This is a genomic window from Streptomyces sp. NPDC002886 (assembly GCF_042888445.1).
Lineage (GTDB): Bacteria > Actinomycetota > Actinomycetes > Streptomycetales > Streptomycetaceae > Streptomyces.
Map to the genome: position 1 here is coordinate 282,014 of NZ_JBIAPV010000007.1, position 55,536 is coordinate 337,549.

The following is a 55,536-nucleotide window of genomic DNA, read 5'->3' on the forward strand; positions in this document are numbered from 1 at the left end:
GTCAGCGGGCAGGCGCTGGGCCCGTACCAGAGCGCCGTGGTCCGCATCGGATTCACCGGGACCTGGCTGTTCTTCCTGCTGCGGGAGTTCCCCCACCGCCACGAGCTGTACGGGCCGGACGGGCCGTGGAGCTGGGAGCTGGCGCGGCGGCTGATCGACTCGAACCACGCCTTCACGGTCCTGATGTGGTCGGACTCGGCGCTCTGGTTCGAGATCGTCTACGTCGTGGCCGTGCTGTCGTCCGCCCTGCTGATGCTGGGCTGGCGCACCCGGGCGACCTCCGTGGTGTTCATGGTCGGCGTGCTGTCCCTGCAGAACCGCAGCGTCTTCATGGGCGACGGCGGGGACAACGTCATCCACCTGATGGCGATCTACCTCGTGCTGACCCGGTGCGCGCAGGTCTGGTCACTGGACGCCCGCCGCGCCCGCCGCCTCGGTACGGCCTCGGCCGGGCCGGCGGGGCCGGTGCTGTGGGGCGTGCTCGGCGCGGTGTTCGCGTACGGGGCCGTGGCCGGGGACCTCAGTACCGGCTGGGTGACGTTCCTCGCGGCCCTGTGGGTGCTCGCCGCGCTGTGGTGGACGGTCGACCGTTACGAGCCGGAGGGGGAGGGGCGGGCCGTCCTCGACGTCCTGGCCAACCTGCTGCACAACGCCGGGATGCTGGTGATCATGGTGGAGGTCTGCCTGATCTACGCGACGGCCGGCTGGTACAAGATCCAGGGCTCGCGGTGGCAGGACGGCACGGCGCTGTACTACCCGCTGAACCTGGACTACTTCACCCCGTGGCCCGGTGTCTCGGCCTTCCTCGCGAGCAGCGGCACGCTGGTGATGCTGCTGTCCTACGGGACGGTCGCGGTCCAGGTGGCCTTCCCGTTCACGCTGTTCAACCGGCGGATCAAGAATGTGCTGCTGGCGGTGATGATGCTGGAGCACGCGGGGATCGCGGTGCTGTTGGGGCTGCCGTTCTTCTCGCTGGCGATGATCGCGGCCGATGCGGTGTTCTTGCCGACCGGGTTCTTGGTGTGGCTGGGTGCGGTGGTCGCCGCGCGGCGGGTGCGTGGGGGGCGGCCCGCTCCGGACCCCGGACCGGATCCAGAGCCCTACGCGGACCCGGAGCCGGCGCTGCCCAGCCCCGTCCCGCGCTGAGCCGGGCCCTGCGGGGCTTGTCCCCTACCCGCCCTTCCACCGTTCCCCGGGGCTGCGCCCCGGATCCCTTGGGGCTCCGCCCCGGACCCCGCTCCTCGAACGCCGGAGGGGCTGGAACGGAACGTAGGGTCGGCGGTATGAGTGAGCAGCACGGGAACCCCGATGGCATCCAGGACACCGAGCGGCAGTGGCGGGAAGCCGTTGCGCGGGAGGATCTGGTGCTCCTCGACGGGTTTCACGCGCTGAAGCACGCGCTGCGGTTCGGGGCGGACGTGCGGATCGCCGTCGCCGACGATCCCGAAGCCGTACGGGGCCTCGCGCGCGAGCTGGCCGGGGACGTGGAGGCGGACGTCGCGCGGCTCGTGCGCGAGGCTCCGCTCAAGGGGCTGCTGCCGCGGGTGCACCCCACCGGGGTGGCGGCCCTCGCGGTCCGGCCCGGGCGGGCCGAAGGACGGGCCCGGCTCGACGCACGGCCCAGGACGGCCCCGATCGTGCTCCTCGACAACCCGCGCAACCTGGGCAACGTCGGAGCCGTCGTCCGGCTCGCCGCCGGCTTCGGTGCCACCGGAGTGGTGACCAGGGGAGACCTGGACCCCTGGCACCCCAACGTGGTCCGGGCCGGCGCCGGTCTGCACTACGCCACGACCGTGGACCGGGTGGAGCTCGACGGGCTGCCGCCCGGCCCGCTGTACGCGCTCGACCCGGAGGGCGAGGACATCCGCGCCCTCACCCTCCCGGACGAGGCCCTGCTCGCCTTCGGCTCCGAACGCCACGGCATCTCGCCCGAGCTGCGCGCCCGAGCCGATCACCTGGTGTCCCTGCCGATGCGGCCGCAGGTCTCCAGCTACAACCTGGCCACCAGTGTGGCCATGACCCTCTTCCACTGGGGAGGGCCCAAGGCGTAAGGCCCGGGGGCTCAGCCCTGGCGGCGCACCTCCACCACGCGGAAGCGGTTGGACACGAACGCCCCGTCGCACAGGGCGGCGTTCGCCGCCGGGTTGCCGCCGGAGCCGTGGAAGTCGGAGAAGGCCGCGGTCTGGTTCACATAGACCCCGCCCGTCAGGTTCAGCGAGAGCTGCGCCGATTCCTCCAGACAGACCTCTTCGATGGCCCGCTCGGTGTCCGCCGACGTGGTGTACGCCCCGACCGTCATGGCGCCCTTCTCGCGGACCGTGCGCCGCAGCAGGTCCAGCGCGCTCTGCGTGGAGTCGACCGCCACCGCGAAGGAGACCGGGCCGAAGCACTCCGAGAGGTAGGGGGCGGAGTCGTCCGGCTTGGCCGAGTCCAGCTTGACCATCACCGGCGTGCGCACGACCGCGCCCGGGAAGTCCGGGTGCGTCACCTCGCGCGAGGCCAGTGCGACCTCGCCGAGCCCTGCCGCGGCCTCCAGGCGGGCCTTCACGTCCGGGTTGACCAGGGCGCCGAGCAGAGCGTTGGCCCGCGCGTCGTCGCCGAGCAGACCGCCGACCGCGCCCGCGAGGTCAGAGACGACCTCGTCGTAGGACTTGTGCCCGGCGTCGGTCTCGATGCCGTCGCGCGGGATCAGCAGGTTCTGCGGGGTGGTGCACATCTGGCCGCTGTAGAGGGAGAGGGAGAAGGCCAGGTTGGACAGCATGCCCTTGTAGTTGTCGGTGGAGTCCAGGACGACGGTGTTGACGCCGGCCTTCTCCGTGTAGACCTGCGCCTGGCGGGCGTTGGTCTCCAGCCAGTCGCCGAACTCGGTGGACCCGGTGTAGTCGATGACCTTGATCTCGGGCCGGACGGCGAGCTCCTTGGCGATGCCCTCGCCCGGCCGCTCCACGGCCAGCGCGACCAGGTTCGGGTCGAAGCCGGCGTCGGCGAGGACCTCGCGGGCCACCTGGACGGTCAGCGCCAGCGGGAGCGCGGCGCGCGGGTGCGGCTTGACCAGCACCGGGTTGCCCGTGGCCAGGGAGGCGAAGATGCCCGGGTAGCCGTTCCAGGTGGGGAAGGTGTTGCAGCCGATCATCAGGGAGATGCCGCGCGGGACGGCGGTGAAGGTCTTGCCCAGTTCGAGGGGGTCCTTCTTGCCCTGCGGCTTCGACCAGTCGGCCTGACCGGGGACGCGGGTCTGCTCCTCGTAGGCGTAGGCCACCGCTTCCAGCCCGCGGTCCTGTGCGTGCGGGCCGCCCGCCTGGAACGCCATCATGAAGGCCTGGCCGCTGGTGTGCATGACGGCGTGCGCGAACTCGTGCGTCCGCGCCGAGATCCGGGCCAGGATCTCGATGCAGACCAGGGCGCGCACCTCGGGCCCGGCGTCCCGCCAGGCGCCCATGCCGGCCCGCATCGCGGGCAGCAGCACCTCCGGGTCCACGTGCGGGTACTCGACGCCGAGCTCCACGCCGTACGGGGAGGTCTCCGCGCCCGTCCAGCCGTCGGTGCCGGGCTGTCCGAGGTCGAGCCGGGTGCCGCGCAGCGCCTCGAAGGCGGCGAGGCCGTCGGCCGGCGCGGTCTCCCCGTACGCCTTGGGGTGCTCGGGGTGCGGGGACCAGTAGGCGCGGCTGCGGATGGTGGCCAGCGCCTGGTCCAGAGTGGGCCGGTGCTTGGCGGACAGCTGGGGGACGGTGAGCTCGGCGGCCATCAGGGACCAACTCCTCTTTGAGCCGGGCGGGATCAGGCGATCGGGGCAGGCAAGAAGGGATGAACAAGAGCAGACTGGAGTTAGAGTAACCGAACGATCGGTCGGGACAAGAGGGCCCGGCAGGCCTGTGGACAAGTCGGTGCGGGAGGATCTGGGCATGACAGCAATCGAGCGGTCCCGCACAGTGGCGGTCGTCGGCGCCGGCACCATGGGGCAGGGCATCGCCCAGGTCGCCCTTCTCGCAGGTCACCGCGTGCTGATCTACGACATCAACGCCGCTCTCGCCTCCGACGCGGTCGGGTTCGTCCAGGACCGGGTCGAGCGGATGGCAGCGAAGGGCCGGCTGGACCGCGCCGAGGCCGAGGACGCGATCGTCCGGATCGCGTCGGCGAGCGAGCTGGCGGAGCTGGCCGACACCGCCCTCGTCGTGGAGGCGGTCGTCGAGGACGTCACCGTCAAGCGGGCGCTGTTCGCGGCGCTCGAAGAGGTGGTTTCGCCGGACACCTTGCTGGCCACCAACACCTCCTCCCTCTCGGTCACCGAGCTCGCCGCCGGACTCGCGCACCCCGGCCGCTTCCTGGGCCTGCACTTCTTCAACCCGGCCCCGCTGCTGCCGCTGGTCGAGGTGGTCTCCGGGTTCGCCACGGACCCGGCCGCCGCGGGCCGCGCGTACGACACCGCCCTGGCGTGGGGAAAGACGCCGGTGCGCTGCGCCGACACCCCGGGCTTCATCGTCAACCGGATCGCCCGGCCCTTCTACGCCGAGGCCTTCGCGGTGTACGAGGAGCAGGGCGCCGACCCGGCCACCATCGACGCCGTGCTCCGCGAGAGCGGCGGCTTCAAGATGGGCCCCTTCGCGCTGACCGACCTGATCGGCCAGGACGTCAACGAAGCCGTCACCCGCTCGGTGTGGGAGTCCTTCTTCCGCAGCCCCAAGTTCACCCCGTCCCTCGCGCAGCGCCGGCTGGTCCAGTCGGGCCGCCTGGGCCGCAAGTCGGGCCACGGCTGGTACCCGTACGGCCCGGACGCGCAGGTCCCGGCCCCGCACACCGCGGAACCCGTCAACGGGCACGACGCGCCCGCGAAGGTGACCGTCGTCGGTGACCTCGGACCGGCGGCCGGCCTGCTCGACCTCCTGGAGGAGGCCGGGATCGCGGTCACGCCCGTCGAGCACGGGGGCCCGTACATCCAGCTGCCCGGCGAGGGGCAGCTGGTGCTCGCGGACGGCAAGACGGCGATCGAGTTCGCCGACGTCGTCTACTTCGACCTCGCCTTCGACTACCGCGACGCCACCCGGATCGCGCTCTCCGTCAGCGAGGACACGAGCGAGCGGACGCTCGCCGAGGCCGTCGGGCTGTTCCAGAAGCTCGGCAAGAAGGTCTCCGTCATCGGCGACGTGCCGGGCATGATCGTCGCCCGGACGGTCGCGATGCTGATCGACCTGACCGCCGACGCCGTGGCGCGCGGGGTCGCGGGCGCCGAGGACATCGACACGGCGATGCGGCTCGGGGTCAACTACCCGGTGGGCCCGGCCGAATGGCACGACCGGCTCGGCCGCGACTGGGCGTACGACCTGCTGCACCACCTCGACGAGCGGTGTCCCGGCGGCCGGTACGCGCCCTCGCTGGCGCTGTACAAGCTCGGCTACGCGGCGGGTGACGACGAGGGCGACGACGAGGTCGACTCCGTCCACGACGAGGTCGACGACGAGGCGGGGGAGTCGGAATGACCACGGCCAAGCGGGACACGTACACGCCCGAGACGCTCCTGTCCGTCGCCGTCCAGGTCTTCAACGAGCGCGGCTACGACGGCACCTCCATGGAGCACCTCTCCAAGGCGGCCGGCATCTCCAAGTCCTCGATCTACCACCACGTCGCCGGCAAGGAGGAACTGCTCCACCGCGCCGTCAGCCGGGCCCTGGACGAACTCTTCGCGGTCCTGGCGGAGCCGGGGGCGATACGGGGCCGCGCGGTCGAACGCGTCGAGTACGTCACGCGCCGCACGGTCGAGGTCCTCGTCGCGGAGCTGCCCTACGTGACCCTGCTGCTGCGGGTCCGGGGCAACACCCGTACCGAGCGCTGGGCCCTGGAGCGCCGCCGCGAGTTCGACCACCAGGTCGCGGAGCTGCTGAAGGCCGCCGCCGCCGAGGGCGACCTGCGGGCGGACGTGGACATCCGGCTCGCCACCCGGCTGCTCTTCGGCATGGTCAACTCCCTGGTCGAGTGGTACCGCCCGCACCCCGGCACCACCCCCGACCAGCTCGCGGACGCGGTGGTCAGCATGGCCCTGGACGGCCTGCGCACGCAGCGCTGAGCGGTCGCCGGGCCCGCCCGCCGCTCAGCGCGGCCGGGCGCGGTACAGGTCGCGCAGCAGGGCGATCTCGGCCCCGTGGTGCAGCAGTTCCTGGTTGACCCACCACACGACGTCGACGAACACGTCCTCCGGGTCGCTGCCGTGCGGGTAGCTGGAATACCCCACGGTGTCCAGCGCGGCGTCGTCCACGCCCCCGAGCGCCGTGCGCCAGGCCGCCGCGGCCGTGTCGAAGGCGGCGACCGCCTCCGCGGCGCCGCCCGGGACCGGGTGGAGCTCCCGGGTCAGGGAGCGGCTGCCGGCCACGTGGTCGGCGCGCAGGGCGATCATCTCGCCCAGGTGGCTGAGCCGCCACGCGATCGTGGTGAACGGCGGCGGCGAGGGGTGCGGGTAGGCGGCGGCGTCGCGCCCCCACGGGCCCGCTCCGGCCAGCAGTGTTGCGCGCGGCCCCGGACCGGCCGCGCGGGCGCGGACGGACCAGCAGTCCGCCACCGGCTCCCAGAGGTACTCCTCGTCGGTCAGCGGGCCGCCGACCGGGGTGTCCGATCCGTCGCCGCTGTCCATGACGGGCCCCGTCATCCGGGCGGTGAGGCGCTCGCGGGCGAAGTCGAACTGTTCGAGGAGGGGGGCCAGGCGGGGCGGGATCACGGGGACTCCTCGGTGATCGTGGGGCCGGCGGTCTGGTCGCGGGCCAGCAGATCCGTTTCCTCGAACACCAGCAGGGTGCGCGTGGAGAGGACCTCCGGGATGGACTGGAGGCGGGTGAGGACCAGCTCGCGCAGAGTGCGGTTGTCCGGGGTGTGGACCAGGAGCAGGACGTCGAAATCGCCGCTGACCAGGGCGATGTGGGCGGCGCCGGGGAGTTCGCGGAGCTGTTCGCGGACCGTGCGCCAGGAGTTCTGGACGATCTTGAGGGTGATGTAGGCGGAGGCGCCCTGGCCTGCGCGTTCGTGGTTGACGCGGGCGGTGAAGCCGCGGATCACCCCGTCGTCGATGAGCCGGTTGATCCGGGCGTAGGCATTGGCCCGGGACACGTGGACCTGCTCGGCGACCGAGCGTATCGAGGCGCGGCCGTCCGCCTGGAGCAGGCGCACGATCGACCGGTCGATCGGGTCGAGGGGGCGCGGCGGCGTCGCGGGCGGCCCGGGGGGTACCGGCGGTACGGGCGCGCCCCCGAGTGCGCCCCCCGCCCCGGAACCCGCTCCGGCCATTTGTTCATCCGTCATCGCCCGATGCCTGCCTCTCCTGGACGTCCTGCACCCATACCAGGGCGTCGACGCCACTTTGTCCACAGCCTGACGCCGCCTGTAGCCAAATTGCCGGGACAACCGAACAATCGGTAGGTGAGGGGCCTCACATCCGAGGCCTTCCTGCCCGCTTCCCACGAGGAGGTGTACGCCGCCATGACGGTCCAAGAGCTGCCCGGTGCCGGTGCGTCCCACCGCTCCACCCCGCCGCCCGCCTGGAGGCCCCGTACGGATGCCGCCCCGCTGCTCCCGGACCCCGAGCCGTACCGGGTGCTGGGCACCCCGGCCGCCGACCGGCTCGACCCCGAGCTGATGCGCCGGTGCTACGCCGAGCTGGTGCGCGGCCGCCGCTACAACGCCCAGGCCACCGCCCTCACCCGGCAGGGCCGTCTGGCCGTATATCCCTCCACCGTCGGCCAGGAGGCGTGCGAGATCGCCGCCGCCATGGTCCTGGAGGAGCAGGACTGGCTCTTCCCGAGCTACCGCGACACCCTCGCGGCCGTGGCGCGCGGACTGGATCCCGTACAGGCGCTGACGCTGCTGCGCGGCGACTGGCACACCGGGTACGACCCGCGCGAGCACCGGATAGCCCCCCTTTCGACGCCGCTGGCCACCCAGCTGCCGCACGCGGTCGGCCTGGCGCACGCCGCCCGGCTGCGCGGGGACGACGTGGTCGCCCTCGCCATGGTCGGCGACGGCGGCACCAGCGAGGGCGATTTCCACGAGGCCATGAACTTCGCCGCCGTCTGGCAGGCGCCGGTCGTCTTCCTCGTGCAGAACAACGGCTTCGCGATCTCCGTCCCGCTCGCCAAGCAGACCGCCGCCCCGACCCTGGCCCACAAGGCCGTGGGGTACGGGATGCCCGGCCGCCTCGTCGACGGCAACGACATCGCCGCCATGCACGAGGTGCTGTCCGAGGCGGTCCGGCGGGCCCGGTCCGGCGGCGGACCGACCATGATCGAGGCCGTCACGTACCGCATAGAGGCCCACACCAACGCCGACGACGCCACCCGCTACCGGGGCGACGCCGAGGTCGAGGCCTGGAAGGCGCACGACCCGATCGAGCTGCTGGAGCGCGAGCTGACCGCGCGCGGCGTGCTGGACGAGTCGGGCATCAAGGCCGCCAAGGACGCCGCCGAGGCGATGGCGGCGGCGCTGAGGGACGGGATGAACGCGGAGCCGGTGCTCGACCCGATGGACCTCTTCGCACACGTCTACGCGCAGCAGACCCGCCGACTGCGCGAACAGGCGGCCATGCTCCGTGCCGAGCTGGACGCGGCCGAGCAGGAAGAGGGGGACGGATCATGACCACGGTGGCGGTGAAGCCGGCGGCCACGAAGCCGGCGACCATGGCCCAGGCCCTGAACCGCGCGATGCGCGACGCGATGGCCGAGGACCCGACCGTCCACGTCATGGGCGAGGACGTCGGGGCGCTCGGCGGGGTCTTCCGCATCACGGACGGCCTCGCCAAGGAATTCGGCGAGGACCGCTGTACGGACACCCCGCTCGCCGAGGCCGGCATACTCGGCGCGGCCGTCGGCATGGCCATGTACGGGCTGCGGCCGGTCGTGGAGATGCAGTTCGACGCCTTCGCGTACCCGGCCTTCGAGCAGCTGATCTCGCACGTGGCCAAGATGCGCAACCGCACGCGCGGCGCGATGCCGCTGCCGATCACCATCCGGGTGCCGTACGGCGGCGGGATCGGCGGGGTGGAGCACCACTGCGACTCCTCCGAGGCCTACTACGTGGCCACTCCCGGCCTCACCGTCGTCACCCCGGCGACGGTCGAAGACGCGTACGGACTGCTGCGCGCCTCGATAGCCAGCGACGATCCGGTGATCTTCCTGGAGCCGAAGCGGCTGTACTGGTCCAAGGCCGACTGGTCGCCCGAGACGCCCACGGTGGTCCCCGGGATCGGCGAGGCACTCGTCCGGCGGACCGGCACGAGCGCGACGCTGATCACCTACGGGCCCTCGCTGCCGGTGTGCCTGGAGGCGGCCGAGGCGGCCCGCGAGGAGGGCTGGGACCTGGAGGTCGTGGACCTGCGCTCGCTGGTCCCCTTCGACGAGGAGACCGTCGTGGCCTCCGTACGCCGGACCGGGCGCGCGGTGGTGGTCCACGAGTCCGGCGGCTTCGGCGGACCGGGCGCGGAGATCGCCGCCCGGGTCACCGAGCGGTGCTTCCACCATCTGGAGGCGCCCGTGCTGCGCGTCACCGGCTTCGACATCCCGTATCCGCCGCCGATGCTGGAGAAGCACCACCTGCCCGGCGTGGACCGGATCCTGGACACCGTGGCCCGTCTGCAGTGGGAGAACTGATGCCGCAGGTCATGGAGTTCAAGCTGCCGGACCTGGGCGAGGGACTGACCGAGGCGGAGATCGTCCGCTGGCTGGTGGCGGTCGGCGACGTCGTCGCCATCGACCAGCCCGTCGTCGAGGTCGAGACGGCCAAGGCGATGGTGGAGGTCCCCTGTCCGTACGGGGGCGTGGTCACCGCCCGCTTCGGCGAGGAGGGGACGGAACTGCCCGTCGGCGCGCCGCTGATCACGGTGGCGGTGGGTGCGGCGTGCCTGCCGGCCGAGGCGGATGCCGGTGCCGTCGCCACCGAAGGGGCCCCGGACTCCGCCAACGCGCCCCGGCCCTTGATCGGGTACGGCTCCGACCCTTCACGTCCGGCGCGTCGGAGGCGGGTGCGACCCGGCTCCGCCGCGCCGGGGGCCGCTCCCGCGGGTCCGGCTCCGGCCGTGGTCGCGGTCGCGGCGGTGACGGCACCCGCCGTCACGGCACCTCCCGTCACGGCACCGGCGGCCGCCGCACCGGCCGTCGTCGTCGCCGGGCCGGTACCGGTCATCTCGCCGCTGGTGCGCAAGCTCGCCCGGGACCACGGGGTGGACCTGCGGGCCCTGCGCGGATCGGGGCCCGAGGGGCTGATCCTGCGCGCTGATGTCGACGCGGCGCTGCGCGCGCCGGCGCGGGAGGCTTCGGCGATGGCCCCCGTCGTGGCCCCGGTGGTGGCCTCCGTCGGCTCCGCCGCGCCGGAGGGCGCCACGCGGATCCCCCTCAAGGGGGTGCGCGGGGCGGTCGCGGACAAGCTGTCGCGCAGCCGGCGCGAGATTCCGGACGCCACCTGCTGGGTGGACGCGGACGCCACCGAACTGATGGCGACCCGGGCGGCGATGAACGCCGCGGGCGGCCCCAAGATCTCGGTCCTCGCGCTGCTCGCCCGGATCTGCACGGCGGCGCTGGCCCGCCACCCGGAGCTCAACTCCACGGTGGACCTCGCGGCAAACGAGATCGTCCGGCTCCCGTCCGTGCACCTGGGCTTCGCCGCGCAGACGGAGCGGGGGCTGATGGTGCCGGTGGTCCGGGACGCGCAGGCGCGCAGCGCGGAGTCGCTGTCGGCGGAGTTCGCCCGGCTCACCGAGCTGGCCCGGGCGGGGAAGCTGGCCCCGGCGGACCTCACCGGTGGCACCTTCACCCTGAACAACTACGGGGTGTTCGGGGTCGACGGCTCCACGCCGATCATCAACCACCCGGAGGCGGCGATGCTCGGTGTCGGGCGGATCATCCCGAAGCCCTGGGTGTACCAGGGCGAGTTGGCGGTGCGTCAGGTCGTGCAGCTGTCGCTGACCTTCGACCACCGTGTCTGCGACGGTGGCACGGCGGGCGGCTTCCTGCGGTACGTCGCCGACTGCGTCGAGTCGCCTTCGGTGCTGCTGCGCAGCCTGTAGCTCCGCGGTGTGGCGGGGCGGGGCGGGTACGGGTGCTCGGCCCTGCGGGGCAGTCCCCTACCCGCCCTTCCCCCGTTCCCCGGGGCTGCGCCCCGGACCCGTTCCCGCGTGCCGCGCCGTTCCCGGGGGCCGGCCCCCGGACCCCCGCTCCTCAAACGCCGGAGGGGCTGAAGTGCCGGTGGGGTCCGGGGCACAGCCCCGGGGAACCGCGGTCAGGTGGTCAGGAGGAGCTTGCCCACGTGGGTGCTTGCTTCCAGGACGCGGTGGGCTTCGGGGGCCTCGCTCATGGGGTACGTCGCGTGCACCACCGGATGGATGCGGCCCGACGCGACCAGGGGCCAGACGTGTTCCCGTACGGCCGCGACGATCGCGGCCTTCTCCTCCAGGGGGCGTGCCCGGAGCGTGGTGGCGGTGATGGCCGCGCGCTTCGCGAGGAGGGCGGCCAGGTTGAGTTCCGCCTTGACTCCGCCCTGGAGCCCGATGATCGCGAGGCGGCCGTTCACGGCCAGCGCGTCCACGTTCCGGCTCAGGTACTTCGCGCCCATGATGTCCAGGATCACGTCCGCCCCGGCGCCGTCCGTGGCCGCCCGGACCTCTTCGACGAAGTCCTGCTCGCGGTAGTCGATCAGGATGTCGGCGCCCAGTTCGGCGCAGCGCGCCAGCTTCTCCTTGCCGCCCGCCGTGACGGCGACCCGCGCGCCCACGGCCTTCGCGAGCTGGATCGCCATCGTCCCGATGCCGCTCGATCCGCCGTGCACCAGCAGGGTCTCGCCCGGGCGCAGACCGGCCACCATGAACACGTTCGACCAGACCGTGGAGACGACTTCGGGGAGGGCCGCCGCCGTCACCAGGTCCACGCCCGCCGGGACGGGCAGCAGCTGGCCCGCCGGGACGGCCACCCGCTGCGCGTATCCGCCGCCGGAGAGCAGCGCGCACACCTCGTCGCCGACCGACCAGCCGGAGACCCCGGCCCCGATCGCGGAGATCCGCCCGGAGCACTCGAGGCCGGGATGGGGCGAGGCGCCGGGCGGAGGGTTGTAGAACCCCTGCCGCTGCAGGACGTCGGCGCGGTTCACGGCGCTCGCCGCCACCTCGACGATGACCTCACCGTCACCGGCCACCGGGTCGGGTGCTTCGGCCCACACCAGGGACTCGGGGCCGCCGGGCTGTTCGATGGTGATCGCATGCATGGCCGGAGGTTACCGCCCCCGGCCCGCTCGGTCTGGTCGGTCCGCTCAGTCCGGGGAACCCAGGACCACGGGCGGCGTGGCCGACGGGGCCGCGCGGACGATCGTGATGACGCGGTCCGTCAGTTGGAGCGGGCTCGCGTGCGGATCGTCGTACGGGAGCAGGCGGTGGCCGCGCAGGACGCTGACGACCAGGTCGTCGGTGTCCCGGACCGATTTGCCGACCTCCCCGCGGTTCACCGGACGCTCGATCAGATCGAGGCCGCTGCCCTGCTGGATGAGGTCCTCCATCACCGTGCCCGCGCTCGGGCTGAGCACCGAGAGCCCGAGCAGCCGGCCCGCCGCGCTCGCGCTGGTGATGACGGCGTCCGCGCCCGACTGCTTCAGCAGCGGCGCGTTCTCCTCTTCCCGCACGGCCGCCACGATCTTCGCGCCGCGGTTGAGCTGGCGGGCCGTCAGGGTGACCAGGACCGCCGTGTCGTCGCGCTGGGTGGCGATGACGATCTGACGGGCCTTCTGGATCTCGGCCCGCAGCAGGACGTCGGAGCGCGTGGCATCGCCGACGACCCCGGTGAACCCCTCCGCGTTGGCGATGTCGATCACCTTGGCGCTGGGGTCGACGATGACGACCTGCTCCTTGCTGAGCCCGGTGGACAGCAGGGTCTGCAGGGCGGAGCGGCCCTTCGTGCCGAAGCCGACGACGACCGTGTGGTCTCGCAAGTTCTTCCTCCAGCGGCTGAGCCGCCACTCTTCCCTGGTCCGCTCGGTGAGGACTTCCAGGGTGGTGCCGACCAGGATGATCAGGAACAGCACGCGCAGCGGGGTGATCAGCAGGACGTTGACCAGCCGCGCGCTGTCGCTGTACGGGACGATGTCGCCGTAGCCGGTCGTCGACAGGGTGACGGTCGCGTAGTAGACGCAGTCGAGGAAGTCGACCTTGTCGTTGGCGTTGTCGTGGTAGCCCGCGCGGTCGATCCACACGATCAGGACCGTCAGGGACATCACGAACAGCGCCATCAACAGCCGCCGGGAGACCTGCCGGAGCGGTTTCTCGACGATGCGCTTGGGCAGTTTGATGCGGCGCGAGACGAGCTTCTCGTCGGCGCCGCGTGCCATCGCGTCGGATCCGTGAAGTTTCACGTGAAACATCCCCCCGAAGCCCAGGGGAGATCGAGGATCTCCAACTCCTGCCCCGACCGTGCCCCGTTCGGGGGTACGACGGCCAGCGCGTCGGCGGCGGCCACCCCGCGGAGCATCGCCGGCCCGTTGTAGCGCAGCGGTACGGCGTGGTCCTCGGTCAGCAGGACCGGTACGAGCCGGGTGTCGTGCGGGTGACCGGGTACGTCGCCCTCCACGGGGACCACGTACCGGGGGCGCGGGCGCCGCCCGGCGAGGGCGCGCAGCAGCGGGTCGGCGAGGGTGAGCAGTCCGGAGACGGCGGCCAGCGGGTTGCCGGGCAGCCCCACCAAGTGGCGGACCGGGTCCTGGCCGGGGGCCCCGCCGCCGATGCGGGCCAGCAGCATCGGGTGCCCTGGGCGTACGGCCACCCCGTCGACGAGCAGTTCGGCGCCGGCCTTGGCGAGCACGGGGTGGACGTGGTCGACGGGGCCGGAGGCGGTGCCGCCGGTGGTGATGACCACGTCGGCGGTGGAGCCGGTGACGGCCGCCAGCAGGGCTTCGGCGCCCTGCGGGTCGTCGCCGAGCCGTCGGACGGAGACGACCTCGGCGCCGAGCCGGGTCAGCCAGGGGCCCAGCATGGGGCTCAGAGCGTCACGGATGAGGCCGTCGTGCGGGGGGCCTTCGGTGAGCAGTTCGTCGCCGAGGACGAGGATCTCCACGCGCGGCCGGGGCCGGGTGGTGAGCTCGTCGTACCCGGCGGCCGCGGCGAGGCCGAGGACGGCCGGGGTGACCAGGGACCCGGGGGGCAGCAACAGGTCTCCGGTGCGGCACTCCTGGCCGCGCGGGCGGATGTCCTGTCCGGTGGCGACGGGTCGCTCGGCGTACAGCAGGGTGCCGGCCTCGCGGGAGTGCTCGCTGCGGATCACGGCGCTGGTGTCCGCGGGGATCCGGGCGCCGGTGGCGATCCGTACGGCCTCGCCGTCCGCGAGGGGTGCGGGGCGCTCGCTGCCGGCCAGGGCGCTCTCGCCGGGGCGGATCGTCCAGGGGCCGGGACCGGCGACGGCCCAGCCGTCCATCGCGGAGGTGTCGAAGGACGGCAGGTCGCCCAGGGCGTCGAGGGGCGCGGCCAGCACCTCGCCGAGGGCGGCCGCCAGGGGGACCCGGTGGGTGCGGCCGCGGACGGCCGAACCGGCGCGGGTGGCGGTCTCCCGGGCCCGGAGCCAGGACGCGGCGCGGTGGCCGCCGGGGGCGGGGTCGGGGGCTCCGGCGGTGTCGGCGCGCGAGTCGGCGCGCGGGGCGCGGCTGACCAGGGCGAGGGCCTGGTCGAGGTCGCGGTCGGCGTCCGCGGCGGCGGGGTCGGCGGCGGGGTTGGCGGTCATCCGGAGCCGGTCGCTTCGGGGCCGGTCGCCTCGGGCCCGGTGGTGTCCGGGGCCTCCGCGGCCCAGCGCAGGGCCAGTTCGGCGGCCTTGCGCGAGGCCTCGGCCACGGCCTGTTCGGGGTCGGCGCCGGTGGCTTCGGCGTGGGCCGCCGCGTAGCCGACGAGGAAGGTCGTCAGCGGTGCGGCGGGCCGGGCGACGCCGTGCGCGGCGTCACGGGCGAGGTCGAGCAGGGTCTTGGTGTCGACGGCGACGTCGATGCCCAGCTCGTTCTTGACGGCGGTGATCCATTGCTCCAGCACGGTTCCATGCTCTCTGATTCGGGCGCGGGCGGCGGCGAGATCGTCCCAGGTGTCGCAGTCGAAGGAGGCGAGCGGGGCGGCCGCGGTGACCGGGGTGAGGTCGAGTTCGGCGGTGAGGGCGCGCAGGGGGAGGCCGTTCACCGAGCCGTGTTCGGTGGCCAGCAGGGCGATTTCCCTGCGCAGGGGCTCGGCGCGGTACGCGGCGACCAGGGGCTGGTCGCGGCCGCCCGGATCCCGGAGCAGGGCTCCGTCACGGGCCTGCTGTCCGGGCGCGTCGAGGGCCCCGAGCAGGGAGCCGACCGTGTCCCGGTCCAGGAACGGCAGATCGGCGGAGAGTACGAGGACCAGCGGGGCGGTGGTGTGCCGCAGCCCGGCGTCCAGCGCGGCGAGGGGGCCGCCGCCGGGGGGGTCCTCCCGGGCCCAGTGCACAGGCCGGGCGGTGGGCCTGCGGCCGGCGACGACGACGGTGGTGCGGGCGTCCGCGCAGGCGTCCAGGACGCGGTCGAGGAGGGGGCGGCCGCCTACGAGGAGGCCGGGCTTGTCGGCTCCGCCCAGGCGGGTTGCGGCGCCGCCCGCCAGGACGATGGCGTCGTAGGTCATTCCCCGAGTATGCGGGGGGTCGGGGCCGGATGGGCTGTGGCGTTTACCGGGTTCTTAACCCGGTACCCGCGGGGTGGCTGGGGGTGTTCCGCTGCGCGGGGCGGAAGTCCCCTACCCGCCCTTCCACCGTTCCCCGGGCGCTGCCCGGACCCCGGTCCTCAAACGCCGGACGGGCTGAAGAGCAGGGGTCCCGGGCTGCGCCCGGACCCCTGGGGCTCCGCCCCAGACCCCGGTCCTCAAACGCCGGACGGCTGAAATGGCGCGGGCGGGCTGGAGGGGTGGGTACCGGGCTGCGCCCGGACGTCCTGGGCTGCGCCCCGGGCCCCGTGGCTCAAGCGTCGGCGGGGCTGGATTGGCGGGGGCGGCCGAACGGCCCCGTGGGGCCGGACATGGGTCCGGGGCCGCCGTGGGGCGGCCCCGGAGGGGTGGGGCGGGGTGGGTTAGAGGTAGGGGCCCGAGCGGATGGCGCCGTGGGGGCCGTCCTCGTCGTCCTCGTGGGAGGAGCCCGGCGGGAGGGCGCGGCGCATCTGTTCCAGCTGGGCCCGCGCCGCCATCTGCTGCGCGAACAGGGCCGTCTGGATGCCGTGGAACAGGCCTTCCAGCCAGCCCACCAACTGGGCCTGGGCGATGCGCAGTTCCGCTTCGGAGGGGATCGCCTCCTCCGTGAAGGGGAGGGACAGGCGCTCCAGTTCCTCGACCAGCTCGGGAGCCAGGCCGTCTTCCAGCTCCTTCACGGACGCCGCGTGGATGTCCTTCAGACGGACCCGGCTGGCCTCGTCCAGAGGTGCGGCGCGTACCTCTTCCAGGAGTTGCTTGATCATGCTGCCGATCCGCATGACCTTGGCAGGCTGTTCGACCATCTCCGTCACCGGGACCTCGCGCGACTCGTCATCGGCGCCGCCGACCGGCATCCCGTCCTGCCCCACGATCAGGCCGGGCGGGGGGCTGTCCTGCGACCGTTCACTCCTCGGCATCTCCATGCCGTCATTGTCTCGCACACCTTCGTATTCACACGGTGTGCCCCCGCACGGGCGTGATCCACCCTGTGCGGGGGCACCAACCGGTGCCGGAATGGTCAGGCCTCGCGGCGGGCCAGTGCTCCGCTCGAACGGGTGACCAGGGCCGCCAGCAGCGCCGCGCCCACCGGGACGACGATCAGCAGGCCGCCGAGCGTGGTCCACGGCACCGCGATCGGGATGTACGGGAGGGCCTCGGTGGCCATCTCGTATCCGCCCTCGATGCCGGACCGGACCATGTCGGCCGCGGCCCGCCGTTCGGTGAGCCGGAGCCCGACGGCGGGCAGGAGGCCGGCGGCCGAGCCGAGGATCACGCCCATCAGAGCGACCACCCCGCACTGGAAGCCGCTGAGCGTGCGCCGCACCCGCGGCGGTGCGCCGACCGCCGCCAGGGTCTTCAGGTCGCCCTCGGCGTCCGCCTGGGCGAGGCCGGTCGCGATGCCGGCCGCGCCGATGGTGACCAGGCCCGCGAAGACGGTCAGGACGAGCATGACCAGGCTGTCGTCGCCCTCGTAGCCCTTCTCGATCCGGACGCTGGTGTCCGCGCCCAGCTTGTCGAGGGCCCCTTCGAGCCGCTGGCGCTGCTCGGAACTCGCGTCCCCGTCGAGGGTGAAGTACGAGCCGAAGGGGACGGTGGCGATGCCGGCGCTCTTCGCCGCCGCGGGCGGCAGCACCAGTTCCACGCCGTAGCCCTTCACCGAGTCGGGGACCTGGTACGCGGCGAAGACCTTGTCCTTGCCCGGCGGCGGCTCATCGGGTGCGGAGCCGGGGGCGGTCTCGCCGCGGCCCTTGACCAGCCGCACGGTGACCTTGCCGTCGCGCACCTGCTGCTTCTTGAAGGAGACGGCCTTGCCGGCCTTCAGCGCGGCCGCGGCGCCCGGGTCCTCGACCCCCAGGACCGACATCAGCTTCTGGTCGGCGACGACCAGGGAGTACTGGACCCCGAAGCGGTCGTGCTGGCACCGCCAGTCGGCCATCAGCTTCTTCCGCTCGGCCACGGAGAAGGACTCCGAGCCGTTCGGGGCCGAGTAGAGGGGGCAGCGCTGTTCCTTCGGGATGATGATCTCGGCCTGTCCGCACTCCGCGTCGTCCCCGTACGGGGAGCAGCCCGGCTTGCCGACGACGAGACGGTCCACGTCGGCCCGTACGGCCAGCGGGAGTTCCTTGGAGAGGGTCTCGCGCACCGGGGGCACGTCCCGGTAGGCGGTGAAATCGCTGCTCTCGATCAGACCGGAGCCGTACGGGAGCTGGGCGACGTACTCGTGCCGCGCCTGGATCTCCCTGCTGTGCTGGTACGTGGCCACGGCGACGGTGCCGGCGACGGCGGCCAGGACGGCGGCCACGGCGGGGGCCGTGCGCCCCCGGTTGCGGACGGCGTCGCGCAGCGCGAGGCGGGGCGACAGCGGGAGCCACCGGCCGGCCCGGCCGAACAGGCCGACCAGGGTGGGGGTGAGGGCGACGACGCCGAGTTCGGCGATGGCGCTGCCGCCCGCGACGACGGTGGAGCCCATCTCGGAGACGGAGCCGAACAGGGCGATGGCTGCCCCGCCCGCGATGGCGATCAGGCCGAGGACGGGCAGCACCCGGTTGGCCCGGCGCACGCCGCGGCGGCCGGTGAGGGAGGCCAGCACGGTCTGCCGGGAGGCGTTGACGGCCGGGACGATCGCGGCCAGCAGGCCGGTCAGGACGGCGAGCAGGCCGATGCCGAGGAGCTCCAGCGGGCGGATGTCGAAGCTGCCGAACCGCTTGCCGATCGTGTCCTCCAGCACCGGCTGGAGCCCGAGGGTGAGGGCGATGCCGACGATGGTGCCGATGACGGCCGCCGCGGCGCCGATGACGAGGCCGCCGGAGAGCACGATGGCCCGGATGTGCCGCCGGTCACCGCCGTTGGCGCCGACCAGGCCGAGCTGGCGGCGCGAGCGCCGGGCGCCGACCGCGAAGGCGGGTCCGGCCAGCAGGCAGATCTCCAGCATGGCCAGGCCCACGACGGTGGAGACGATGGCCAGTTCGGTGGTTCCGAGGGTGACGCCGGGCTGCCACAGGTCCTTGGGCTGCTGCGTGTAGAGCGGCACTTCGGAGTCGGCCGGCGGGTCGAGGAGCACGACGCGCGATTCGACGAGGAGGTGCAGCTTGGCGTTGGTCTCCTTGACCATGTTCCACGTGAAACCTTCGCCGCCGACCTTCACCAGGTACTCGTCCTGGGGGTCGATCCCCGTGCCGACGGCGGCCTTGCGGTCCCGGTCGAGCGGGGCCAGCAGGGTTCCCGGCGGCGCAAGGAGCTGCGAGTTGTGCAGGGCGTCGGGCATCTCGTAGACGCCGACGATCTTGTACGAGGTGGTCGACTCGCGCGGGGTCACGCTGGAGCCGAGGAAGTACCCGGACTCCTTCAGGAAGGCGCCGGTGGCGAGGATCTCGCCGGGAGCTTTCGGCAGCCGCCCGCGCTCCAGCGTCCACAGGCCCTTGACCAGCGGGCTCGTCAGGTCCACCTCGCGGAGCTCGGCGTCCAGGATGCCGTACCGGCTGCGGACCTTGGCGTAGGTCTTGCTGTCCTTGACGGACTGCATTCCGGCCGGGAGTTGGGGATCGGCGGCGGGCTCCTCCATGCCGCCGGAGCTCTCGTTGTACTTGTCGTAGCCGCCGACCGGGGCGTAGTTCTGCGCGTCGGGGCTCTGGTAGAGGGGCGCGTTCATGTGGGACGAGGTCAGCTTGGCGTCGGCGGCGCCGAGCACCCGGTCGACGTGCTGCTCGGTGGAGAGTTCCGAGCTGCGGAGGGTGAGGTCGACGGCGCTCACGCCGACGATCGGCAGGGCGATCATGGCCAGGACGAGGGCGCTGCGGCCCTTGGAGCGCCAGGCGTCGCGGCGGGCTATCCGGATCGCCGCGATCCAGGAGTGGTACATGGAGATCACTGAGCGGCCGCCTGCCCGGAGAGCAGGGAGTCGGCCTGGCTGCGCAGGGTCTCGTCGACGACGCTGCCGTCGCGCAGGAACACCACGCGGTCGGCCCACGCGGCGAAGCGCGGCTCGTGGGTGACCAGGATCCCGGCCGCGCCGGCGTCGCAGCGCGAGCGCAGCAGGGCGAGCACGGACTCACCGGTCTCGGAGTCCAGGGCGCCGGTCGGCTCGTCGGCGAGGACCAGGCGGCGGTCGCCGACCAGCGCGCGGGCGATGGCCACGCGCTGCTGCTGGCCGCCGGACATCTCGTCGGGGAAGCGGTCGGCGAGCTGCCCGAGGTTCATCTCCTCCAGGGCCGCGAGCGCCGAGACGCGGGCCTTGCGGGCGGAGACGCCGTCGAGTTCGAGCGGCAGGGAGACGTTCTCGGCGGCGGTGAGCGCCGGGATCAGGTTGTAGTCCTGGAAGACGTACCCGATGCTGCGGCGGCGCAGGGCGGCCAGCTGCTTGCGGCTGGCGGTGGTGATGTCGGTGCCTTCGACGATCACCCTGCCGCCGCTCGGGGTGTCGAGTCCGCCGGCGAGGGTCAGCAGCGTGGACTTGCCGGACCCGGAGGGGCCCATGACGGCGACGAGTTCGCCGGGGTACACGGAGAGGTTGATTCCGCGCAGGGCGTGCACCTCGGTGGCGCCGCTGCCGTGGGTGCGGACGAGCTGGTCCAGCTGCAATACGGGCTGGTCGGGCATGAAGGGTTCCCCCCTGGGACGTGGAGCGGTGGCTCAGACCCGCCGCGTACGGGCGGTGCGGGAAAGAGACCGGTCGGTGGTCGTGGGTGTGGTCGGGTCGGTGGTGCCCTCGGGCGGTTCGGCCTCGGCCGGTGCGCGCTCCCCGCGCGCGGACAGCCGTACGAGCCGGGACTCGCAGTGGTCGAGCCAGCGGGCCTCGGCCTCGGTCTGGAAGATCAGCTGTTCCAGGACGAGCAGCCAGGCGATGTCGTCGCGCTCGCCGGAGCGCCCGCTCTCGATGGCGGCGAGCGCCTGCGCCTTGAGCCGGGTGTAGTCCTGCATGGCCTGGACGGTGGCGTGCCGCTGGGACTGGATGACGGCACGGATGTCCACGCCGGGTGCGCCGACGGCCATGGCGAGCTTGATGGCGAGCTCGTCGCGGGGCGGGTTGGCCCGGTCGACGGGACGCTCGTACCACGCGTGCAGTTCGTGGCGCCCGGTCTCGGTGATGGCGTACAGGGTGTGCCCGGCGGTGTCCTCGCCGCCGGGGGCGACGAGGCCGTCACGCTCCAGCCGGGCGAGCGTCGTGTACACCTGCCCGACGTTGAGGGGCCAGGTGGAACCGGTGCGGGACTCGAATTCGGTGCGGAGCTGAGAGCCGTACCTGGGGCCCCGTTCCAGTAGGGCGAGAAGCCCGTGGCGGATCGACATACTCAGTATGTATACCGAGTATGCCCGGCTCCGCAACCATCCTGAGACGTAGGTCCCAAGGGGGACCGGGGGTGCGGCCGGGGGTGGGAGCAGGGGTGGGGCGGGGGTCAGAGCGGTGGCTACATGCCCCGGCGCAGCCGCATTCCCATGAATCCGAGACCCAGTCCCATCAGGGCGAATCCCGTTCCGAGCGGCAGTATGTGCGCGGCCAGGTCGGCGGCCCGCTCGTTCGGTTCGGTGCCGAGCGCGCCGATCATCGGGGTCGCCGTGGGCTCGGTGGGGATCGCGGGAACCTGCGGGAGCGGCTCGGTGCGCGGGTGCGTGGGGACGGGGCGCGCGGCGAGCACGGTCTCGGGATTGGCGGGTTCGCCCACCGGCCGCCCGGGCCGCTCCCGCCCGGATCCGGCCGCGGTTCCGGCGAGGTCCTCGAAGGCCCGGTCGGCCGAGGTCGCGGGGTCGCCCGACGGCGCCGCTCCCGCGACGGCGGAGGAGAAGGCGGAGGCGCCGGAGAGGGTGGCGGAGGAGAAGGCGGAGGCGGCGGAGAGGCCGTGCGCCGCCGACGACGCCGCGGCCTGCGCGGGCGCCGTGATCAGCAGCGCGGCTGTTGCCATCGCTGCCCCGGCGGTCCAGCGCAGCGCGCGGGCGTAGGTCACGGACTCAGATTTACATAACCGGACAAAAGCGGCATCCCGTACAGGCCGTTCGGGACGCCGCCCCCCTCAGAAGGTCGACGCCGCGTCTACTCCGGGTCGCCCGTCGAGATCCACAGGGTGATGGTGTCCTTCGTCGGGTCGAACGACGTGCCGGATTCCGGCATCTGCTGGACGACGGTCCCCTCGCCGTAGATCGCCTCGTCCTTGGGCTTGGGGTCGTACTTCCAGCCGGCGGCCCGGATGCACGCCTTCACCGAGACCTGGTCGATGTACCGGAAGTCCGGTGCCTCCACCTTGGCCGGGTCGTGGGAGTCCTTCCGCGCCTCCTTGCACTTCTCTTCCTTGATCGTCTTCGAGGGGTCCGGACCCTTGTGCCCGGCCTTCGCGGAGGCCGAGCTGGACGCCGAAACGGAGGACCCGGGGGTCGACGGACCGGCCTTGTCCTTGTCGCCGTCGCCGCCCATCTTCAGCACGGCGATCAGCCCGCCGATGGCGACCAGCGCGACCACCACGGCCCCGATCACGACAGGGTTCTTCTTCCGGCCGGTTCCGCCGCCCGCACCGGTCCCGCCGTGCCCGCCCTGCGGCGAGAGCGTGTACGGAGGCGGGGTCGAGGTCGAAGCCGCGTACGGAGCCGGGGTCTGCGGCTGCTGGTGCATCGGCTGCTGGTGCTGCTGGTGCTGCTGCGGGTACCCGTACGCCCCGGACTGCGGCCCCGGAGGCGGCGTCGGCGCGTAAGCGGACGGGACCGGGGTGTGCGGTGCCTGGTACGGCTGCTGCACCGAGTGCGGCGGCGCCTGGGCGGCGGAGTCCACCGGCGGGAACACGGCCGAGCCGAACCCGGCTCCGCTGTTCGTGGGGTGCGCGCCCGGGACGATGACCGGGGCTCCGGTGTGCCCGGCGCCCGCCACCCGCGCGACCTCGTCGAGCATGGCGGCGGCGGTGGGGAAACGCTCGTTCGGGTTCTTCTTCAGGGCCCGCGCCACCAGCGCGTCCATCGCCGGGGTGACCGAGCGGTTGATGCTGGAGGGCGCGACCGGCTCCTCTTGCACGTGCGCGTACGCCATGCCCAGCGCGGAGTCGGCGACGAAGGGGACCCGCCCGGTCAGCAGCTCGAAGAGCATGATGCCCACCGAGTACAGGTCGGAGCGGGCGTCCACGGCCCGCCCGAGCGCCTGCTCGGGGGAGAGGTACTGCGGGGTGCCGACGACCATGCCGGTCTGCGTCATCGAGGTGACCCCCGACTGCATGGCCCGCGCGATGCCGAAGTCCATGACCTTCACCACTCCGCGCCGCGTCATCATGACGTTGCCCGGCTTGATGTCGCGGTGGACCAGCCCCATCTCGTGGCTGCTCTCCAGGGCCGCCAGCACGTCGGCCGTCACCTTCAGCGCCTTGTCGGCCGGCATGGCCCCGTACTGCCTGATGTCGCCGTCGAGGACGGAGCCGAGCGGCTGCCCCTCGACGTACTCCATGACGATGTAGGGCATGACCCCGCCGTCGGCCGCCGCGGGGTTCGCGAAGGAGACGACTCCCTCACCGGTGTCGAAGACCGAGACGATGTTGGTGTGCGACAGTTTCGCTACAGCCTGCGCCTCGCGCCGGAAGCGTTCGCGGAAGGACTGTTCGCGTCCCAGCTCGCTGTGCAGGGTCTTGATGGCGACCTGGCGGTCGAGTGCCGAGTCGTAGGCGAGGTAAACGGAGGCCATGCCTCCCTCGCCGAGCAAGTCCCTCAGCTGGTAACGGCCACCGGCCAAAGAGCCGCCCGCGTACTGGCCCTGAGTGCCGTCCTGGCTCATGACTGTTGCTTCCCCTCGGGATGGTCCCCACGCCCCTGGCTGAGCGCATGTCGGCCTCAGTCTGCCGGAGGGCAAGCACACGTCAAGCCAGGTTCCCGTTCCGTGACCACAAGGCCACAGGGGGTCCACAGGCGCCTTGTGGAGGGTCCTCGTCCGAACGGTGACCGGTTCTGAGGCTGTAGCGTTCGTCGGAGCACACGATGAGGACACATCCGCTGAGCGGCGGCCGAGACAGACGACGGTGAGGACTGATGGCACCCGAACCCGAGGGAAGCGGCGCCGGGATGGCAGAGGGTCCTGAGCACTGGGGCGCGGGCGGCCTGGTGGGAGACGGCCGTTACCGGCTGACCCACCGTCTGGGCCGAGGCGGCATGGCCGAGGTCTTCGCGGCGGAGGACGTCCGGCTGGGCCGGACCGTCGCCGTCAAGCTGCTGCGCCCCGACCTGGCCGAGGACCCGGTGTCCAAGGCGCGTTTCACGCGCGAGGCGCAGTCGGTCGCCGGCCTCAACCACCATGCCGTGGTGGCCGTGTACGACTCGGGCGAGGACCGGGTCGGCCCGAACGTCGTCCCCTACATCGTCATGGAACTGGTCGAGGGCCGCACCATCCGCGACCTGCTGATCAGCGCCGAGGCCCCGGGCCCCGACCAGGCGCTGATCATCACCTCGGGTGTGCTGGAAGCGCTCGCCTACTCGCACCAGCACGGCATCGTGCACCGCGACATCAAGCCCGCCAACGTGATCATCACGGACACCGGCGCGGTCAAGGTCATGGACTTCGGCATCGCGCGCGCCCTGCACGGCGCGCAGTCGACGATGACCCAGACCGGCATGGTCATGGGCACGCCGCAGTACCTCTCGCCCGAACAGGCCCTCGGCAAGGCCGTGGACCACCGCTCCGACCTGTACGCGACGGGCTGCCTGCTCTACGAACTCCTCTCGCTGCGTCCCCCGTTCACCGGGGAGACCCCGCTGTCGGTGGTCTACCAGCACGTGCAGGACGCGCCGATCCCGCCCTCGCAGCTGCCGGAGGGCGGCAACATCCCGCAGGAGCTCGACGGGCTCGTCATGCGCTCCCTCGCCAAGGACCCGGACGACCGGTTCCAGAGCGCCGAGGAGATGCGCGGGCTGGTCCAGTACGCCCTGCAGATGCTGCACGACCAGGGGGCCAACACCGGCACCTGGAACACCGGCCCGGTCACCATGGCGCTGCCGCACGGGCGCGGCCCGGCGCAGACCACGGCGATGGCGACGCCCGGCCAGGGCCAGCCGCCGTACGGCTCGCACTCCAACACCTCGCAGTTCCAGCAGCCGATGGTGCCGCCGCTGAACCCGGACGACGGCTCCGCCTACCCGGGAGGCGGCGGCAACGGCCACGGCCAGGGCGGGAACGGCGGCTACGACGGGTACGGCGACCGTTCCGGCGGCGGGGGCCGCTGGAAGATGCTGCTGTTCGCCCTCCTCGCGGTCCTCGCGATCGCGGGCGGCGTGGCGTACGCGGTCAACAACTTCGGCGGCGGCAAGAAGGACCCGGGCACGGGCACGAGCTCGTCGGTGACCCCGCCGCCCTCCTCGGAGAGTTCGGGAGAGAGCACCCCGGCGCCGGAGACGTCCTTCTCCGAGTCGGCGCCGTCGAAGTCGTACACGCCGGGTCCGAGCCGCAGCAAGTCCTCGACGCCGAGCTACTCGTACTCGCCGTCGTACACCCCGTCGCCGACGCCCACGCCGACGCCTACGCCGACCCCGACGCCCACCCCGACCCCGACGCCCACGCCGAAGCCGACTCCGACTCCGACTCCGTCGAAGACGCCCGAGGAAGACGGCGGCGGGGAAGTCGGGGAGTAGCCCCGAGTGACGAAGAACGGCCCGGCGGCCCCTCTCGATGAGGAGGCCGCCGGGCCGTTTCCTTCGGGACCAAAGTCCCGCGGGGAGCTGCTCAGAGCGCGTGCTGGTACTGCCGGTCCATGTTGCCCGCGAAGGTGTGGACGGTGACCAGGTGCGGCTCGATGCGCATGTAGACGGGGTCGAACACCGCGCCGTCCACGAAGTGCGGAGCGGGTCCGAACAGTTCCAGTTCGGCCGTGGTGGGTTCGACGAGGTTCGCCGTACCGGTGAACTGCACCGACCACAGTTCGGACTCACCGGAATTGAAGTTGTCGGCCCCGTACGAGACCACGCTGCCGTTGCAGGCCTGGTGGTAGCCGAAACCGGAATGCATTCTCAGGACGACCTTGCCGTTCACCACGATGTGGCGCGCGATCGCGAGGAAGGGCAGCGCGCGCATGCTGGTGGCGGCTCGGCCGTACGGCACGCGGCGCAGCAGTTCGATGGCGTGGAGTTCCTCAGGGGACATGTCATCCACTGTCCGGTACCGACACCCTGCCGGAAAAGAGGAGCCCGCCCCGCAGATGAAGGACGTTGGTCCCGAATTAAACAGTGCGCCCCGTGGAATCGTGCGACCACGGGGCGTCACACTGGGTTACGGAATCCCAGGGCGCGACCGGACGGCCTAGCGCCCCTTCTCGGCCTGCAGACGGGCCACGTACGCGGCGGCCTGGGACCGGCGCTCCATGCCGAGCTTCGACAGCAGGCTGGAGACGTAGTTCTTGATCGTCTTCTCGGCCAGGTGCAGCCGCTCGCCGATCACGCGGTTGGTCAGGCCCTCGCCGATCAGGTCGAGGATCTTGCGCTCCTGCTCGGTGAGGTTCGACAGCCGGTCGTCGCCCTTGCCGTTCTTGCCGTCGCGCAGCCGTTCCAGCACCCGGGCCGTGGCGACGGGGTCCAGCAGGGACTTGCCGGCCGCCACGTCGCGCACCGCGTTCAGCAGCTCGTTGCCGCGGATCGCCTTCAGCACGTAGCCCGAGGCACCGGCCATGATCGCGTCGAACAGCGCCTCGTCATCGGCGAACGAGGTGAGCATCAGGCACTTGATGTCCTCGTTCTGGGAGCGCACCTCGCGGCAGACTTCCACGCCGCTGCCGTCGGGCAGCCGGACGTCCAGGACGGCCACGTCGGGGCGGGTGGCGGGGATCCGGACCAGTGCGTCGGCGGCCGTACCGGCCTCACCCACGACCTCGATGTCCGATTCCATCGACAACAGCTCGTGAACACCCCTGCGTACCACTTCGTGGTCGTCCAGGAGGAATACCTTGATTTTTCCGTTTTCGCGCACGAACTCAGTTTCACACACTCACCCCTTCCCTGCCGGTGGCGAGCGGGATAACGTGCCGTTGTTCCGGCCCCCTGCAAGGCTGTGACCAGTGGTTGTTCCCGGTTCCGCCGATTTACTTGGAAATCCAAGCAAAATCGCAGGTCAAACGGGGTTTCGCAGTTATGCGACGCACTGGGTAACGTGCATTGCGCAGGGCACTCGCCGGGGCACCTGTCACGCCTGAATCCCAGACCCGAAGCGCACCCACCCCGTGCGCGGGCAGAGATCCAGGTGAGCCGCACTGGTCCCCGGAGAACCCGGGTGCCGGACCGACGGAGGAGCAATCGTGACCGTGGAGAGCACTGCCGCGCGCAAGCCGCGCCGCAGCGGCACCAAGCGGCCGGCCGGCGCGGCAAGCGCCGCCAAGCCCGCCGCTGCCACCGCGAAGACGCATGACGCCGAGCCTCAGCTCGTACAGCTGCTGACGCCCGAGGGGGTGCGCGTCGACGTCGCGGAGAATCCGGACGTCGCGGAATTCGCGCCCTTCGTCGCCGACATCACCACCGACGACCTGCGCGGTCTGTACCGCGACATGGTCATGACCCGCCGCTTCGACGGCGAGGCGACCGCCCTCCAGCGCCAGGGCGAGCTGGGCCTGTGGGCCTCGCTGCTCGGGCAGGAGGCCGCCCAGATCGGCTCCGGCCGGGCCCTGCGCGACGACGACTACGTCTTCCCGACCTACCGCGAACACGGTGTGGCCTGGTGCCGCGGGGTCGACCCGACCAACCTGCTCGGCATGTTCCGCGGTGTGAACCACGGTGGCTGGGACCCGACCACCAACAACTTCCACCTGTACACGATCGTCATCGGCTCCCAGACGCTGCACGCGACCGGGTACGCGATGGGCGTGGCCAAGGACGGCGCCGACTCGGCCGTCATCGCCTACTTCGGCGACGGCGCGTCCAGCCAGGGCGACGTGGCGGAGGCCTTCACCTTCTCGGCGGTCTACAACTCGCCCGTGGTGTTCTTCTGCCAGAACAACCAGTGGGCCATCTCCGAGCCCACCGAGCGCCAGATGCGCGTACCGCTCTACCAGCGCGCCCAGGGCTTCGGCTTCCCGGGCGTCCGGGTGGACGGCAACGACGTGCTGGCCTGCCTCGCGGTCACCCGCTGGGCGCTGGAGCGGGCCCGCCGGGGAGAGGGGCCCACCCTGGTGGAGGCCTTCACGTACCGGATGGGTGCGCACACCACCTCCGACGACCCGACGAAGTACCGGCGCGATGAGGAGACGGCGGCCTGGGAGGCCAAGGACCCGATCCTGCGCCTGAAGGCCCACCTGCTGGCCACCGGAGGCGCCGACGAGGCGTACTTCGAGCAGCTGGAGGTGGAGAGCGAGGCCCTCGGCAAGCGGGTGCGCGAGGTCGTGCGCTCGATGCCCGACCCCGACACGATGGCGATCTTCGAGAACGTCTACGCGGACGGGCACGCGCTCGTCGACGAGGAGCGCGCGCAGTTCGCCGCCTACCTCGCGTCCTTCGAAGGCGGGGAGTGACCGTCATGGCCGTACAGAAGCTCACCATCGCCAAGGCGCTCAACGACTCCCTGCGCAAGGCCCTGGAAGAGGACCCCAAGGTCCTGATCATGGGCGAGGACGTCGGCAAGCTCGGCGGCGTCTTCCGCATCACCGACGGACTCCAGAAGGACTTCGGCGAGGAGCGGGTCATCGACACCCCGCTCGCCGAGTCCGGCATCGTCGGCACCGCGATCGGCCTGGCCCTGCGCGGGTACCGGCCGGTCGTGGAGATCCAGTTCGACGGGTTCGTCTTCCCCGCGTACGACCAGATCGTCACGCAGCTCGCCAAGATGCACGCGCGCTCGCTCGGCACCATCAAGATGCCGGTCGTCATCCGCATTCCCTACGCGGGCGGCATCGGCGCGGTCGAGCACCACTCGGAGTCCCCGGAGACGCTGTTCGCGCACGTCCCGGGCCTGAAGGTGGTCTCGCCGTCCAACGCGAGCGACGCCTACTGGATGCTCCAGCAGGCCATCCTCAGCGACGACCCGGTGATCTTCTTCGAGCCGAAGCGCCGCTACTGGGACAAGGGCGAGGTCGACTTCGAGGCCATCCCCGACGCCCTGCACGGCTCCCGGGTGGCCCGTGCGGGCACCGACATCACCCTCGCGGCCTACGGGCCCATGGTGAAGGTCTGCCTGGAGGCCGCCGCGGCCGCCGCCGAGGAGGGCAAGTCGGTGGAGGTCGTCGACCTGCGCTCGATGTCCCCGGTCGACTTCGACGGGATCCAGGCGTCGGTGGAGAAGACCCGCCGGCTCGTGGTGGTCCACGAGGCGCCGGTGTTCCTCGGTGTGGGTTCGGAGATCGCCGCTCGCATCACGGAGCGGTGCTTCTACCACCTGGAGGCGCCCGTGCTGCGCGTGGGCGGTTACCACGCCCCGTACCCGCCGGCCCGCCTGGAGGACGAGTATCTGCCGGGCCTGGACAGGGTGCTCGACGCAGTCGACCGCTCGTTGGCGTACTGAGGAGAGCCCTGCGATGACGATCCGCGAATTCAAGATGCCCGATGTGGGCGAGGGCCTCACCGAGGCCGAGATCCTCAAGTGGTACGTCCAGCCGGGTGACACCGTCACCGACGGCCAGGTCGTGTGCGAGGTGGAGACGGCGAAGGCGGCCGTCGAGCTGCCGATCCCCTTCGACGGGGTCGTGCACGCGCTCCTCTTCGAGGAGGGCGTCACGGTCGACGTCGGCCAGGTCATCATTTCGGTGCAGACCGCTCCCGGCGACGAGGCCCCGGCCGCGGCTCCGGCCGTTGCGGCGCCCGTCGCCGCGGCGCCCGTCGCCGCGGCGGAGCCCGAGGCGCCCGCCGCCCGCCAGCCCGTCCTGGTCGGCTACGGAGTCTCCACCGCCTCTACGAAGCGCCGCCCGCGCAAGGCCGCGCCGCAGCCCGCGGTCGCCGCGCAGAACGGCACGGGCGTGGCCCCGGCCGCGGCCGCTCCGGCCCCTGCGGCGGCTCCGGCCGTCGTGGTCCCGGCGCAGTCCGGCGCGGGCAAGGCGCTGGCGAAGCCGCCGGTGCGCAAGCTCGCCAAGGACCTCGGCATCGACTTGGCGGCGGTGACCCCGACCGGCGACGGCGGGGTCGTGACCCGTGAGGACGTGCACGCGGCGGCCGCGGCGGCCATCGCCCCGCAGGCCGTTTCCCCGGCGGTCCCGGTGGCCCAGGCGGCTCCCGTACAGGCCCAGGCCCCGGCTCCGGCCCAGGCTTCGGCTCCGGCCGCGGCGGCCGGGTCCGCCCGCGAGACCCGCATCCCGGTCAAGGGCGTCCGCAAGGTCACCGCCCAGGCCATGGTCGGCTCCGCCTTCACCGCGCCGCACGTCACCGAGTTCATCACCTTCGACGTGACCCGCACGATGAAGCTGGTCCAGGAGCTCAAGGAGGACCCGGACCTCGCGGGGCTCCGGATCAACCCGCTGCTCCTGATCGCCAAGGCCGTCCTCGTGGCGATCCGCCGCAACCCCGACGTCAACGCGTCCTGGGACGAGGCGGCCCAGGAGATCGTGCTCAAGCACTACGTCAACCTGGGCATCGCGGCGGCCACCCCCCGCGGGCTGATCGTCCCGAACATCAAGGACGCGCACGCCAAGACGCTCGGCGAGCTGTCGCAGGCCCTGTCCGGGCTGGTCGCCACGGCCCGCGAGGGCAAGACCTCCCCGGCCGACATGCAGCACGGCACGATCACCATCACCAACGTCGGTGTCTTCGGCGTCGACACCGGTACGCCCATCCTGAACCCCGGAGAGTCCGCGATCCTCGCGGTCGGCGCGATCAAGCTCCAGCCGTGGGTCCACAAGGGCAAGGTCAAGGCCCGCCACGTCACCACCCTGGCGCTGTCCTTCGACCACCGTCTCATCGACGGCGAACTCGGCTCCCGCTTCCTCGCGGACATCGCCGCCGTCCTGGAGCACCCGCGCCGTCTGATCACCTGGTCCTGACGGCCCGGCGGACCGGCCTCCGGGTATTCCACCCGGAGGCCGGAATTCCGTACCAAACCGCCTCTGACGTGCGGAAACTCTTTGTGGAGCGCCGTCATCCGGTGTGATCATCGGCTCATGCACTTCCGCGCTGCCACAGCAGACACCACCGACATGGACCGCGCCCTCGCCTACCCGGCCGACGGCCCCGTCCCCGCCCTCACCACCGAGAAGATCCGCGAAGAGCTCGCCGCGGGCCAGATGCGCCCCGAGTGGACCTGGTTCGCCGAGGACGAGAACGGCGAGATCCTGGCCCGCGCCCTGTGGTGGGGCCGCGCCGACCGGGAGAGCCCGAACGCGCTCGACTGCCTCCAGGTGCGGAGCTCCGTGGCCGACCCGGCCGCCGTCGCCGCCGGGCTGCTCGCCGCCGGGCACGAGGCCTTCGGCAAGCTCCCCGAATACAACCTCTCGCTGCCGCGCGACTGGCGCACCTCCCCGGACGGCCTGGTCGACGCGGTCGCCTGGCGCCAGAAGGCCGCCGCCGCCTCCGGCCTGGTCCGCGAGATCGAGCGGCTCCGCTTCGAGTGGACCCCGGCCGCCGGTACCGCCGAGCCCACCGGCCGCCTCGTCTTCCGCGAGGGCACCGACGAGGAGTTCCTCGACGCCTTCGTCCGCCTCGCGCACGGCAGCCTGGACCTGCACACGCAGAACGAGCTCCGCACGATCGACGCCGAGGAACTGGCGCGCGACGACATCGAGTTCTACACCGACTGCCCGGGCGAGCGCTCCTGGTGGCGGCTGGCCCACCTGCCCGACGGCACGCTCGCCGGCATGGCGATCCCGTCCGCGACCCCGTACCACCGCAACGTCGGCTACCTCGGCGTGGTCCCCGAGCAGCGCGGCAAGGGCCTCATCGACGAGATCCTCGGCGAGATCACCCGCTTCCACGCCTCCGAGGGAGCCGACCGCATCACCGCCACCACGGACACCGTGAACACCCCGATGGCCGCCGCCTTCACCCGCGCCGGCTACGAGGTCACGGAGATCCGCCTGGTCCTCGAGGGACCGGCCGCGGCAACCGGCTGACCCGGGCACTGGTGGCGGGGCCACCACGCCGTGGCCTCCCGGGCGGCGTGGAAGGTGACCCGGCCACCACGGGGCGGTACCGCCCGGTCCCGGCGGGGCCCGCCGGGCCGGACCCACCGCGGCCGGGCGAAGGCCCGTACCGCGGTCTCCGCCGGGCGAGCGGCGGATCGCCGCGGGACGTGCCGGTCTGATGGTCCGCCCTGCACGCACGGGCGCATGTGTGTGACGGGTCCACCTGGTTCCCGGACCGCTTCCAGCCGCAGGGTTGAGGAGCGCCGGAGACCACGGGGGAAGGGATGGATCCGCAATGACCGTCACGAGTCTTGAGCGACCGGACACGCTGAGCAGCCGGTTCGTACCGGACCCGGTCGTGGGCGAGCTCTGTGCCGAGCTGTTCGCCTCGCTGCCGCGGAGCGACCAGCGACGCAAGGGGGAGCTGTACGTGCGGGGCCTGCTCCGGGCCGAGGGGCGCAAGTCGATCCGGAACATCGCCGCGTACGTCGGAGACCGGGCGGCCGAGCAGAGCCTGCACCACTTCGTCGTCTCCTCCACGTGGGACTGGGGACCGGTACGGGCGGCGCTGGCCCGATACCTGGAGCGGGCCCTGCCGCCCCAGGCCTGGGTGGTGCGGCCGATGGTGATATCCAAGGCCGGCACGGAGTCGGTGGGAGTCGACCGCCGGTTCGTGCCCGAACTCGGCCAGATGGTCAACAGCCAGGCCGCCTACGGGATCTGGTCGGTCGGCGAGGAGCGGAGCTGCCCGGTGAACTGGCGCCTCACCCTCTCCCGCAAGTGGCGTGACAGCATCGGTCCGCTGCCGCCGAACGCCCGCGAGTCGGAAATGGCCTCCACCTCGCTGGAGTTGGCCGCCGGAGCCGTGGAGGAACTGCGGGGCTGGGCGGGGCGGACCCCCCACCGGCCCGTGGTGCTCGACCTTCCCGGCCTCGATCCCGCGGCGGTCGCCCGGCGCTTCGAGCCGAGCGGAACGCACTTCGTGGTACCGGCCCGCGGATCCCTGCGCGTCCGGTGTGTGGACGTGGCCCTCCCGGGGACGGCCGATCGTGAACTCGCCGCGCACCAGCTGCTCCTCATGGCACGCACCCTGCGCCGGCCGGTGACCTGGCAGGACCCGTCCACCGGGCGGCCCCGCGTCAGCCTGGTGGCCGCCGTACGCGTGGAGCCGGCGAACGCTCCCGGGCCGCAGCTGCTGTTCGGCGAGTGGAGCGATCCGCTGGGCCGGCCCGACCGGTGCTGGGTCACCGATATGACCCAGGCGCACCCGGGTGCGCTGCTGCGGCTGGCGAAGCGGGCGCGGCAGGTCGAAGCCGACTTCACCCACGTCTCCCGGAGGGTGGGGCTCACCGACTTCGGCGGTCGCTCCTTCGAAGGCTGGCACCGGCACACCACCCTGGCCTCCGCCGCGCACGCGGTCCGGGTCCTCGCCCGGCGCGCCGCGGAGCACTAGGCCGTCTTGCCGATCGGGCCGGATCAGCCGGCGGCGTGCCCGTGCTGCCGCCGCTCCTGGTCGAGGGCCTTGCGGGTGCGCTGCAGCTGGAGGGCGAGCTGCACCTGGAGGGCCCGGGCCGGCTGCTGCCAGTCCTCGCCGAGGATCTCGGTGATCCGCTCCAGCCTGCGGGAGACGGTGTTGGGGTGGACGTGCAGCGCCTCCGCCGCCCGGGACGGGCTGTTGGCGGAGGCGAAGTAGGCCTCCATGGTGCGGATCAGCTCGGTGTACTGCTGGTCGTCGTAGTCGAGCACCGGACCGATGGTGTCGTTGATGAACCCGGCGATGTCCGGCTTCTCGGAGAGCAGGACACCGAGGAAGCCGAGCTCTTCGGGGGAGGCGCTGCCGCCGGGGCCGGTGAGCGCGGCCACCGCGTCCAGGCAGCGCAGGGCCTCCTGGTGCAGGCGGACGATCGCCGCCGGGCTGTCGGCCGGCCCGGCCGAACCGGCGGTCACCGGCTTGCCGAGCACCTCGGACAGCTCCTTGGACGCCGTCCTGGCGATGTCGCCCGCCGCGGTGCCGGGGAGCAGCAGCACCACGAGGTCGCCTTCCACGCTCTTGAGGCCGTGGTGGCGGTTGGCGTACGAGGCGGCCCAGGCGGCCACCCGGCCCTGGATCCCCCCTTCGGGGCGGACGATCACGAGGACGTGGGGTTCGTCCAGGTCGAGTCCGAGGCGCCGGCTCTGCTCCGCGATCAGCGCCGGCGACGGTGACGGGCCGCGCAGCAGGTCGTGCAAGAACTCGTCGCGCAGGTGCCCCTCGGCGGCCGCCATGCCCTGGTTCATCAGCAGTACGACGGCGGTCACCTGGGCGGTGAGTGCCAGGAGCTGCAGGCGGTGGTCGGTGACCGGGGTGTCGGTGGCGAGGAGGAGCGTGCCCAGCATCTCGTCGCCCGCGGCGATCGAGGCGACCCACACCCCGTCGCCCGCGTTGCGGGGCAGTCGGTCGGTGTGCGCGTCCAGCAGGGCGGTACGGACCCGGGTCTCGTCCGGTTCCGGGAGACCGGCGCCCGGGCAGGCGAGGGTCCGGCCGGCCGGGTCCCGTACGAGGAGGGTGCCGCCGAGGTCCTTGGCCGCCTCGGCGGTCAGGCTGCCGAGGTCGCCGCCGCTCAGCACGAGGTCGAGCAGGCGGCCGTGGGTCTCCCGGAGCCGGCGGGCGGTGGTGGAGGAGTCCAGGGCGCGGGAGGTGCCCTGTTCCAGCTCGGCGACCTCGTACCGGGTCTGCTCCAGCAGGCGGGCCTTCTCGATCGCGACCGTCGCGAGGTCGGCGAGGGAGCTCATGAGGGAGGTCTCGTCGGGCGTGAAGTGCCTGACGTTGCGGTCCGCGACGTAGAGGGCGCCCCACGTGGTGCCCTCGTGCCTGAGCGGGATGGCCATGACGGCGCGCAGGCCCTCTGCCTGCACCACTTCGTCGATCACCTTGCTGTGCCGGAAGCTCTGGTCGTTCATGTAGTCGGCCGACCAGAACGGCGAGGCCCCGTCGACGGCCCGCTTGCCGACGCCGCCGTCCAGCGGGACGGCGAACCCGATCGTCAGCGCCGAGGCGTGGCCGTCCGCCGAGCGCACCAGGGAGCACCCGCTCTCGGCATCGTCGAGGGCGACCCAAGCCATGTCGAGCCCCAGCAGCAGCCGGGCCCGCCGCGTGATGACTTTGAGCAGGGCGTCCACGTCGTAGGGAAGCGTCAGGTCGCGCGCGGTGTCCACGAGGGCGGCCAGGCCGGCTTCGCGCTGCCGGCGGCGGACGAAAAGTGCCCGGACTCCCAGGCTTTGGTCCCTGGCCCTGGTCAACTGGGCCAGCGCCGCACCGGACATGCCGGATTCACGCGCCTTTCGCACCGCGTCGTCGAATGCGGATGCCGGCGCCTCTTTGTTCAGCAGTTCCAGCATCTCGTAGGCATGGTCGACCACGTGTGTACCGCCCCCCCGGGTAACAAGCCCTTCACCACCGGATCCTTGACGGTCCGATCGCTCTCTGGCCTGCATGAACGTAGCTCTCGGGGCAAGATCCGGTCAAGAATCCGCGACCCGGGACGAGGCCACGCTCCAGCCGGGGTCGGGGGGTGGCGGCCGGGCACTTCAGGACTGGTGGATGAAGTCCTGAACCAGCTTCACGAATTCGGCAGGCTTCTCATAGACCACCACGTGACCGCTCTCCAGCTCGGCGTACGAGCTGTTCTTGATGGCGGCGTGCAGTTCACGGGAGTTCTCCACGGGGACCGTGATGTCCAGGGAGCAGCCGATGACCAGCGTCTCGGCTTCGATCTTCGGCAGCAGGTGCCGGATGTCCGCGCGCAGGTTGAGGTCGATGTGGCGCAGCGCGCCCTCGCTCGGCTGGTTGCCGGAGATGATGCCCTCCAGCTGCTCGCGGCCGATGCCGTTGAGGAAGGAGCGGCTGAACGCGGTCAGGGTGCCGAAGCGGCCGAACGCGTCCGGCTTGTCATCCAGCGCACGCCACACGGTCATCAGGTTGCGCATGTACTCGTCCTCGGGGGCGGCCCAGCCGGCCGTGAGGACCAGGCGCCGCACCAGGTCCGGGCGGGTGGCGGCGACCGTCGCGGAGATGACCGCGCCGAGCGAGAAGCCGACCAGGTCGACCGGGCCGTTCCCGGCCTCCTCGATCACACCGATCACCTGGGCGGCGAGCCGCTCCACCGTCAGCTCGGTGCCGTCGTCCTCGGTGGCACCACAGCCGGAAAGGTCCGGCAGGAGCACGGTGCGGCTCCCGGCGAACTCGTCGGCGAGGTGGCCCCAGGTTCCCTGGGCCCCGAAGCCGGTGCCGTGGACGAAGAGCAGACCGGTGCCGGACCCGCGGACCTGGTAGTCCACGCGGGCGTCACCTGCGGACACGATGGGCAATTTTTTCCCCTTGATAGCTTCATTGCCGGTTTTTCGATGCGCTCCGCCATCGCCAAAGGCAGGGGAAACGCCTTCGGAAAGGTAAGGGGAGGGAAGGGGAGTGCGGGAGTTTCCTCGGGCAATCTGTCAGGTCGGCTCCGGCCCGGTAGCCTCCCGGCCCAGGAGGGGGTGGGGGCAGGGTGTCCATCGCGGAATTGCAGGTGTGTGCCGTCGAGGCCGCCGATGTCACGGGCGGCGTCTGCGTGGTGCGGTGCATCGGCGGCGTGGCGCGGTCCGGGCAGGTGTTCGCGGCCGGCGCGCTGCGGACCAGGCTGCGGGGGATCGAGCGGTACGGGCGCACGGTCGGGTCCTTCGACGCGGGGCACGTGGCGAAGGTGCACCTCACCGGGCCCGTGGTCGCGCTGCTCGGTCCCGGGCAGGTACTGACGTACGTACCGCCGGACGGGCACGCGCTGGCCGAACTGGAGGACTGGCTTGCCGACGATCCCCCCTTGTCGGACGAGCCGCATTCGGAGAGGCTGCGGTGCCTGGCCACGCTCTCGATGCAGAACGAGGAGCTGTCCGAGGCGGTGCGGCTGCGCTGGGCCCGGATCGTGCTGGCCGCCCTCGACCGGCTGGGCCGGCCGGAGGAACGGCCCTACGTGCAGGCCTACTTGATCGGGAGCCTCGGCTCGGGCGAGGACGGGGACCCGGACCGGGACCCCGCCGCCCTGTGCCGGGAGGTACTGGCCCGCTTCGAGCTGACCCCGGACCAGGCGGCGGCGCAGGCCCGGGTCTGGCGTGACCTGCGGCGTCCGGAGATCCTGCGGCTGCGCCGCATCAAGAACCTGCTCCGCTGCACGGAAGCGGCCCGGCCGTACCTCGCGGAGACCGACCCCCTGGCGGCGGCGGTCGACGCCTGGACCGCGGTGCGCCCGGGGCTTCCGTAGGAAGGGGTCAGCGCGCCGCGTTGCCGAGCACCTTGGCCGGGGTGAGGCGTACGACGACCCGTACTTCCTCGGCCGGGGCGTTCGCGTACTCCGCGCCCGCGCCCGGCCCCTCGTACTCCTCCGCGATGCGGACGGCGACGGCCCGGCCGATGTCCTCGGTGACGGTGGCGGTGCCGCGGATCTCGGCGTAGAGGAACGGGTTGGCCAGGTCGAAGACGGTGAGCCCGATCCGGGCGTCCCGGACGATGTTGCGCTCCTTGCGGCGGCCGCGCTCGGTGGAGATCAGGATCTCGTCCCCGTCGCGGGTCACCCACACCACCGAACTCTGCGGGCTGCCATCGGGGTTGAGGGTGGCGAGCACCGCCGGATGGGGGGCGTCGAGGAGCTTGCGCACGGTGTCGTTCAGCACGGGAGTCATGTGGGAACGGTAGTTGGGCGGGGCGCCGGCCCGCGGCCGGTTTCTCGCGGACCCGGGCCGACTACGGCAGGTCGGCCGGTGGCTGTCCGCTGATCAGCAGCCGCCCTCGTCCTTGACCAGGCACTTCTCCGCCCACTGGCCCAGCTCCGTGAGCGCGGGCTTCAGTGCGGCGCCCCGGTCCGTCAGTCGGTAGGCCACGCGCAGGGGCGGTCCCTCGTCGACCTCGCGCAGGACGAGACCCGCCGCGGCGAGCTCGACCAGGCGGTCGGACAGCATGCGCTCGCTGATGCCGGCGATGGACCTGCGCAGGTCCGCGAAGTGCACCGGTCCTTCCATCAGCGAGGCCAGGATCACGCCGGTCCAGCGCTTGCCGAGCAGCCCGAAGACCTGGGTGATTCCATCGCTCACCCGGCTGCAGGCCCCGGTGTCCTGGTGCTGCTTGGTCTTGCCCGACTCGTCCGCCATGGCCCCAGGGTACTACCCCGTACTTAGGGGGTGAGAAAAAGTAAGTGACTGTGCTAATAATAGTGACGTACGAAATTGCACCCGCCTTTGGAGGCTCTCATGGTCACGCTGCTGCACCTGGACTCGTCCCTGAACCCCGTCGGCTCCACCTCGCGTGCGGTGACCGCCGCGTTCCGCAAGGCCTGGCAGGAGGAGAACCCCGAGGGCACGGTCGTCTACCGCGACCTGGCCGCGGAGCCCGTCCCGCACTTGGACGGGCTCACCGTGTCCGCCGCCTACGCCGACCCCTCCACCCACACCCCCGAGCAGGCCGCGGCCTTCGCCGAGCGGCTGAAGCTGGTGGAGGAGCTGGAGCGGGCGGACGCCGTGCTGATCGGCGCCCCGATGTACAACTTCTCGATCCCCTCCACGCTGAAGGCCTGGCTCGACCAGGTCATCGTGGTGGGCCGCAACACCGGACCCGAGTCGCCCCTCAAGGGCCTGCCCGTCACCGTCGTCGCCAGCCGCGGCGGTTCGTACGCGCCGGGCACCCCGCGCGCGGGCATGGAGTTCGCGACGAACTACCTGGAGGGGGTGCTCACCGAGATGTTCGGCGCCGAGGTCGACTTCATCGTCCCCGAGCTGACCCTGGCCGCGACCGTTCCGGCGATGGCCGAGCTCATCCCCCTCGCGGAGGCCTCGTACGCACAGGCGCTCGTGGACGCGGAGTCGAAGGGCAAGTCCCTGAAGGTACCGGTGGCTTAAGCCGCCCGAGGCATCTCCGGCCCCGCCTTCGGCCCGCCTTCGGCCTCAGGCCGAAGGCACCTGCGCCCCCGTCGGATCAGCGCCCGTCGGCTCAGCCCCCGTCGGCTCCGCGCCCTGCCGGAGCGCTTCGAGCAAGGCGCGTACGGGGGGCCGGCCCAAGGACACCTTGCGGACCGCCGCGTAGACCGCCCGGACCGGGCGCGGATCGCGGACGGGGCGTACGACGACCCCCGGATGGCGAGCGCCCGCCACGGCCGCCGTCCCCGACCCGAAGCCGGGGTTCAGGCCCATGCGCGGCATCAGGCCGATGCCGAGGCCGGCCGCGACGAACCCCTGCGCCGTCGGGTAGTCCTCGCTCTGCACCACGAAGTCCGGGCTGAAGCCCGCCGCCGCACAGGCTTCGAGCACCGGCTCCAGGCAGGGGCCGGGCGGCTCGCTGCCGACCCACTGCTCGTCCGCGAGTTCCACGAGGGCGATCGTCTCCCGGGACGCCAGCCGGTGCCCGGCCGGGAGCACGGCGTCGTACGGGTCGTCGAGCAGGTGGACCAGTTCCACGTCCTCGCGCGGCCGGGTCCGGGGTGCGATGACCAGGGCGAGGTCGGCGCGGCCCTGCTCCACCTCCTGCAGCGGGTCCTCGGGGTCGGTCATCCGCAGGTCGATCCGCACGTCCGGGTGTGCGCGGCGCAGCCCCGCCAGGGCGGGGGCCACCAGGGCCGCGCCCGCCGTGGCGAAGTAGCGGACGGCGAGGCGGCCGGTGCGCCCGGCCCTGAGGTCGGCCAGCGCGGTCTCCGCCTCGGCGACGTTGCGGCTGATGACGGCCGCGTGGTCGGCGAGCAGCCGGCCCGCCGCCGTCGGACGGACGCCCCGCCCGACCCGTTCGAGCAGGGGGATGCCGGCCTGCCGCTCCAGGGCCGCCACCTGCTGGCTGACCGCGGAGGGGGTGTACCCCAGGTGGGCCGCCGCGGCGGTCACCGATCCGCTGGTGACGACCGCCCGCAGGACCTGCATCCTTCGCACATCGAGCATGTAGTACACGTTAACGGTTGGTGCAGAACCCTTTGCTTGTCCTGTCGTATCGGTTCCCGCACCGTGGGAGGAGGAGACCGCGACCCCGCGCACGGCGGCCCGCGGCCCGATACCCGAGGAGAAGAACCGTGATCGGTGCCGGACGCGTCGGTGTGCTCGCCCTCCTGTGGGGCTCGACGTTCTTGTGGATCGACCTGGCCCTGGAGGGATTCACCCCGGTCCAGGTCACGCTGGTCCGGTGCGCGCTCGGCGCCCTCGTCCTCGGGGCGGCGTGCCGCATCGCGCGTCAACGGCTGCCCGGGGGGCGGGCGATGTGGGGCCACGTCCTGGTCGCGGCGTTCTTCTGCAACGCGCTGCCGTTCGCCCTCTTCGGCATCGGCCAGCAGAGCGTCGACTCCGGACTCGCGGGCGTGCTGAACGCGACGACCCCGCTGTGGTCGCTCCTGATCGGGCTCGCCACCCGCGCCGAGCGCCGCCCGCAGGCGATCCGGGTGGCCGGTCTGCTGGTCGGGCTCGCCGGGACCGCGCTGATCTTCGCCCCGTGGCAGCGGTCGGGGCACGTGGGCTGGGGAGCCCTCGCCATCCTGGGGGCCGCCGCGAGCTATGCCTTCGCCTTCACCTACATGGGCCGCCACCTCGTCGGCAAGGGCGTGCCCACCCTGTCGCTCGCGACCGCCCAGCTCCTGGCGGCCACCGGGCTCACGACGCTGGCCCTGCCCGTGGGCGGCCTGACCGCGGTCCGGTTGCAGGCGGTGCCCCTGCTGGCCGTCGTGGTCCTCGGCGTCTTCGCCACCGGCCTCACCTTCTACCTCACGTACCGGATCATCGCCGACGAGGGCGCGACCGACGCCGCCACCGTCGGCTACCTGCTGCCGGTGGTCTCGGTGGCCCTGGGATCACTCGTACTCGGCGAGGAGCTCAGTGCGCGCGTGGTCGCCGGCATGGCCGTCGTCCTCCTGGGCGTGGCCCTGACCCGCCACCGGGCTACGGTCGTCACGCAAGCGAAGAGCCCCTCTCCCCGGATCGACCACCCGGACGACCGAACGCCACCGGCCAGGACCAAGGCCGGGGCCGCCGTCCGGCAGCCGGGGCGGGGGGCCTGACACACCCACGACCACTTGGGGGAAGCGGTGCCCGCAACGGCTGCTGCCACGTACGAACGGACGGACCGGCCGGCACGAATACCGGAGGTCGACGCCCTGCGCGGTTTCGCGCTCCTGGGCATCCTGGTCGTCAACGCGACGATGATGGCGAGCCCGTACGCCGGCGGCGGCGCCGTCGACCCGGACGCCACGACGCTCGACCAGGCCGCCGACGGGGTCGTGCAGACCCTGCTGGTCGGCAAGTTCTACCTGCTGTTCTCGTTCCTCTTCGGCTACAGCTTCACCCTCCAGCAGGACTCCGCGGCACGCGAGGGTGCGAGCGCCGTCCCCCGGATGCTGCGCCGCTCGCTCGGCCTGCTCGTCCTGGGCCTGCTGCACGCCGTACTGCTGTACACCGGCGACATCCTCATGACCTACGCGCTGATCGGCCTGGTCCTGATCGCCGCACGGAACTGCTCGCCCGGGACTGCCCTGCGCGCGGCCCGGGTCGTCTACGGCTGTGCGAGCGCCCTCCTGCTCCTCATGGGTCTGGGCTCCCTGTTCATGTCGGACACCGAGGCAGCGGAACTGACCGAAATCCCAACGGAGTTCGCCGCGCTGATCGCCGACTACCGCGGTGATCCGGCGTCCGTCGTGCGGGCCAACCTCGGCCAGCTGCCCGACACGCTCCTCGCCGTGCCGCTGATGGGCGGCTTCGTCCTGGCCGCCTTCCTGACCGGCCTGTACTGCGGCAAGCGCCGCCTCCTCGCCGACACGGGACGGTACGTGTCCCGGATGCGCCGCGTCTGCGTGCTCGGCGTCGTCGTGGGCCTGCCCGGCAGCCTCTTCATGGCCCTGGCCGCCGGCGGCGCGCTCGGCCCCCGGTGGATCCTGCTCGGTTCGGTCGTGGGCATGGTCACGGCTCCCGCGCTCACCGCCGCGTACGTCTGCGGGATGCTCCTCTTCACGAAGACGGCCCGGGGCGGGCGCACGGCACGGCTCCTGGCCCCCGCGGGCCGGATGGCCCTGACGAACTACCTGAGCCAGTCCCTCGTCATGGCCCTCGTCTTCACCGCCTACGGCCTCGCCCTCTACGACCGCGTCGGCACGGCCGCCGTCGTACTCGGGGCGCTCGTCCTCTACGCGGCCCAACTGGCCCTCAGCAGGCAGCTGATGGCCAGGTGCCGCTACGGCCCGGTGGAGTGGCTGCTGCGCGCGGTCACCCTCGCCCGCCTCCCGCGGGGCTGAAGACCGCTGAGGGCTGCTGAGGGCTGCTGAGGGCTGCCCCGCCGTCAGCTCCGCAGATCGAGCAGCATCACGTCACGGAGGTACGGCTCCGTGCCCGCGCCCGCCTCCTCGCCCGGGGGCCGGGCCTCGCCGATCTTGCGATATCCCCACGCCCGGTAGGCGGCCGAGGCGGCCGCCGCCTCTTGGTGGACCTTCAGCAGCACCCGCTCGGCCGGGAGGCCTTCGAGCAGCGCCGTGTGCAGCCGCCGCGCGACACCCTGTCCGCGCCACGCCCCGCGCACGGCCAGCTCGATGAGCCCGAAGGTGCGGCGGCCGTCCTCCCGCCGCATGGCGGCGGACACGGGCTCGGTGAGTTCGTCCCACCACACCGCGTCGGGCTGGAGCGTCCAGCCGAAGGCCATGCCGGCCGGTTCGCCTTCCGGGGTACGGGCCAGGGCCGCGCGGAAGGCGGGCCTGCGCGTCTGCTCGGGGAAGCGGCCGAAGGCGGCGGCGATCTCCTCCTCGGTCTCGTGGTGCGGGGCCTCCGCGAACGCCTCGGCGTAGACCAGCCCGAACGCCTCCGCGACCCGCACGGCGGCCGGACCGTCCATGCGCTCCGTCGTCATGCCCGCCTGCTGCGTCATACGGCTCCTTCGGGCGTCCGCCAGGGGATGTTGCGCCAGGGGCTCGCCGGGTCGGTGGTCAGGGTGAGGTGGGTGGCCAGCACGCTCGTGTACCACTCGCCGAACTCCTCCTCGTCGAAGTGCAGGCAGCGCCCCAGGACGTACCCGGCGGAGAACTCCTCCCACGAGCGGTACGTGGCCCTCGCCGCCTCTCCGGCCTGCCGTACGCCGTGTTCCGCGTCGGCCGGTGTTCCGTAGCGGGTCCCGAGGCCCCAGCGGGCCATCTGCGAGGCCCGGCCCTGGTCCCAGCCCTCCACGGAGCGGACCCAGCCGTCCTCGGGCAGCAGCCCGTCGGCGCGGAAGCGCTGTTCGTAGCGGGCGATCCGGCCGATCAGCCGCTGTGTGCCCGCGACCTCGCCCTCCACCTCGGCGGTGGGCCGGGGCGCGGCGACGGTGACCCCTTCGGGGGTGAGGAGCGGTTCGGCGGCCCGCTCGGCGTTGCGGCGCAGGGCGGTGGCGGCGGCGTGGCGCCAGTGCTCCACGTCGACGGGACCGGCGAAGTCGGAGGCCAGGACGCGGCGCACGCGCAGCGCGAACTCCCAGACGGGGCTGACCATCTCGGTGGCGAGCAGGCGGCGCAGTGTGTCGTGCCACTCGGCGGCGGTGGTGATGCCCCAGCCCTTGCGCAGCCGCTCGCGCTCTCGCAGGTAGCCGTTGCCGTGGTAGGCCAGCGCGTTCCAGAACTCCCCGTTGGAGACGGCGAGATGGGCTCCGACGGCGAGCCCGTGCGCGACCGGCCCGTGCAGCGGGCCGCCGACGTGCAGGGAGTGCACGGCTCCGGGGGCGAGCCCCCACACCGGGGCGGCGGCGTCCCAGTGGGCGCGCCAGCGGGCGAGGTCGGCGGGGGTGGTGGCGAGGTAGGCCTCGGCGGGGGATCCGGGGTTCACCGCGAGGTACGGGGGGTCGGCGGAGTCCCAGGCGTTCGCGAACCAGGCGAGGGACCTGGGCAGGTACACGGTGTGCGGGTCGGGGGCGGGGAGCATCCCGCGGGTGTGGACGACGAGGGAGCGCCGGTCGGGGGTGGGGTGGAACCGCACCTTCGTGGGCTCGGCTTCGACCTGGGCCCGGGACTGCGCGAGGAACAGCTCGCTCCGTGCGAGGGCGTCGAGGTACCCCGGCCAGTCCCCGCGCGCCTTGGCCCCGTACAGCTCGCGCTCGATGGAACTCGGCGCCGTCCACCCATCCATGTGGATCAGCCTAACGGGGGACCCTGTGCCCTCCGTGGGCCAGCTCGGCCCAGACGGTCTTGCCGACGACCCGGTCGCAGGAGCCCCAGCGCTCCGAGAGCGCGCTCACGATGTGCAGGCCGCGCCCGAACTGGTCGTCGTCGGTCACCGCTCGCGGTTCGGGGCGGCGCTCTCCCTTTGGATCGGTGACCTCGATGCGGAGCACTGCTCCCGTGAGCTGGACCGCGACCCGGAGGTACCGGTCCCACAGGGAGCCGTGCAGCAGCGCGTTGGTGAGCAGCTCGCTCGTCAGCAGCGCCACGTCCGAAGCGAGCTCGGGCTGCCCCCAGGCGACCGCGAGCCAGGCGGAGTGCCGACGGGCCCTCGGTACGGAGTCCTGGCGGGGCGGGTAGTTCCGTACGTCCTGACGCTCCATGGATGTGCACCTCCGGTACGGGCGGTGGCATGCCGGGCAGCCCGGTGCGCTTCCGCCAACTGACTCTGTGCGGTGAGTAGTTCCTTCGATGCCGACCGTAGGGATGACACCTCTGGGGCACAAGCCGTTCGGGGAATATGTTCCCTGAATGGGTGACGGTGTCGACTTCGGCCGGAGGATGGCGGGAGACTGGCGCGGTGAACCGTGGAATGCGAGAGCCCGAGGGCAACCGGGTGTCAACCGTGTTGGGCCGCAGGTTGGGTGGCGAACTGTCCAAGCTGCGTGCGGCGGCCGGGAGAACCCAGGCCCAGGCGGCTGCGGAGATCACCGCGACGCCGACGAAGGTCCAGAAGATGGAGAGCGGTTGGGTTCCCATGCGGGACCCGGACATCCGCGTGCTGTGCGAGTTCTACGGAGTGACGGACCCGGAGTTCGTGAACAGCCTGCTGGACTTGGCCCGTCTGGACCGCGAGCGCCGCAAGGCCAAGGGTTGGTGGCACCACGTCCCCAGGGTGGGCGGTCTCGGCGAGTACGTGGCGATGGAAGAGGTGGCGACCTACATCCGCACCTGGCAACTGGCACTGGTGCCCGGACTGCTGCAGACCGCGGACTATGTGCGGGCTCTCGGCGTGACGTCCGACTGGACGAATCCCGACGAGATCGAGGTGCTGGTGCAGTCCAGGTTGAAGCGCCAAGCGCGGCTGTGGGGTGAGAAGCCGGTGGGGTTCCATGCGGTGCTCTGGGAGGCTGCTCTGCGTCAGCAGATCGGTGGCCCCGACGTCATGCGGGCGCAACTCGACCACCTCGCGGAGATGGCAAGGCTGCCCCACATCCACGTTCAGGTACTGCCCTTCCGCGCAGGGGCGCACCATGCCGCCGGCGGCGCGTTCAACGTCCTTTCGTTCGCCGGACCCGGCGCGCTGGACGTGGGCTACGCGGAGGGCATCGCGTCTACTGTGTGGGCAGAGGGGGCGGAAGCCAGCGGGGAGTACACCCGGACGTTCGAGCGCGTGGCACGCCTGAGTCTCGCGCCGCAGGCTTCCATCGACCTGATCGAAGCGATCAGCAAAGGTACGTAGACACGTGAACAACTTCCATTTCAAGAAGTCCAGTTACAGCGAAGGCCAGGTCAACTCGGATTGCGTCGAGGTGGCCACCAACGTGGTCGGGACCGTCGCAGTCCGGGACAGCAAGGACGCCGACGGGCCCGTGATCCGACTGGCCCCCGCCGCGTGGGCGGCCTTCGCGGCCTCGGCGTGATCATCCGGACCGGGCGGCTCACGCTGCTGCCGCTGGAGGCCGCCCACGCGGGGGAGATGGCCACCGTGCTCGGGGATCCGGAGCTGCATGGCTTCATCGGGGGAGCCCCCCTCACCGAGCCGGAGCTGCGCACGCGCTACGCGCGACTCGCCGCCGGGTCGCCGGACCCGGGCGTCACCTGGTGGAACTGGGTGGTGCGGCTCGACGACGCCGACTGCCTGGTCGGCACCGTGCAGGCGACCGTGAGCGGCGGCGTCGCCGAGGTCGCCTGGGTGATCGGCACGCCCTGGCAGGGGCGCGGCATCGCCACCGAGGCCGCAGCCGGCCTGGTCGGGTGGCTCCGTACCCAGGCGGCGGTCCACGCCGTCATCGCTCATGTCCACCCTGACCACGCCGCCTCCGCGGCCGTCGCCCGCGCGTGCGGCCTCGCCCCCACGGACGAGTGGCACGACGGCGAGGTCAGGTGGGAGCAGCCGGAACGCCAGTAGGGTGCGGCCATGCGGAGCGGTACGGGTTCGGTCGCGGTGGTCGGTGGTTCCATCGCGGGCTGTGCGTTCGCCACGGCGGCCGCGCGGGCCGGCGCGGCCGAGGTGGTGGTGCTGGAGCGTACCCGCGGGCGGCTCGCGGACCGGGGGGTCGGGCTGTGCGTCCACGACGACCGGGCCGTCGAACTGCGGGCGAGCGGGGCGCTCCCCGAAGGGATCCCCGCGCACCGGCTGGAGCGCCGCCGGTGGGTGGTGCGCGACCCGGAGGCGGGGGCGGGGGGCCGGCTGATCTGGGAGCAGCCGTTCCCGTTCCACTCGTACCACTGGGGACAGCTCTGGCGCGGGCTGCGGGAGGCGGTCCCGGACGCGGTGGTCTACCGGCAGGGCGAGACGGTGACGGGCGTGGCCGGGGACGGCGAGGTGCGGCTCGCGGGCGGCGGGGCCGAGCGGTACGACCTGGTCGTCGGCGCGGACGGCTACCGGTCCGTGGTGCGCGCGGCGGTCTGCCCCGAGTCCCGGCCGCACTACGCCGGGTACGTGTGCTGGCGCGGCAACTTCGACGCGGGGCTGGTGCCGACCGGCGCCGTGGACTCGCATCCGGCGGCGGTGACCACCGTCTGCTTCCCCGGCGGCACTTGTGTCATCTACCGCATCCCCGGGCCGGAGGGGCCCCGGGTGAACTGGGTCCTCTACGCCCCGCCGCCCCAGGACGGGCAGTTGCGCTACGACGACCCGACGAGCTTCCCGCCCGGCGGGCTGACCCCGGAACTCACGGAGCACCTCGGGGCGCTGCTGGAGCGGGAGTTCCCGCCGTACTGGGGCCGGGCGCTCGCGGCGACGGACCCGCGGGACACCTTCGTCCAGCCCATCTACGACCTGGAGACCGCGCGCACCACTGCCGGCCGCCTGCTGCTGGCCGGGGACGCGGCCAGTGTCGTACGCCCGCACAACACGAGCGGCGCCGCCAAGGCCCTCCAAGACGCCACCGCCTTCGCCGACGGCTGGCGGCGGGCGGACTCCGTCGAGGCGCTGCTGCGCGGCTACGAGGAGGTGCGCGGCGGGGCCGGACGGGAGCTGGTCGCCTTGGCCCGCCGGCTCGGGCGTGCGCAGGTCGAGCGGACCCCGGCCTGGGCGGACATGAGCCGCGACGCGGTGGAGGTGTGGTGGCAGGGGCAGCTCGCGGGGGTGCCGGGGATCGGCGGGCAGTCGATGACCCCGTAGCCGGGGGCCGGGCCCGCCTGACGGGGCATCGCCCGAGGGTGACGGTGTCCGTGCAGGTCAGGGGCGTACGTAGGCCGGTTGCGCGGCGTGTCCCCCTCGGCGGTGCGGGGGCTCGGGTTGCGGGGCCTGACGGGCTGTCGGTGAGTTGGCTGGGACACGTCCCATGTCACGTCACGCCACGGCACGTCCCATGCCGAGGCGGGGCGTGACGGTCCGACAGGAGATTTCCGTTGCACCGCATCACGCGCTACACCGTCCCCGCCGCCCTCTGCCTGACCCTGCTGACCGCGTCCCCCGGTCTGGCGTCGGCAGCCGCGCACTCGCCCGCGAAGCCGCAGGCCGCCGCGGCCTTCGTTTCCGCCCCGGCCGGGAAGGCCATCCCCGGCACCGAGGCCCTGCTCGCTCAAGTGCAGTCGCTGGGCGGGGTCGGGGGGCTGCTCAAACCCATCACCGATCTGCTGGCGGCCGTCCTGAAGTCCCCCGACGGCAAGATCCCGGAAGCGGATCTGGCCGCCTTCAAGGAGAAGATCGCCGCCGCGATCGAGGACCTGAAGAAGAGCCTGCCCGCCGCCCCGGCTCTGCCGGTACCGGTCCCGCCGGTGGACGCACCGAACCTCCCGGTGGACCCGCCGAAGCTCCCGGTGGAGGCTCCCGCCCTCCCGGTGGAGGCTCCGAAGCTGCCCGTCGAGGCTCCGAAGCTGCCGGTGGAGGCCCCGGCCCTCCCGGTGGAGGCTCCGAAGCTGCCCGTCGAGGCTCCGAAGCTGCCGGTGGACGCTCCGGCGCTGCCGGTCGAAGCGCCGAAGCTCCCCGTGGAGGCTCCGAAGCTCCCTGTCGCGGCCCCGGCGCTGCCCGTCGCGGCTCCGAAGCTGCCCGTCGCGGCCCCCGCGCTCCCCGTCTCCGCGCACAAGGCCAAGCCCGCCGCCGGTCCGCTGGACCTGGCCACCGGCGCCGTCGACAAGCTCAAGGCCTCCGTCGACGGGCTCACCAAGGCCGCCGGTCCCTGCGGCTGCTCCACCGACGCCAAGGCCAAGGCCACGGACGTGGTGACCGACTTGGTCGCCGCCCTCGTCGCCCTGCTCACCGGCCTCGGCCTCCCGGGCCTCCCCCCGCTCCCGGTCCCGGCCCCGCCCCTCCCGGTCCCGCTCCCCGTCCAGTAGCGGCGGGCAGTTGCCCTTCCGGCCCGGCGCTGCCCGCACAGAGGCGGCAGCGCCCCGCCGGGGCGGTCGTGGTCGACAAGCGGCAGCACCCGTGCGGTGGCGGGCCGGACGAACGAGACGCTCCCCGATGGCACCGGTCAGGAACCCCGTGGGGAGTCGGCCGGACCCGCAGATCAGGGCACTCGGCGTCCGCCGCGCGGGACAGCACGGCCTCCGCGCGAGGTCCCGGAAGCACCGTCCCGCCCTCGGAGTACCGGCACTTCCGGATCGGGCCGCTCCCTGCCTACCTCGCGGGGCATGAGACCGTCTGGTCGTGCAGGAGATGACGGGTGGGTGGGAGTCGGCCTTGGCCGGGGCGTGGTCCCCTTCGTGGACGCGACGTGCTCGGGCTGGGCGTGACCTCGCCGCCTTCGCCGATGTTCCGGCGGCCGCGGAGGTGCTGGTGGGGCTCCTGCTGGATGCCGAGGACACCGCGGTGACGCGAGAGACGGCGGAGGCCCTGGCCCGTACGGGGACCCAGGCCGCGGTGAGGCTCCTCGCCCTCGCGGTGGTCCGGGCCGACGACAGCCGGGCCGACTGGATGTGGACCGGAGTGCACGACGCGCGCGAGGGGCCGGAGGGTGTGCCGGACGTCGTAGCGGCCTGCGGACAGCTCGCGCGGGACGGGGAGGAAGCGGTCCGACGGGGCGCCGCGGAGATCTCGGCGTGGGCGGCCGGCACAAGCCGCTGACCTGAACGGGCTGCCCCCGGCGCGGCCCGGTTTCCCTCGACCGAAGGGATCGGGGCACGCCGCGCACCCGTGCGACCGCCGTGCCGCCGCGCGACCGTACGGACCCCCTTGACGCGCCCTCCGCGCAGGTGGACGCTCCCGGGGCTCGGATCCGTACGGTGCGTTGGGGGGCCGGAATGCCGGAGCAGTCGGAGGGGCGTGTCCAGACGGCGGGGGAGCTGCGGGCCCTGCTCGCGGAGCGCGGGGCGCGGTGGTCGGTGAGCGAGCACCTCGGTGACGGGGACGTCGTTCCGAGACCCTCCCTGGGGCTCGGTGCGGCCACGGCGGAGGCCGGTCTCACCCCGGCCGGGGCGGCGCCGCCGGTGGATCTGCGCAGCCTCGTGGGCCACTACAGCGGCAATCCGCACCTCAACCGGCGCAGGACGGCGCACGGGCTGCTCCCGGGGGCGGACACCGGCGCGCGCGCCTCCGCGACCGCGGCGGCCCGGCCGTCCGCCGTGGACTGGCGCAGCCGGTGGGGCCGGCCCTGGCTCACCAAGGTGAAGGACCAGAACCCGTGCAGCTCCTGCTGGGCGTTCGGGGCGGCCGGCCTGGTGGAGTCGATGGCCCGCATCGAGCACCACGTGTGGGCCGAGCGCTCCGAGGGGGACGTGCACGACGGGCTGAAGGCGACCTGCGGACAGACGGGCAGCCCCGAGGCCGCCCTCGACTGGATCCGGACCAACGGCGGACTCGCGGACCCGGGCTGCTGGCCGTACTCGCCGCCGCCGCCCGGGACCCCCGTCGACCGCCGGGAGGCCTGGCGGGCGGAGTACACCCCGAGCTGGGACCGCTCCGGCCGGACCGTCCGCATCACGGGGTACGTCCGGCTCGGCGACGTGGAGCAGCAGAAGGTGTGGCTGGACACGGTGGGCCCGCTGACCGCCTGTTTCGACGTGTACGAGGACTTCTTCGGCCTGGGCTCCGGCGTCTACCACCGCACCAGCGACCGCCTGGCGGGCGGTCACTGCGTCCTGATCACCGGCTACGACGACGCGGCCGGCTGCTGGCTGTTCAAGAACTCCTGGGGGACCGGCTACCACGTGGGGGGCCACGGCCGGATCGCGTACGGCGAGGTGCGGATCGACGACTGGGCGAAGTGCGGGCTGCAGGGCACCAACATCGACCCGTGGAGCAAGCGCCGCCTGCACACCGGCAACGTCTACGAGAGCGGCAACGGCCGTGCCCACCGCAACTTCGAGCTGGCGGCGCTCAGCGGGGACGGCGGCGTCTCCCTGCGGCACTGGTGGCGCGAGGGCGACGCCCCCTTCGCGTGGACCCGCGCCCAGACCTTCGGCTCCGACGCCTCGGGCCAGCCCGCCTTCACGGGGACCACGTACAACCGGAACATGGAGTCGCTGCACGTCACCACCGGCGGCCGGCTGCGCCACTGGTACTACGAGCACTTCGGCGGCGCCTGGCGCGACGGCGGCGCCTTCGGCCCCGGCGACGCGGCGGTCGGGTCGACCCCGGCCTTCATCCAGAGCGACTACGGGGCGCCCGGCAACTTCGAAGTGGTCGTCCGCACCGCCGACGGCCGCCTCAACCACTGGTGGCGGATCAACGGCGCCCCCTGGACCTGGAACGACGGCGGCCGCTTCGCCTCCGGCATCGCCCACTTCGGCCCGGCCCTGGTCCAGACCCGCGCCCGCCACCTCGACCTGGTCGCCACCCGCACCGACGGCCGGATGCAGCTGTGGTGGCGCGACGACCCGAACGGGTTCGTCTGGCGCCCCGGCGAGGTCTTCGGCTCCGGCATCACCTCCGCGCCGTGCCTGATCGAGGCGCAGTACGGGGCGGCCGACGAGGACACCGCCGGGAACTACGAGCTGTGCGTGACGGGCGGGGGCGGCCGCGTCGAGCACTGGTGGCGCGGCAACGCGGGCGGCGCCGCCTGGCAGCGCTCCGCCGTCTTCGGCCACGACGTGCTGGCGGTCACCGGGATGCTCCAGGGCAGCTTCGGGTTCAACCTGGAGGTGATCGTCCTGCGCACGGACCGCCGGCTCCAGCACTACTGGCGCGACGGCGCCGGCTGGCAGGAGGGGCCGGTGATCGGACCGGCGTAGACCGCCACAAGAGAGGAGCGGTCCGTGTGGAGGTGCGCGAGGTGGAGCTCGCGCCGGGCGAGCCGTACGAGGTGCGGCTCACCGGGCGCGGTGCGCGCGGTTACGTCTGGACCTGGCGGGTGACGGGCGACGCGGACGCCGTCTCGGTGGCGGAGAGTCCGGTGGACCCGGTGGACCCGGTGGACCCCGGGCGGCCGCTGTTGCCCGGGGCGACGGTGGAGCGGCTGTACGTCGTACGGGGCCGGGTGGCGGGCCGGGCCAGGATCCGCTTCGCGCAGGTGCGGCCGCCCTATCCGGAGGAGGCAGCGTTCGACGAGTTCGTGCTGGACGTCACCGTGCTGTGAGGTCCGCATCGTGACGGTGCCGTGAGGTCCAGATGGTGGACGCCGCCCCACTTGCACCTCTGTTGTATCTATGCTGTGCGCATGCCACCCGCCCGTACCGCCGGTACCACCCTGACCGCTGCCGAACGCGTCTACCAACACGTCAAGCAGGCCGTGCTCGACCGCCGCTACGAGGGCGGCGTGCTGCTGACCGAGGGCGAGCTCGCGGTCGCCGTCGGGGTCTCGCGCACACCGGTACGCGAGGCGCTGCTGCGGCTGGAGACCGAGGGGCTGCTGAAGCTGTACCCGAAGAAGGGCGCCCTCGTCCTCGCGGTCTCCGCCCAGGAGATCGCCGACGTGATCGAAACCCGGCTGCTGGTCGAGGAGTTCACCGTCCGCCGGGCCGTGCCCGCCCCGGCGGGGCTACTGGAACGGCTCGCGGAACTGGTCGAGGAGCAGCGCAGGCTCGGTGAGGCGGGCGAGCTCGGGGCGATGATGGCCGCCGACCGGGCCTTCCACGCGGAGATCGTGCGCAGCGCCGGCAACCAGATCCTCTGCCGCCTCTACGACCAACTGCGCGACCGTCAGCTCCGCATGGGCGTGGCCCTGCTGCACGCGCACCCCGAGCGGGTGGAGCGGACGCTGGCCGAGCACCGGGAGATCCTCGACGCCCTGCGCGCGGGCGACGCCGACACGGCCGCCGCGGCGGTACGGGCCCACGTGGGCCGGATCGGGGAACTGGTGCGGGGGTCTTCCCGATGAGCTCCGCGTCCGCTGTGCCCTCCGCGGGCTCCCCCGCGGCCTCCCACGCCGTCTTCAGGGACCCGCCGGGCGGCCGCAAGGCGGTGCTCGTCTGGTCGATCGGTGTCGCCGTCTACTTCGTGGCGGTCATCTTCCGCACCAGCCTCGGCGTCGCCGGGCTGGAGGCCGCCGACCGCTTCCACGTGAACGCCTCGGCGCTGTCCACGTTCTCCCTGCTCCAGCTCCTGGTCTACGCGGGCATGCAGATACCCGTCGGCCTGATGGTGGACAAGCTCGGCACCAAGAAGGTGCTCACCCTCGGCGCCGTGCTCTTCACCGCCGGCCAGATCGGCTTCGCGCTCTCCCCCTCCTACGGGATGGCCCTGGCGGCCCGCGCCCTGCTGGGCTGCGGGGACGCCATGACCTTCATCTCCGTCCTGCGACTCGGCACCCGCTGGTTCCCGGCCCGCCGGGGCCCGCTGATGGCGCAGCTGGCCGGCCTGGTCGGGATGGCCGGCAACCTGATCTCCACGCTGGTCCTGGCCCCCGTGCTGCACGGGGTCGGCTGGGTGCCGGCGTTCGCGGGCAGCGCGGTGGCGGGGCTGGTCGTCCTGGTCCCGCTCGTGCTGTTCCTGCGCGACCACCCGGAAGGGCACGAGCCCGCGCCGCGGCCGGCCACCGGCGCGGGAAGCACCGGCGCGGGGGGCTTCGTACGGCGCCAGATCGCCGACTCCTGGAAGGAGCCCGGCACCAAGCTCGGCCTGTGGGTGCACTTCACGACGCAGTTCCCGGCGATGGTGTTCCTGCTGCTGTGGGGCATGCCCTTCCTCGTCGAGGCCCAGGGGCTCTCGCGCACCACCGCGGGCGGACTGCTGACGCTGGTGGTCGCCTCGAACATGGCGCTCGGGCTGGTCTACGGCCAGGTCGTCGGCCGCCGCCAGTCCTCCCGGATCCCGCTGGCCCTGGGCACGGTGGCTCTGACCGCCCTGCTCTGGGGTTCGGTCCTGGTCTACCCCGGGGACCACGCCCCGATGTGGCTGCTGATCGCGCTCTGCCTGGTGCTGGGCACGTGCGGGCCGGCCTCGATGATCGGCTTCGACTTCGCCCGCCCCGCCAACCCGGCGGACCGTCAGGGCACCGCCTCCGGAATCACCAACATGGGCGGTTTCATCGCCTCCATGACGACCCTGCTGGTGGTGGGCCTGCTGCTCGACGCCACCGGGGACAACTACCGCATCGCGTTCTCGTCGGTCTTCGTCCTGGAACTCCTGGGCATCGCCCAGATCCTGCGGCTGCGCGGCCGCGCCCTGGCCCGCGAACGCGAGCGGGCGGCTCAGCTCGCCCCCGTCACCCCGGTGGTCCTGGCCTCGCCGTCGGCGCCGCTTGCGCCGGCCCCGGTACGGTCGGCCACCGCCGCGGCGGCCTCCGGGGCCGCCCCCGTCGGCACCCCTGCCGACCCGGGGCCGGCCCGGTGAGGTCCGGTGCCGGCCCGGCATCCGCGTAGGCCCCCGTACCGCGGGGGACGGGCCCGGGCGGGACAGACCCCCGTCCTTTCCCGCCCGTCCGTCCGTCCGCTCCGCGGAGTCGGGTTCCGGCCAACGCTTGCCGAGCCTACGAGGGCCCCGTGCGGCCGAGTGTGCCCTGCGTGCAGGGACTGTTGACAATGCGCGCAGCGGGTTTGGCGGCCGGTGGGGCGGATTGCGCCGCCGCGCGGCGCAGCGCGCGCGGACCGGCTCCGTACGTCTCGCGGAACAGCCGGCTGAACACCGAGGCGTTGGTGAACCCCCAGCGCAGGGCCACGGTGTGGACGGGGACGGCGAGCCGTTCGGGGTCGGTGAGGTCCTCGTGGCAGCGCTCCAGCCGGCGCCGGCGGATCGCGGCCGCCACGCTCTCCCCGCGCTCCCGGAAGAGGAGCTGGAGCCTGCGCAACGAGAGGCCGTGCCGGGCGGCGACCACGGACGGGCTCAGCTCGGGATCGCCGAGGTTGTGCCCGATGAAGGTGTCGATCCGGGCCAGCAGCGCCCGGGTGCGGTGTTCCTCGGACGGCTCTTCCTCGGCGCCGGGTCCCCCGGTGAGGCAGGCACCGGTCAGGTCGCGGGCGATGGAGCGCAACTGCTCCAGCTCGGCCGGCGCGCACTCCTCCCCGTGCACGTCCAGGGAGTGCAGGTACCGCGCGAGGATCGCCCCCATGCCCCGGTCGGCAGGGATCTCGGGGAACGACACAGGAACCAGCCCCGACCCTGCCCCGACCCTGCCCCGACCCGGCCCCGGACCTACGGGGTCACGGAGAAGTGGGTCAGGATCGCCTCGGCCAGCGCCGGGTCGCCCTCCACCTTCACCCGGTCGGCGACGGTGTGCGCACGCACCCGGCCGCCCGCCAGGCGCACGTACGTCTCCCAGTCCAGGGTCAGCGTCACCGCGGGCCCCAGCGAGGGGGCCTTGTCGATGGTGCCGCGGCCCTCCGCGTCGACCCGTACGGTCCGCATGAACTCCAGCGCCCCGTGCACGTCGATGACGACGGCCGAGTTCGCGGGCGCGCCCGCCTTCTTCGCGACCACCTTCGGCAGCCCGGACAGCAGCACGTCCCTGGCCACGTAGGCACCCGGCGAGTCCCAGTTCCCCGGTGCCCCCAGGGCCGCGCGCAGGTCCTGCTCGTGCATCCACACGTCGAACGCGCGCAGCCGCAGCGAGTGCTCCAGCGTCGCCGGCTCGCCCAGCGGGCCGCGGATCATCGTGTCCGGTTCCCGCTTCTCGTTCCGCAGCTGCCGGGAGCGGCGGATGATCGTGTACTCCAGCTCGGAGGTCATCTCGGGTGCGGTGTGGTGGCGCCGCACGTCGACCTGCACCTCCATGTACCGGGAGAACTCGTCGACCACGTGCCGCAGGTCCCGCGGCAGGGTGTGGATCGGCCGCGGGTCGCCCAGCTGCTCGCACTCGATGCCGATGACGTGCGACACGACATCGCGCACGGACCAGTTCGGGCAGGGCGTCGCCCGGCTCCACTCGCCTTCCGTCAACGGAAGGACCAGCTCGGATATCGCCTCGATGGAGTGGGTCCACGCGTCGGCATAGGGCTGAAGGCTGGGATGCGGATGGACGGTCAACGGGACCCCTCGCGTGCTGTTCATCGGCCTGTTGGCGCGTTAGGTGCATTGGCGCGTTCTGGAAGCTTGTGCAATGGCTTCAAAACTACGCTGCCGGTGAGCACCCCGGCAGTGCTTTCGTGTGACGATCGTAGGCCCGAGTTGACGGCTTGAAAGCCAGGACGGTGGTACTGTGCGCGCTTCCCTGATCCAAATCGCGGTGAATGAGGGGGAGTCGGTGGTTTCCCGCCGCTCCCGGGTCGC

The 55,536-nt window shown here is 72.7% G+C and carries 53 protein-coding genes (2 of these 53 only partly in view); 28 read left to right on the forward strand and 25 right to left on the reverse strand.

The window, feature by feature from the left end:
• Positions 1-1,146, forward strand: partial view of an HTTM domain-containing protein gene (locus tag ACFYYB_RS29440; protein WP_389438802.1) — the 3' portion only. It extends 177 nt beyond the left edge of the window; 1,146 of the gene's 1,323 nt are visible here — the last part of the coding sequence; its start codon lies off the left edge, out of view; the stop codon is at positions 1,144-1,146.
• Between the two features lie 137 nt (positions 1,147-1,283).
• Positions 1,284-2,051, forward strand: a complete 768-nt coding sequence (locus ACFYYB_RS29445; RefSeq protein WP_389438804.1) for a TrmH family RNA methyltransferase — start codon at positions 1,284-1,286, stop codon at positions 2,049-2,051.
• An 11-nt stretch (positions 2,052-2,062) separates the two neighbouring features.
• On the opposite strand, the gene paaN is transcribed toward ACFYYB_RS29445, so the two are convergent.
• Positions 2,063-3,745: a phenylacetic acid degradation protein PaaN gene (paaN, locus tag ACFYYB_RS29450; RefSeq protein WP_389438806.1), complete on the reverse strand. Its 1,683-nt coding sequence runs from the start codon at positions 3,743-3,745 to the stop codon at positions 2,063-2,065.
• A 157-nt stretch (positions 3,746-3,902) separates the two neighbouring features.
• Between paaN and ACFYYB_RS29455 the strand changes: the two genes are divergently transcribed.
• Both ACFYYB_RS29455 and ACFYYB_RS29460 read left to right on the forward strand, forming a co-directional pair.
• Positions 3,903-5,474, forward strand: a complete 1,572-nt coding sequence (locus tag ACFYYB_RS29455) for a 3-hydroxyacyl-CoA dehydrogenase (protein ID WP_389438808.1) — start codon at positions 3,903-3,905, stop codon at positions 5,472-5,474.
• Positions 5,471-6,058 carry a TetR/AcrR family transcriptional regulator gene (locus ACFYYB_RS29460; protein WP_274548577.1) on the forward strand — a complete coding sequence of 196 codons (588 nt, stop codon included), beginning with the start codon at positions 5,471-5,473 and terminating at the stop codon, positions 6,056-6,058. Before ACFYYB_RS29455 ends, ACFYYB_RS29460 begins: the two co-directional genes overlap by 4 nt.
• A gap of 24 nt (positions 6,059-6,082) precedes the next feature.
• Here the strand turns inward: ACFYYB_RS29460 and ACFYYB_RS29465 are convergent, their stop codons facing one another.
• Both ACFYYB_RS29465 and ACFYYB_RS29470 read right to left on the reverse strand, forming a co-directional pair.
• Positions 6,083-6,703, reverse strand: coding sequence for a DinB family protein (locus tag ACFYYB_RS29465; protein ID WP_389438810.1), 621 nt, complete (start codon positions 6,701-6,703; stop codon positions 6,083-6,085).
• A complete protein-coding gene (locus ACFYYB_RS29470; protein ID WP_389438812.1) occupies positions 6,700-7,281 on the reverse strand; it encodes an Lrp/AsnC family transcriptional regulator in 582 nt (193 codons plus the stop codon). Before ACFYYB_RS29470 ends, ACFYYB_RS29465 begins: the two co-directional genes overlap by 4 nt.
• A gap of 177 nt (positions 7,282-7,458) precedes the next feature.
• On the opposite strand from ACFYYB_RS29470, the gene pdhA (ACFYYB_RS29475) reads away from it, so the two are divergent.
• From pdhA (ACFYYB_RS29475) to ACFYYB_RS29485, 3 genes are read left to right on the forward strand one after another with little or no spacing between them, the layout of a single operon-like run.
• Positions 7,459-8,610 (forward strand): pyruvate dehydrogenase (acetyl-transferring) E1 component subunit alpha, encoded by a 1,152-nt coding sequence (pdhA, locus tag ACFYYB_RS29475; RefSeq protein WP_389439031.1) that lies wholly within the window; start codon positions 7,459-7,461, stop codon positions 8,608-8,610.
• Positions 8,607-9,620 carry an alpha-ketoacid dehydrogenase subunit beta gene (locus ACFYYB_RS29480; RefSeq protein WP_389438814.1) on the forward strand — a complete coding sequence of 338 codons (1,014 nt, stop codon included), beginning with the start codon at positions 8,607-8,609 and terminating at the stop codon, positions 9,618-9,620. Before pdhA (ACFYYB_RS29475) ends, ACFYYB_RS29480 begins: the two co-directional genes overlap by 4 nt.
• Positions 9,620-11,032, forward strand: coding sequence for a dihydrolipoamide acetyltransferase family protein (locus tag ACFYYB_RS29485; RefSeq protein WP_389438816.1), 1,413 nt, complete (start codon positions 9,620-9,622; stop codon positions 11,030-11,032). Before ACFYYB_RS29480 ends, ACFYYB_RS29485 begins: the two co-directional genes overlap by 1 nt.
• Before the next feature lie 212 nt (positions 11,033-11,244).
• On the opposite strand, the gene ACFYYB_RS29490 is transcribed toward ACFYYB_RS29485, so the two are convergent.
• From ACFYYB_RS29490 to ACFYYB_RS29535, 10 genes are all read right to left on the reverse strand, one after another.
• Positions 11,245-12,222, reverse strand: coding sequence for an NAD(P)H-quinone oxidoreductase (locus tag ACFYYB_RS29490; RefSeq protein WP_389438818.1), 978 nt, complete (start codon positions 12,220-12,222; stop codon positions 11,245-11,247).
• Positions 12,223-12,267: 45 nt separating this feature from the next.
• On the reverse strand, positions 12,268-13,368 hold the full coding sequence (locus ACFYYB_RS29495) for a potassium channel family protein (RefSeq protein ID WP_389438820.1): 1,101 nt from the start codon (positions 13,366-13,368) through the stop codon (positions 12,268-12,270).
• Positions 13,356-14,717: a molybdopterin molybdotransferase MoeA gene (locus ACFYYB_RS29500; protein WP_389438822.1), complete on the reverse strand. Its 1,362-nt coding sequence runs from the start codon at positions 14,715-14,717 to the stop codon at positions 13,356-13,358. Before ACFYYB_RS29500 ends, ACFYYB_RS29495 begins: the two co-directional genes overlap by 13 nt.
• Positions 14,714-15,616, reverse strand: a complete 903-nt coding sequence (locus tag ACFYYB_RS29505; RefSeq protein ID WP_389438824.1) for an NTP transferase domain-containing protein — start codon at positions 15,614-15,616, stop codon at positions 14,714-14,716. The genes ACFYYB_RS29500 and ACFYYB_RS29505 overlap by 4 nt, the downstream gene beginning before the upstream one ends.
• 440 nt (positions 15,617-16,056) lie before the next feature.
• Entirely contained in the window at positions 16,057-16,596 is a 540-nt protein-coding gene (locus ACFYYB_RS29510) for a bacterial proteasome activator family protein (RefSeq protein ID WP_266906713.1), read from the reverse strand.
• 95 nt (positions 16,597-16,691) lie between these two features.
• A complete protein-coding gene (locus ACFYYB_RS29515; protein ID WP_389438827.1) occupies positions 16,692-19,541 on the reverse strand; it encodes an FtsX-like permease family protein in 2,850 nt (949 codons plus the stop codon).
• Positions 19,538-20,269 carry an ABC transporter ATP-binding protein gene (locus tag ACFYYB_RS29520; protein WP_382980152.1) on the reverse strand — a complete coding sequence of 244 codons (732 nt, stop codon included), beginning with the start codon at positions 20,267-20,269 and terminating at the stop codon, positions 19,538-19,540. Before ACFYYB_RS29520 ends, ACFYYB_RS29515 begins: the two co-directional genes overlap by 4 nt.
• A gap of 33 nt (positions 20,270-20,302) precedes the next feature.
• Complete coding sequence (locus ACFYYB_RS29525) at positions 20,303-20,959, reverse strand: PadR family transcriptional regulator (RefSeq protein WP_389438830.1); 657 nt, start codon at positions 20,957-20,959, stop codon at positions 20,303-20,305.
• A gap of 119 nt (positions 20,960-21,078) precedes the next feature.
• Positions 21,079-21,612 (reverse strand): hypothetical protein, encoded by a 534-nt coding sequence (locus ACFYYB_RS29530; RefSeq protein ID WP_389438832.1) that lies wholly within the window; start codon positions 21,610-21,612, stop codon positions 21,079-21,081.
• 86 nt (positions 21,613-21,698) lie between these two features.
• On the reverse strand, positions 21,699-23,411 hold the full coding sequence (locus tag ACFYYB_RS29535) for a protein kinase (protein ID WP_389438834.1): 1,713 nt from the start codon (positions 23,409-23,411) through the stop codon (positions 21,699-21,701).
• A gap of 284 nt (positions 23,412-23,695) precedes the next feature.
• Between ACFYYB_RS29535 and ACFYYB_RS29540 the strand changes: the two genes are divergently transcribed.
• Positions 23,696-25,255 (forward strand): protein kinase, encoded by a 1,560-nt coding sequence (locus tag ACFYYB_RS29540; RefSeq protein ID WP_389438836.1) that lies wholly within the window; start codon positions 23,696-23,698, stop codon positions 25,253-25,255.
• A 91-nt stretch (positions 25,256-25,346) separates the two neighbouring features.
• Here ACFYYB_RS29540 and ACFYYB_RS29545 read toward each other — a convergent pair whose 3' ends face one another.
• Positions 25,347-25,763, reverse strand: a complete 417-nt coding sequence (locus ACFYYB_RS29545; RefSeq protein WP_389438838.1) for a pyridoxamine 5'-phosphate oxidase family protein — start codon at positions 25,761-25,763, stop codon at positions 25,347-25,349.
• A 156-nt stretch (positions 25,764-25,919) separates the two neighbouring features.
• Positions 25,920-26,582 (reverse strand): response regulator transcription factor, encoded by a 663-nt coding sequence (locus ACFYYB_RS29550; protein WP_266906697.1) that lies wholly within the window; start codon positions 26,580-26,582, stop codon positions 25,920-25,922.
• Between the two features lie 325 nt (positions 26,583-26,907).
• On the opposite strand from ACFYYB_RS29550, the gene pdhA (ACFYYB_RS29555) reads away from it, so the two are divergent.
• The 5 genes from pdhA (ACFYYB_RS29555) to ACFYYB_RS29575 all read left to right on the forward strand — a co-directional run bounded on the left by pdhA (ACFYYB_RS29555) (position 26,908) and on the right by ACFYYB_RS29575 (position 33,097).
• Complete coding sequence (pdhA, locus tag ACFYYB_RS29555) at positions 26,908-28,113, forward strand: pyruvate dehydrogenase (acetyl-transferring) E1 component subunit alpha (RefSeq protein ID WP_385367010.1); 1,206 nt, start codon at positions 26,908-26,910, stop codon at positions 28,111-28,113.
• Positions 28,114-28,118: 5 nt separating this feature from the next.
• Positions 28,119-29,099, forward strand: coding sequence for an alpha-ketoacid dehydrogenase subunit beta (locus ACFYYB_RS29560; protein ID WP_389438841.1), 981 nt, complete (start codon positions 28,119-28,121; stop codon positions 29,097-29,099).
• Positions 29,100-29,112: 13 nt separating this feature from the next.
• Positions 29,113-30,567, forward strand: a complete 1,455-nt coding sequence (locus ACFYYB_RS29565) for a dihydrolipoamide acetyltransferase family protein (protein WP_389438843.1) — start codon at positions 29,113-29,115, stop codon at positions 30,565-30,567.
• Between the two features lie 117 nt (positions 30,568-30,684).
• Positions 30,685-31,632, forward strand: a complete 948-nt coding sequence (locus ACFYYB_RS29570; protein ID WP_389438845.1) for a GNAT family N-acetyltransferase — start codon at positions 30,685-30,687, stop codon at positions 31,630-31,632.
• A 307-nt stretch (positions 31,633-31,939) separates the two neighbouring features.
• On the forward strand, positions 31,940-33,097 hold the full coding sequence (locus ACFYYB_RS29575; protein ID WP_389438848.1) for an IS701 family transposase: 1,158 nt from the start codon (positions 31,940-31,942) through the stop codon (positions 33,095-33,097).
• 23 nt (positions 33,098-33,120) lie between these two features.
• Here the strand turns inward: ACFYYB_RS29575 and ACFYYB_RS29580 are convergent, their stop codons facing one another.
• Positions 33,121-35,043, reverse strand: coding sequence for a helix-turn-helix domain-containing protein (locus ACFYYB_RS29580; RefSeq protein ID WP_389438850.1), 1,923 nt, complete (start codon positions 35,041-35,043; stop codon positions 33,121-33,123).
• Positions 35,044-35,211: 168 nt separating this feature from the next.
• Complete coding sequence (locus tag ACFYYB_RS29585; protein WP_389438852.1) at positions 35,212-35,982, reverse strand: alpha/beta fold hydrolase; 771 nt, start codon at positions 35,980-35,982, stop codon at positions 35,212-35,214.
• A 188-nt stretch (positions 35,983-36,170) separates the two neighbouring features.
• On the opposite strand from ACFYYB_RS29585, the gene ACFYYB_RS29590 reads away from it, so the two are divergent.
• Positions 36,171-36,920 carry a hypothetical protein gene (locus ACFYYB_RS29590; protein WP_389438854.1) on the forward strand — a complete coding sequence of 250 codons (750 nt, stop codon included), beginning with the start codon at positions 36,171-36,173 and terminating at the stop codon, positions 36,918-36,920.
• Positions 36,921-36,927: 7 nt separating this feature from the next.
• Here the strand turns inward: ACFYYB_RS29590 and ACFYYB_RS29595 are convergent, their stop codons facing one another.
• Positions 36,928-37,338, reverse strand: coding sequence for a PPOX class F420-dependent oxidoreductase (locus tag ACFYYB_RS29595; protein WP_389438856.1), 411 nt, complete (start codon positions 37,336-37,338; stop codon positions 36,928-36,930).
• A gap of 93 nt (positions 37,339-37,431) precedes the next feature.
• On the reverse strand, positions 37,432-37,803 hold the full coding sequence (locus ACFYYB_RS29600) for a winged helix-turn-helix transcriptional regulator (protein ID WP_389438858.1): 372 nt from the start codon (positions 37,801-37,803) through the stop codon (positions 37,432-37,434).
• 99 nt (positions 37,804-37,902) lie between these two features.
• Between ACFYYB_RS29600 and ACFYYB_RS29605 the strand changes: the two genes are divergently transcribed.
• Positions 37,903-38,547, forward strand: a complete 645-nt coding sequence (locus ACFYYB_RS29605) for an FMN-dependent NADH-azoreductase (protein WP_389438860.1) — start codon at positions 37,903-37,905, stop codon at positions 38,545-38,547.
• A gap of 45 nt (positions 38,548-38,592) precedes the next feature.
• Here the strand turns inward: ACFYYB_RS29605 and ACFYYB_RS29610 are convergent, their stop codons facing one another.
• Positions 38,593-39,573, reverse strand: coding sequence for a LysR family transcriptional regulator (locus tag ACFYYB_RS29610; RefSeq protein ID WP_389438862.1), 981 nt, complete (start codon positions 39,571-39,573; stop codon positions 38,593-38,595).
• Between the two features lie 128 nt (positions 39,574-39,701).
• Here ACFYYB_RS29610 and ACFYYB_RS29615 point away from each other — a divergent pair, with 128 nt between their 5' ends.
• A complete protein-coding gene (locus ACFYYB_RS29615) occupies positions 39,702-40,676 on the forward strand; it encodes a DMT family transporter (RefSeq protein WP_389438864.1) in 975 nt (324 codons plus the stop codon).
• Positions 40,677-40,703: 27 nt separating this feature from the next.
• A complete protein-coding gene (locus ACFYYB_RS29620) occupies positions 40,704-41,903 on the forward strand; it encodes a DUF418 domain-containing protein (RefSeq protein WP_389438866.1) in 1,200 nt (399 codons plus the stop codon).
• A gap of 44 nt (positions 41,904-41,947) precedes the next feature.
• Here the strand turns inward: ACFYYB_RS29620 and ACFYYB_RS29625 are convergent, their stop codons facing one another.
• From ACFYYB_RS29625 to ACFYYB_RS29635, 3 genes are read right to left on the reverse strand one after another with little or no spacing between them, the layout of a single operon-like run.
• Complete coding sequence (locus ACFYYB_RS29625; RefSeq protein ID WP_389438868.1) at positions 41,948-42,526, reverse strand: GNAT family N-acetyltransferase; 579 nt, start codon at positions 42,524-42,526, stop codon at positions 41,948-41,950.
• Positions 42,523-43,752, reverse strand: coding sequence for a DUF1266 domain-containing protein (locus ACFYYB_RS29630; RefSeq protein WP_389438870.1), 1,230 nt, complete (start codon positions 43,750-43,752; stop codon positions 42,523-42,525). Before ACFYYB_RS29630 ends, ACFYYB_RS29625 begins: the two co-directional genes overlap by 4 nt.
• A gap of 10 nt (positions 43,753-43,762) precedes the next feature.
• On the reverse strand, positions 43,763-44,167 hold the full coding sequence (locus tag ACFYYB_RS29635) for an ATP-binding protein (RefSeq protein WP_389438872.1): 405 nt from the start codon (positions 44,165-44,167) through the stop codon (positions 43,763-43,765).
• A gap of 197 nt (positions 44,168-44,364) precedes the next feature.
• Between ACFYYB_RS29635 and ACFYYB_RS29640 the strand changes: the two genes are divergently transcribed.
• From ACFYYB_RS29640 to ACFYYB_RS29685, 10 genes are all read left to right on the forward strand, one after another.
• Positions 44,365-45,246, forward strand: coding sequence for a helix-turn-helix domain-containing protein (locus tag ACFYYB_RS29640; protein WP_389438874.1), 882 nt, complete (start codon positions 44,365-44,367; stop codon positions 45,244-45,246).
• A 4-nt stretch (positions 45,247-45,250) separates the two neighbouring features.
• Positions 45,251-45,427, forward strand: coding sequence for a DUF397 domain-containing protein (locus ACFYYB_RS29645; RefSeq protein ID WP_389438876.1), 177 nt, complete (start codon positions 45,251-45,253; stop codon positions 45,425-45,427).
• The gene (locus ACFYYB_RS29650) at positions 45,424-45,915 is read left to right on the forward strand and encodes a GNAT family N-acetyltransferase (RefSeq protein WP_389438878.1); all 492 of its coding nucleotides are present in this window, start codon (positions 45,424-45,426) and stop codon (positions 45,913-45,915) included. The genes ACFYYB_RS29645 and ACFYYB_RS29650 overlap by 4 nt, the downstream gene beginning before the upstream one ends.
• Before the next feature lie 9 nt (positions 45,916-45,924).
• On the forward strand, positions 45,925-47,133 hold the full coding sequence (locus tag ACFYYB_RS29655) for an FAD-dependent monooxygenase (protein WP_389438880.1): 1,209 nt from the start codon (positions 45,925-45,927) through the stop codon (positions 47,131-47,133).
• Between the two features lie 230 nt (positions 47,134-47,363).
• Entirely contained in the window at positions 47,364-48,290 is a 927-nt protein-coding gene (locus tag ACFYYB_RS29660) for a hypothetical protein (protein ID WP_389438882.1), read from the forward strand.
• 442 nt (positions 48,291-48,732) lie between these two features.
• Complete coding sequence (locus tag ACFYYB_RS29665; RefSeq protein ID WP_389438884.1) at positions 48,733-49,020, forward strand: hypothetical protein; 288 nt, start codon at positions 48,733-48,735, stop codon at positions 49,018-49,020.
• Between the two features lie 176 nt (positions 49,021-49,196).
• Entirely contained in the window at positions 49,197-51,125 is a 1,929-nt protein-coding gene (locus ACFYYB_RS29670; protein ID WP_389438886.1) for a C1 family peptidase, read from the forward strand.
• A gap of 26 nt (positions 51,126-51,151) precedes the next feature.
• Positions 51,152-51,469 (forward strand): protease inhibitor I42 family protein, encoded by a 318-nt coding sequence (locus ACFYYB_RS29675; RefSeq protein ID WP_389438888.1) that lies wholly within the window; start codon positions 51,152-51,154, stop codon positions 51,467-51,469.
• Between the two features lie 81 nt (positions 51,470-51,550).
• A complete protein-coding gene (locus tag ACFYYB_RS29680; protein WP_389438890.1) occupies positions 51,551-52,210 on the forward strand; it encodes a GntR family transcriptional regulator in 660 nt (219 codons plus the stop codon).
• A complete protein-coding gene (locus ACFYYB_RS29685; protein WP_389438892.1) occupies positions 52,207-53,664 on the forward strand; it encodes a nitrate/nitrite transporter in 1,458 nt (485 codons plus the stop codon). Before ACFYYB_RS29680 ends, ACFYYB_RS29685 begins: the two co-directional genes overlap by 4 nt.
• Before the next feature lie 136 nt (positions 53,665-53,800).
• Here the strand turns inward: ACFYYB_RS29685 and ACFYYB_RS29690 are convergent, their stop codons facing one another.
• Together ACFYYB_RS29690 and ACFYYB_RS29695 are read right to left on the reverse strand one after the other, a co-directional pair.
• Positions 53,801-54,412: a helix-turn-helix domain-containing protein gene (locus ACFYYB_RS29690; RefSeq protein ID WP_389438895.1), complete on the reverse strand. Its 612-nt coding sequence runs from the start codon at positions 54,410-54,412 to the stop codon at positions 53,801-53,803.
• A gap of 50 nt (positions 54,413-54,462) precedes the next feature.
• A complete protein-coding gene (locus tag ACFYYB_RS29695; RefSeq protein ID WP_389438897.1) occupies positions 54,463-55,293 on the reverse strand; it encodes a maleylpyruvate isomerase family mycothiol-dependent enzyme in 831 nt (276 codons plus the stop codon).
• Positions 55,294-55,465: 172 nt separating this feature from the next.
• On the opposite strand from ACFYYB_RS29695, the gene ACFYYB_RS29700 reads away from it, so the two are divergent.
• Positions 55,466-55,536, forward strand: partial view of a carbon-nitrogen family hydrolase gene (locus ACFYYB_RS29700; RefSeq protein WP_389438899.1) — the start only. Its footprint extends 709 nt past the window's final position; only the first 71 of its 780 coding nucleotides appear in the window; the start codon lies at positions 55,466-55,468; the stop codon falls past the right edge of the window.

What these genes read in the sequence shown, in the direction of transcription:
- ACFYYB_RS29445 (WP_389438804.1), top strand. Translation starts at nt 1,284, where the DNA reads ATGAGTGAGCAGCACGGGAACCCCGATGGCATCCAGGACACCGAGCGG.
- paaN (WP_389438806.1), bottom strand. Translation starts at nt 3,745, where the DNA reads ATGGCCGCCGAGCTCACCGTCCCCCAGCTGTCCGCCAAGCACCGGCCC.
- ACFYYB_RS29455 (WP_389438808.1), top strand. Translation starts at nt 3,903, where the DNA reads ATGACAGCAATCGAGCGGTCCCGCACAGTGGCGGTCGTCGGCGCCGGC.
- ACFYYB_RS29460 (WP_274548577.1), top strand. Translation starts at nt 5,471, where the DNA reads ATGACCACGGCCAAGCGGGACACGTACACGCCCGAGACGCTCCTGTCC.
- ACFYYB_RS29470 (WP_389438812.1), bottom strand. Translation starts at nt 7,281, where the DNA reads ATGACGGATGAACAAATGGCCGGAGCGGGTTCCGGGGCGGGGGGCGCA.
- pdhA (WP_389439031.1), top strand. Translation starts at nt 7,459, where the DNA reads ATGACGGTCCAAGAGCTGCCCGGTGCCGGTGCGTCCCACCGCTCCACC.
- ACFYYB_RS29480 (WP_389438814.1), top strand. Translation starts at nt 8,607, where the DNA reads ATGACCACGGTGGCGGTGAAGCCGGCGGCCACGAAGCCGGCGACCATG.
- ACFYYB_RS29485 (WP_389438816.1), top strand. Translation starts at nt 9,620, where the DNA reads ATGCCGCAGGTCATGGAGTTCAAGCTGCCGGACCTGGGCGAGGGACTG.
- ACFYYB_RS29490 (WP_389438818.1), bottom strand. Translation starts at nt 12,222, where the DNA reads ATGCATGCGATCACCATCGAACAGCCCGGCGGCCCCGAGTCCCTGGTG.
- ACFYYB_RS29495 (WP_389438820.1), bottom strand. Translation starts at nt 13,368, where the DNA reads ATGTTTCACGTGAAACTTCACGGATCCGACGCGATGGCACGCGGCGCC.
- ACFYYB_RS29500 (WP_389438822.1), bottom strand. Translation starts at nt 14,717, where the DNA reads ATGACCGCCAACCCCGCCGCCGACCCCGCCGCCGCGGACGCCGACCGC.
- ACFYYB_RS29505 (WP_389438824.1), bottom strand. Translation starts at nt 15,616, where the DNA reads ATGACCTACGACGCCATCGTCCTGGCGGGCGGCGCCGCAACCCGCCTG.
- ACFYYB_RS29510 (WP_266906713.1), bottom strand. Translation starts at nt 16,596, where the DNA reads ATGGAGATGCCGAGGAGTGAACGGTCGCAGGACAGCCCCCCGCCCGGC.
- ACFYYB_RS29520 (WP_382980152.1), bottom strand. Translation starts at nt 20,269, where the DNA reads ATGCCCGACCAGCCCGTATTGCAGCTGGACCAGCTCGTCCGCACCCAC.
- ACFYYB_RS29525 (WP_389438830.1), bottom strand. Translation starts at nt 20,959, where the DNA reads ATGTCGATCCGCCACGGGCTTCTCGCCCTACTGGAACGGGGCCCCAGG.
- ACFYYB_RS29535 (WP_389438834.1), bottom strand. Translation starts at nt 23,411, where the DNA reads ATGAGCCAGGACGGCACTCAGGGCCAGTACGCGGGCGGCTCTTTGGCC.
- ACFYYB_RS29540 (WP_389438836.1), top strand. Translation starts at nt 23,696, where the DNA reads ATGGCAGAGGGTCCTGAGCACTGGGGCGCGGGCGGCCTGGTGGGAGAC.
- ACFYYB_RS29545 (WP_389438838.1), bottom strand. Translation starts at nt 25,763, where the DNA reads ATGTCCCCTGAGGAACTCCACGCCATCGAACTGCTGCGCCGCGTGCCG.
- ACFYYB_RS29560 (WP_389438841.1), top strand. Translation starts at nt 28,119, where the DNA reads ATGGCCGTACAGAAGCTCACCATCGCCAAGGCGCTCAACGACTCCCTG.
- ACFYYB_RS29565 (WP_389438843.1), top strand. Translation starts at nt 29,113, where the DNA reads ATGACGATCCGCGAATTCAAGATGCCCGATGTGGGCGAGGGCCTCACC.
- ACFYYB_RS29570 (WP_389438845.1), top strand. Translation starts at nt 30,685, where the DNA reads ATGCACTTCCGCGCTGCCACAGCAGACACCACCGACATGGACCGCGCC.
- ACFYYB_RS29575 (WP_389438848.1), top strand. Translation starts at nt 31,940, where the DNA reads ATGACCGTCACGAGTCTTGAGCGACCGGACACGCTGAGCAGCCGGTTC.
- ACFYYB_RS29595 (WP_389438856.1), bottom strand. Translation starts at nt 37,338, where the DNA reads ATGACTCCCGTGCTGAACGACACCGTGCGCAAGCTCCTCGACGCCCCC.
- ACFYYB_RS29600 (WP_389438858.1), bottom strand. Translation starts at nt 37,803, where the DNA reads ATGGCGGACGAGTCGGGCAAGACCAAGCAGCACCAGGACACCGGGGCC.
- ACFYYB_RS29605 (WP_389438860.1), top strand. Translation starts at nt 37,903, where the DNA reads ATGGTCACGCTGCTGCACCTGGACTCGTCCCTGAACCCCGTCGGCTCC.
- ACFYYB_RS29610 (WP_389438862.1), bottom strand. Translation starts at nt 39,573, where the DNA reads ATGCTCGATGTGCGAAGGATGCAGGTCCTGCGGGCGGTCGTCACCAGC.
- ACFYYB_RS29625 (WP_389438868.1), bottom strand. Translation starts at nt 42,526, where the DNA reads ATGACGCAGCAGGCGGGCATGACGACGGAGCGCATGGACGGTCCGGCC.
- ACFYYB_RS29630 (WP_389438870.1), bottom strand. Translation starts at nt 43,752, where the DNA reads ATGGATGGGTGGACGGCGCCGAGTTCCATCGAGCGCGAGCTGTACGGG.
- ACFYYB_RS29635 (WP_389438872.1), bottom strand. Translation starts at nt 44,167, where the DNA reads ATGGAGCGTCAGGACGTACGGAACTACCCGCCCCGCCAGGACTCCGTA.
- ACFYYB_RS29655 (WP_389438880.1), top strand. Translation starts at nt 45,925, where the DNA reads ATGCGGAGCGGTACGGGTTCGGTCGCGGTGGTCGGTGGTTCCATCGCG.
- ACFYYB_RS29670 (WP_389438886.1), top strand. Translation starts at nt 49,197, where the DNA reads ATGCCGGAGCAGTCGGAGGGGCGTGTCCAGACGGCGGGGGAGCTGCGG.
- ACFYYB_RS29680 (WP_389438890.1), top strand. Translation starts at nt 51,551, where the DNA reads ATGCCACCCGCCCGTACCGCCGGTACCACCCTGACCGCTGCCGAACGC.
- ACFYYB_RS29685 (WP_389438892.1), top strand. Translation starts at nt 52,207, where the DNA reads ATGAGCTCCGCGTCCGCTGTGCCCTCCGCGGGCTCCCCCGCGGCCTCC.